General features: G+C 37.1%; 67 protein-coding genes (1 of these 67 running past the window's edge). 53 read left to right on the top strand and 14 right to left on the bottom strand.

Annotated elements, in window-relative coordinates; all coding sequences use genetic code 11:
- The 9 genes from RUH74_RS11825 to RUH74_RS11785 form a co-directional block, all read left to right on the top strand.
- Positions 1–477, top strand: the 3' end of a protein-coding gene (locus RUH74_RS11825; protein ID WP_313800512.1) for a cysteine protease StiP family protein. 642 nt of this gene lie to the left of the window's left edge; the window shows 477 of its 1,119 coding nt (coding positions 643–1,119); its start codon lies off the left edge, out of view; the stop codon is at positions 475–477.
- On the top strand, positions 474–1,277 hold the full coding sequence (locus RUH74_RS11820) for an HAD family hydrolase (protein ID WP_313800511.1): 804 nt from the start codon (positions 474–476) through the stop codon (positions 1,275–1,277). Before RUH74_RS11825 ends, RUH74_RS11820 begins: the two co-directional genes overlap by 4 nt.
- A 534-nt stretch (positions 1,278–1,811) precedes the next feature.
- Entirely contained in the window at positions 1,812–3,449 is a 1,638-nt protein-coding gene (locus RUH74_RS11815; protein ID WP_313800510.1) for a YceG family protein, read from the top strand.
- A 13-nt stretch (positions 3,450–3,462) separates the two neighbouring features.
- Positions 3,463–4,563 carry a toxic anion resistance protein gene (locus RUH74_RS11810; protein ID WP_396230017.1) on the top strand — a complete coding sequence of 367 codons (1,101 nt, stop codon included), beginning with the start codon at positions 3,463–3,465 and terminating at the stop codon, positions 4,561–4,563.
- 67 nt (positions 4,564–4,630) lie between these two features.
- The gene (locus RUH74_RS11805; protein ID WP_313800508.1) at positions 4,631–5,245 is read left to right on the top strand and encodes a TerD family protein; all 615 of its coding nucleotides are present in this window, start codon (positions 4,631–4,633) and stop codon (positions 5,243–5,245) included.
- Positions 5,246–5,430: 185 nt separating this feature from the next.
- Entirely contained in the window at positions 5,431–6,132 is a 702-nt protein-coding gene (locus RUH74_RS11800) for an anthrax toxin lethal factor-related metalloendopeptidase (protein ID WP_313800507.1), read from the top strand.
- 72 nt (positions 6,133–6,204) lie between these two features.
- Entirely contained in the window at positions 6,205–6,999 is a 795-nt protein-coding gene (locus RUH74_RS11795; RefSeq protein ID WP_313800506.1) for a thymidylate synthase, read from the top strand.
- Complete coding sequence (locus tag RUH74_RS11790; protein WP_313800505.1) at positions 6,996–7,481, top strand: dihydrofolate reductase; 486 nt, start codon at positions 6,996–6,998, stop codon at positions 7,479–7,481. Before RUH74_RS11795 ends, RUH74_RS11790 begins: the two co-directional genes overlap by 4 nt.
- Positions 7,482–7,652: 171 nt before the next feature.
- Positions 7,653–8,384 (top strand): lysophospholipid acyltransferase family protein, encoded by a 732-nt coding sequence (locus RUH74_RS11785; protein ID WP_313800504.1) that lies wholly within the window; start codon positions 7,653–7,655, stop codon positions 8,382–8,384.
- Positions 8,385–8,565: 181 nt separating this feature from the next.
- Here the strand turns inward: RUH74_RS11785 and RUH74_RS11780 are convergent, their stop codons facing one another.
- Positions 8,566–8,802 (bottom strand): hypothetical protein, encoded by a 237-nt coding sequence (locus RUH74_RS11780; RefSeq protein ID WP_313800503.1) that lies wholly within the window; start codon positions 8,800–8,802, stop codon positions 8,566–8,568.
- Between the two features lie 186 nt (positions 8,803–8,988).
- Between RUH74_RS11780 and ilvA the strand changes: the two genes are divergently transcribed.
- From ilvA to RUH74_RS11760, 4 genes are all read left to right on the top strand, one after another.
- A complete protein-coding gene (ilvA, locus tag RUH74_RS11775) occupies positions 8,989–10,257 on the top strand; it encodes a threonine ammonia-lyase IlvA (RefSeq protein WP_313800502.1) in 1,269 nt (422 codons plus the stop codon).
- Between the two features lie 240 nt (positions 10,258–10,497).
- The gene (locus tag RUH74_RS11770; RefSeq protein ID WP_313800501.1) at positions 10,498–10,707 is read left to right on the top strand and encodes a twin-arginine translocase TatA/TatE family subunit; all 210 of its coding nucleotides are present in this window, start codon (positions 10,498–10,500) and stop codon (positions 10,705–10,707) included.
- A 72-nt stretch (positions 10,708–10,779) separates the two neighbouring features.
- Positions 10,780–11,538, top strand: coding sequence for a twin-arginine translocase subunit TatC (gene tatC, locus RUH74_RS11765; RefSeq protein WP_313800500.1), 759 nt, complete (start codon positions 10,780–10,782; stop codon positions 11,536–11,538).
- A 90-nt stretch (positions 11,539–11,628) separates the two neighbouring features.
- Positions 11,629–11,880, top strand: a complete 252-nt coding sequence (locus RUH74_RS11760) for a DUF2535 family protein (RefSeq protein ID WP_313800499.1) — start codon at positions 11,629–11,631, stop codon at positions 11,878–11,880.
- A 77-nt stretch (positions 11,881–11,957) separates the two neighbouring features.
- Here RUH74_RS11760 and RUH74_RS11755 read toward each other — a convergent pair whose 3' ends face one another.
- Complete coding sequence (locus tag RUH74_RS11755) at positions 11,958–12,464, bottom strand: PCYCGC motif-containing (lipo)protein (RefSeq protein ID WP_313800498.1); 507 nt, start codon at positions 12,462–12,464, stop codon at positions 11,958–11,960.
- Between the two features lie 176 nt (positions 12,465–12,640).
- Between RUH74_RS11755 and RUH74_RS11750 the strand changes: the two genes are divergently transcribed.
- From RUH74_RS11750 to RUH74_RS11730, 5 genes are all read left to right on the top strand, one after another.
- Positions 12,641–14,284, top strand: a complete 1,644-nt coding sequence (locus RUH74_RS11750; RefSeq protein WP_313800497.1) for an ATP-binding protein — start codon at positions 12,641–12,643, stop codon at positions 14,282–14,284.
- Between the two features lie 64 nt (positions 14,285–14,348).
- Complete coding sequence (locus tag RUH74_RS11745) at positions 14,349–15,329, top strand: nucleoside hydrolase (RefSeq protein WP_313800496.1); 981 nt, start codon at positions 14,349–14,351, stop codon at positions 15,327–15,329.
- A gap of 94 nt (positions 15,330–15,423) precedes the next feature.
- Entirely contained in the window at positions 15,424–15,999 is a 576-nt protein-coding gene (locus RUH74_RS11740) for an SCO family protein (protein WP_313800495.1), read from the top strand.
- Between the two features lie 171 nt (positions 16,000–16,170).
- Entirely contained in the window at positions 16,171–17,007 is an 837-nt protein-coding gene (locus RUH74_RS11735; protein ID WP_313800494.1) for an SGNH/GDSL hydrolase family protein, read from the top strand.
- Positions 17,004–17,588, top strand: a complete 585-nt coding sequence (locus tag RUH74_RS11730) for a YpmS family protein (protein ID WP_313800493.1) — start codon at positions 17,004–17,006, stop codon at positions 17,586–17,588. Before RUH74_RS11735 ends, RUH74_RS11730 begins: the two co-directional genes overlap by 4 nt.
- 27 nt (positions 17,589–17,615) lie before the next feature.
- On the opposite strand, the gene RUH74_RS11725 is transcribed toward RUH74_RS11730, so the two are convergent.
- Positions 17,616–18,380 (bottom strand): DUF4397 domain-containing protein, encoded by a 765-nt coding sequence (locus tag RUH74_RS11725; protein ID WP_313800492.1) that lies wholly within the window; start codon positions 18,378–18,380, stop codon positions 17,616–17,618.
- Positions 18,381–18,714: 334 nt separating this feature from the next.
- Between RUH74_RS11725 and rsgA the strand changes: the two genes are divergently transcribed.
- The 13 genes from rsgA to RUH74_RS11660 all read left to right on the top strand — a co-directional run bounded on the left by rsgA (position 18,715) and on the right by RUH74_RS11660 (position 30,237).
- Entirely contained in the window at positions 18,715–19,794 is a 1,080-nt protein-coding gene (rsgA, locus tag RUH74_RS11720) for a ribosome small subunit-dependent GTPase A (protein ID WP_396230016.1), read from the top strand.
- 176 nt (positions 19,795–19,970) lie between these two features.
- Positions 19,971–20,141 (top strand): YjcZ family sporulation protein, encoded by a 171-nt coding sequence (locus tag RUH74_RS11715; protein ID WP_313800568.1) that lies wholly within the window; start codon positions 19,971–19,973, stop codon positions 20,139–20,141.
- 170 nt (positions 20,142–20,311) lie between these two features.
- Complete coding sequence (locus tag RUH74_RS11710) at positions 20,312–21,664, top strand: aspartate aminotransferase family protein (RefSeq protein ID WP_313800490.1); 1,353 nt, start codon at positions 20,312–20,314, stop codon at positions 21,662–21,664.
- Positions 21,664–22,356 (top strand): CoA transferase subunit A, encoded by a 693-nt coding sequence (locus RUH74_RS11705; RefSeq protein WP_313800489.1) that lies wholly within the window; start codon positions 21,664–21,666, stop codon positions 22,354–22,356. Before RUH74_RS11710 ends, RUH74_RS11705 begins: the two co-directional genes overlap by 1 nt.
- Positions 22,341–22,979, top strand: a complete 639-nt coding sequence (locus RUH74_RS11700; protein WP_313800488.1) for a 3-oxoacid CoA-transferase subunit B — start codon at positions 22,341–22,343, stop codon at positions 22,977–22,979. Before RUH74_RS11705 ends, RUH74_RS11700 begins: the two co-directional genes overlap by 16 nt.
- A gap of 37 nt (positions 22,980–23,016) precedes the next feature.
- Positions 23,017–24,282, top strand: a complete 1,266-nt coding sequence (locus RUH74_RS11695; RefSeq protein ID WP_313800487.1) for a peptidase — start codon at positions 23,017–23,019, stop codon at positions 24,280–24,282.
- A gap of 97 nt (positions 24,283–24,379) precedes the next feature.
- Positions 24,380–25,225 (top strand): putative beta-lysine N-acetyltransferase, encoded by an 846-nt coding sequence (gene ablB / locus RUH74_RS11690; RefSeq protein WP_313800486.1) that lies wholly within the window; start codon positions 24,380–24,382, stop codon positions 25,223–25,225.
- 21 nt (positions 25,226–25,246) lie between these two features.
- The gene (locus RUH74_RS11685) at positions 25,247–26,638 is read left to right on the top strand and encodes a sigma-54 interaction domain-containing protein (RefSeq protein ID WP_396230009.1); all 1,392 of its coding nucleotides are present in this window, start codon (positions 25,247–25,249) and stop codon (positions 26,636–26,638) included.
- Positions 26,639–26,915: 277 nt separating this feature from the next.
- On the top strand, positions 26,916–28,340 hold the full coding sequence (gene kamA / locus RUH74_RS11680) for a lysine 2,3-aminomutase (protein ID WP_313800485.1): 1,425 nt from the start codon (positions 26,916–26,918) through the stop codon (positions 28,338–28,340).
- 13 nt (positions 28,341–28,353) lie between these two features.
- Entirely contained in the window at positions 28,354–28,638 is a 285-nt protein-coding gene (locus tag RUH74_RS11675; RefSeq protein WP_313800484.1) for a YokU family protein, read from the top strand.
- A 152-nt stretch (positions 28,639–28,790) separates the two neighbouring features.
- Complete coding sequence (locus RUH74_RS11670) at positions 28,791–28,982, top strand: hypothetical protein (RefSeq protein WP_313800483.1); 192 nt, start codon at positions 28,791–28,793, stop codon at positions 28,980–28,982.
- Between the two features lie 149 nt (positions 28,983–29,131).
- Positions 29,132–29,353, top strand: a complete 222-nt coding sequence (locus RUH74_RS11665) for a YozE family protein (RefSeq protein WP_313800482.1) — start codon at positions 29,132–29,134, stop codon at positions 29,351–29,353.
- 185 nt (positions 29,354–29,538) lie between these two features.
- On the top strand, positions 29,539–30,237 hold the full coding sequence (locus RUH74_RS11660) for a hypothetical protein (protein WP_313800481.1): 699 nt from the start codon (positions 29,539–29,541) through the stop codon (positions 30,235–30,237).
- Here the strand turns inward: RUH74_RS11660 and RUH74_RS11655 are convergent.
- The gene (locus RUH74_RS11655) at positions 30,234–30,404 is read right to left on the bottom strand and encodes a hypothetical protein (protein ID WP_313800480.1); all 171 of its coding nucleotides are present in this window, start codon (positions 30,402–30,404) and stop codon (positions 30,234–30,236) included. The genes RUH74_RS11660 and RUH74_RS11655 overlap by 4 nt on opposite strands.
- 173 nt (positions 30,405–30,577) lie before the next feature.
- On the opposite strand from RUH74_RS11655, the gene RUH74_RS11650 reads away from it, so the two are divergent.
- Both RUH74_RS11650 and RUH74_RS11645 read left to right on the top strand, forming a co-directional pair.
- Positions 30,578–30,751: a YozD family protein gene (locus RUH74_RS11650; RefSeq protein WP_082631785.1), complete on the top strand. Its 174-nt coding sequence runs from the start codon at positions 30,578–30,580 to the stop codon at positions 30,749–30,751.
- A gap of 132 nt (positions 30,752–30,883) precedes the next feature.
- Positions 30,884–31,654 carry a sporulation protein gene (locus tag RUH74_RS11645; protein ID WP_313800479.1) on the top strand — a complete coding sequence of 257 codons (771 nt, stop codon included), beginning with the start codon at positions 30,884–30,886 and terminating at the stop codon, positions 31,652–31,654.
- Positions 31,655–31,680: 26 nt separating this feature from the next.
- Here RUH74_RS11645 and RUH74_RS11640 read toward each other — a convergent pair whose 3' ends face one another.
- Positions 31,681–32,526, bottom strand: a complete 846-nt coding sequence (locus RUH74_RS11640; RefSeq protein ID WP_313800478.1) for a glycerophosphodiester phosphodiesterase — start codon at positions 32,524–32,526, stop codon at positions 31,681–31,683.
- 359 nt (positions 32,527–32,885) lie between these two features.
- Between RUH74_RS11640 and RUH74_RS11635 the strand changes: the two genes are divergently transcribed.
- On the top strand, positions 32,886–33,194 hold the full coding sequence (locus RUH74_RS11635; protein WP_313800477.1) for a YodL domain-containing protein: 309 nt from the start codon (positions 32,886–32,888) through the stop codon (positions 33,192–33,194).
- A gap of 19 nt (positions 33,195–33,213) precedes the next feature.
- Here the strand turns inward: RUH74_RS11635 and RUH74_RS11630 are convergent, their stop codons facing one another.
- The gene (locus tag RUH74_RS11630; RefSeq protein WP_313800573.1) at positions 33,214–33,366 is read right to left on the bottom strand and encodes a hypothetical protein; all 153 of its coding nucleotides are present in this window, start codon (positions 33,364–33,366) and stop codon (positions 33,214–33,216) included.
- Between the two features lie 9 nt (positions 33,367–33,375).
- Positions 33,376–33,504, bottom strand: coding sequence for a hypothetical protein (locus RUH74_RS11625; protein WP_313800476.1), 129 nt, complete (start codon positions 33,502–33,504; stop codon positions 33,376–33,378).
- 188 nt (positions 33,505–33,692) lie between these two features.
- Between RUH74_RS11625 and deoD the strand changes: the two genes are divergently transcribed.
- From deoD to RUH74_RS11595, 6 genes are all read left to right on the top strand, one after another.
- The gene (gene deoD, locus RUH74_RS11620) at positions 33,693–34,400 is read left to right on the top strand and encodes a purine-nucleoside phosphorylase (RefSeq protein ID WP_313800475.1); all 708 of its coding nucleotides are present in this window, start codon (positions 33,693–33,695) and stop codon (positions 34,398–34,400) included.
- 172 nt (positions 34,401–34,572) lie between these two features.
- Complete coding sequence (locus tag RUH74_RS11615) at positions 34,573–35,421, top strand: M15 family metallopeptidase (RefSeq protein ID WP_313800474.1); 849 nt, start codon at positions 34,573–34,575, stop codon at positions 35,419–35,421.
- A gap of 166 nt (positions 35,422–35,587) precedes the next feature.
- A complete protein-coding gene (locus RUH74_RS11610) occupies positions 35,588–36,997 on the top strand; it encodes a lmo1851 family serine protease (protein ID WP_483863904.1) in 1,410 nt (469 codons plus the stop codon).
- 96 nt (positions 36,998–37,093) lie between these two features.
- Entirely contained in the window at positions 37,094–37,492 is a 399-nt protein-coding gene (locus RUH74_RS11605) for a hypothetical protein (RefSeq protein WP_313800472.1), read from the top strand.
- Positions 37,492–38,409 (top strand): CobW family GTP-binding protein, encoded by a 918-nt coding sequence (locus RUH74_RS11600; RefSeq protein WP_313800471.1) that lies wholly within the window; start codon positions 37,492–37,494, stop codon positions 38,407–38,409. The genes RUH74_RS11605 and RUH74_RS11600 overlap by 1 nt, the downstream gene beginning before the upstream one ends.
- A 267-nt stretch (positions 38,410–38,676) precedes the next feature.
- Positions 38,677–39,534 carry a hypothetical protein gene (locus RUH74_RS11595; RefSeq protein WP_313800470.1) on the top strand — a complete coding sequence of 286 codons (858 nt, stop codon included), beginning with the start codon at positions 38,677–38,679 and terminating at the stop codon, positions 39,532–39,534.
- An 11-nt stretch (positions 39,535–39,545) separates the two neighbouring features.
- On the opposite strand, the gene RUH74_RS11590 is transcribed toward RUH74_RS11595, so the two are convergent.
- Positions 39,546–39,788, bottom strand: coding sequence for a DNA alkylation repair protein (locus tag RUH74_RS11590; RefSeq protein WP_313800469.1), 243 nt, complete (start codon positions 39,786–39,788; stop codon positions 39,546–39,548).
- 105 nt (positions 39,789–39,893) lie between these two features.
- Here RUH74_RS11590 and RUH74_RS11585 point away from each other — a divergent pair, with 105 nt between their 5' ends.
- The 6 genes from RUH74_RS11585 (at position 39,894) to RUH74_RS11560 (ending at position 45,039) form a co-directional block, all read left to right on the top strand.
- Positions 39,894–40,166, top strand: coding sequence for a hypothetical protein (locus RUH74_RS11585; RefSeq protein WP_313800468.1), 273 nt, complete (start codon positions 39,894–39,896; stop codon positions 40,164–40,166).
- 83 nt (positions 40,167–40,249) lie between these two features.
- Positions 40,250–41,230 (top strand): YncE family protein, encoded by a 981-nt coding sequence (locus RUH74_RS11580; RefSeq protein WP_313800467.1) that lies wholly within the window; start codon positions 40,250–40,252, stop codon positions 41,228–41,230.
- The gene (locus tag RUH74_RS11575) at positions 41,230–41,913 is read left to right on the top strand and encodes a response regulator transcription factor (protein ID WP_313800466.1); all 684 of its coding nucleotides are present in this window, start codon (positions 41,230–41,232) and stop codon (positions 41,911–41,913) included. Before RUH74_RS11580 ends, RUH74_RS11575 begins: the two co-directional genes overlap by 1 nt.
- Positions 41,910–43,307 carry a sensor histidine kinase gene (locus tag RUH74_RS11570; RefSeq protein ID WP_313800465.1) on the top strand — a complete coding sequence of 466 codons (1,398 nt, stop codon included), beginning with the start codon at positions 41,910–41,912 and terminating at the stop codon, positions 43,305–43,307. Before RUH74_RS11575 ends, RUH74_RS11570 begins: the two co-directional genes overlap by 4 nt.
- 77 nt (positions 43,308–43,384) lie before the next feature.
- Positions 43,385–43,849: a FixH family protein gene (locus RUH74_RS11565; RefSeq protein ID WP_313800464.1), complete on the top strand. Its 465-nt coding sequence runs from the start codon at positions 43,385–43,387 to the stop codon at positions 43,847–43,849.
- Positions 43,850–44,268: 419 nt separating this feature from the next.
- Positions 44,269–45,039, top strand: coding sequence for a CAP domain-containing protein (locus RUH74_RS11560; protein ID WP_313800463.1), 771 nt, complete (start codon positions 44,269–44,271; stop codon positions 45,037–45,039).
- Between the two features lie 49 nt (positions 45,040–45,088).
- Here RUH74_RS11560 and RUH74_RS11555 read toward each other — a convergent pair whose 3' ends face one another.
- Positions 45,089–45,571 carry an Hsp20/alpha crystallin family protein gene (locus RUH74_RS11555; protein WP_313800462.1) on the bottom strand — a complete coding sequence of 161 codons (483 nt, stop codon included), beginning with the start codon at positions 45,569–45,571 and terminating at the stop codon, positions 45,089–45,091.
- A 177-nt stretch (positions 45,572–45,748) separates the two neighbouring features.
- Between RUH74_RS11555 and RUH74_RS11550 the strand changes: the two genes are divergently transcribed.
- On the top strand, positions 45,749–46,522 hold the full coding sequence (locus RUH74_RS11550) for an SDR family oxidoreductase (RefSeq protein ID WP_313800461.1): 774 nt from the start codon (positions 45,749–45,751) through the stop codon (positions 46,520–46,522).
- 49 nt (positions 46,523–46,571) lie between these two features.
- On the opposite strand, the gene RUH74_RS11545 is transcribed toward RUH74_RS11550, so the two are convergent.
- Positions 46,572–47,933 (bottom strand): MATE family efflux transporter, encoded by a 1,362-nt coding sequence (locus RUH74_RS11545; protein WP_313800460.1) that lies wholly within the window; start codon positions 47,931–47,933, stop codon positions 46,572–46,574.
- 250 nt (positions 47,934–48,183) lie between these two features.
- Here RUH74_RS11545 and RUH74_RS11540 point away from each other — a divergent pair, with 250 nt between their 5' ends.
- Positions 48,184–48,342, top strand: a complete 159-nt coding sequence (locus RUH74_RS11540; RefSeq protein WP_313800459.1) for a hypothetical protein — start codon at positions 48,184–48,186, stop codon at positions 48,340–48,342.
- Between the two features lie 80 nt (positions 48,343–48,422).
- On the opposite strand, the gene RUH74_RS11535 is transcribed toward RUH74_RS11540, so the two are convergent.
- The 4 genes from RUH74_RS11535 to RUH74_RS11520 all read right to left on the bottom strand — a co-directional run bounded on the left by RUH74_RS11535 (position 48,423) and on the right by RUH74_RS11520 (position 52,059).
- Entirely contained in the window at positions 48,423–48,986 is a 564-nt protein-coding gene (locus tag RUH74_RS11535) for a GNAT family N-acetyltransferase (RefSeq protein WP_313800458.1), read from the bottom strand.
- Between the two features lie 482 nt (positions 48,987–49,468).
- On the bottom strand, positions 49,469–50,593 hold the full coding sequence (locus RUH74_RS11530) for an amidohydrolase (RefSeq protein ID WP_313800457.1): 1,125 nt from the start codon (positions 50,591–50,593) through the stop codon (positions 49,469–49,471).
- A gap of 79 nt (positions 50,594–50,672) precedes the next feature.
- Positions 50,673–51,254 carry an undecaprenyl phosphate transporter UptA gene (uptA, locus tag RUH74_RS11525; protein WP_313800456.1) on the bottom strand — a complete coding sequence of 194 codons (582 nt, stop codon included), beginning with the start codon at positions 51,252–51,254 and terminating at the stop codon, positions 50,673–50,675.
- Positions 51,255–51,279: 25 nt separating this feature from the next.
- Complete coding sequence (locus tag RUH74_RS11520; protein ID WP_313800455.1) at positions 51,280–52,059, bottom strand: undecaprenyl-diphosphate phosphatase; 780 nt, start codon at positions 52,057–52,059, stop codon at positions 51,280–51,282.
- Positions 52,060–52,299: 240 nt separating this feature from the next.
- On the opposite strand from RUH74_RS11520, the gene RUH74_RS11515 reads away from it, so the two are divergent.
- The 5 genes from RUH74_RS11515 to RUH74_RS11495 all read left to right on the top strand — a co-directional run bounded on the left by RUH74_RS11515 (position 52,300) and on the right by RUH74_RS11495 (position 55,563).
- Positions 52,300–52,623: a DUF4870 domain-containing protein gene (locus RUH74_RS11515; RefSeq protein WP_313800454.1), complete on the top strand. Its 324-nt coding sequence runs from the start codon at positions 52,300–52,302 to the stop codon at positions 52,621–52,623.
- Between the two features lie 109 nt (positions 52,624–52,732).
- Positions 52,733–52,942, top strand: coding sequence for a PLD nuclease N-terminal domain-containing protein (locus RUH74_RS11510; protein ID WP_313800453.1), 210 nt, complete (start codon positions 52,733–52,735; stop codon positions 52,940–52,942).
- Positions 52,942–53,850 carry an ABC transporter ATP-binding protein gene (locus RUH74_RS11505; RefSeq protein WP_313800452.1) on the top strand — a complete coding sequence of 303 codons (909 nt, stop codon included), beginning with the start codon at positions 52,942–52,944 and terminating at the stop codon, positions 53,848–53,850. Before RUH74_RS11510 ends, RUH74_RS11505 begins: the two co-directional genes overlap by 1 nt.
- Positions 53,847–54,623: an ABC transporter permease gene (locus RUH74_RS11500; RefSeq protein WP_313800451.1), complete on the top strand. Its 777-nt coding sequence runs from the start codon at positions 53,847–53,849 to the stop codon at positions 54,621–54,623. Before RUH74_RS11505 ends, RUH74_RS11500 begins: the two co-directional genes overlap by 4 nt.
- Before the next feature lie 94 nt (positions 54,624–54,717).
- A complete protein-coding gene (locus RUH74_RS11495; RefSeq protein WP_313800450.1) occupies positions 54,718–55,563 on the top strand; it encodes a patatin-like phospholipase family protein in 846 nt (281 codons plus the stop codon).
- The last annotated feature ends 86 nt before the right edge of the window (positions 55,564–55,649 follow it).

Here is a 55,649-nt window from a genome sequence, read left to right as displayed (position 1 = left end):
TTAAATTCAACTGTTTCAGGCTTAGTCAGCAGAACAGTATTAAATGATCAATTGATCGGACCAGATGATTTTCATGGGGCAAAGTATTATGAGAATTTAATAGATGCAGATGTTTCAAATGAGTATATTGATATTGTTTCACAAGAATTTCCTGTGATCCAGCAAGAGGCATTTGAGGCATTTGAACGGTTAGTAGATAATCAAATGGATGGTACTTTTAAAGGGATGGATGAAGTATTACGAATGGCAAAGGAATTTGGAATTGAATCTACTCATTTTGTAAAGCCGGGTGTTGGAGAAACAACGAGAGTGCTGCTCCGTAGAATTCCATGGAAGATATTAATGAAAGACCCAGGCAGTCCATTTGTTCGGCATATCTTGCTGCTAGCTAAAGAGAGAGACGTAGAAATTGTTCATTATCCAAACATGAGCTATACATGCTGCGGATTAATAAAAAAGGTCAGTGAAAGACAATGATGATGTTTGCATCAGATTTAGACCGCACTCTTATCTATTCCAACCGAGCATTAGCCGACTTTAAGCAGCATACGGTAAGTGATCTAATGGCTGTTGAGCGAAAGAATGCACAAGAAGTAGCTTTCATGTCAAACAGAGCATATCATTTATTAAAGGAAATAGCCGATTCTCTTTTATTTATACCTGTTACAACGAGAACGTATGAACAATATGAAAGAGTGTTTATTTTTGCTCATTCGATCCCTTTAAAATATGCTGTCACATCAAATGGAGCAACGATCATTTATAATGGGCTTCCCCTTCAGGAATGGAGAGAATCCGTTCAAAAGCGACTGGAAAATGAATGTGTTTCCATTCAGAAGATGATTGAAAAAATAAACGAACTGCCAATAAGAGGCACGATAAAAAAGGTTGAAACGCTATTCTTTTATTATATTCTTGAGGATGCATTAGGTATAGAAACGGAGGAGCATATCCGTAAAATTGCCGAAACTGGCGGCTGGAGAATTTCCATTCAAGGAAGAAAGCTGTATGTAATGCCGAAACCTGTTAGTAAAGGGGAAGCGGTTCAATTCATTAAAGACCGGGAAGGGATCCATACCGTTTTCGGAGCAGGGGACTCTATATTAGACAATGATTTTCTGAAAATATGTGATTACGCATACGTGCCTTCCCATGGTGAATTAAAAAATGAGGGGATCTGTCATTCCAATTATTTATATACTGCTTGTAAAGGTGTTTTCGCTGGGGAAGAAATTTTACATAGAATTTCAAGCGCAGTAATAGAAAAAAGTATTTAATTTTGCGGTTTTCTCGTCCATCTTCTTAAGAAGAAATGCAGACACGTTCCAAAAATGTAGGAACAAATAAAGATGATACATGCTCCAAACAATGAAAAATGAAGGGATAATGTGAGTAGGGTCATTAACAATGACCAAAAAAACAAATCTATGAAAATAAAAATATCTGAACTCAAAACATCCTCTACTAATTGTGTATCCGATTCATGTATACGGTATTTCGCCCTTCTATATAAAAACCTCATAGCTGCTCACCTTCTAATCATAGTACTCATCTATATGCATGGACAAGATGAAAGGTGAAAGGAGGACAAAGTGAAAGAAAATAAGGATTTTCAGGTTAAATCTGGCAGAACCCGAATGATTTTTTTTCATATTTGGAGGAATCGTTTTAGAATTCATTGGAACGTATGGTATCATGGTAATAAGTTTACATTTATTAATAACTTCATTCCGGTTATGCAGTGAAGTTAGCATGTAGTAGTTTTATTATTCTAATTAAGTCTTTCGCTCATAGAGGGAAGGGATTATTAAATGAACGAGACATATTTTCAAATGAAACCTCATTTATTGCCGATTTCTAATGAGAATTGGCTGCCTACATTAAAAAAAGACACAAAGGAAAGGCCGCAATTTACGATTGAACAAAAAACAGTCCATTTTGGCCAAGTGGTTGCTCGTTTTTTGGGTATTCCATTAGATGAGGACGAGTACTACAACAAGCTGTATGATCTCATCCATACAGAGCAAGCGGGACTTATTTTGCTAAGTGAGGATACCCTTGATAAAACGATTGATAATCAACAATTTCAATCCATCCAAAAGGTATTGAATATTAATCGGGAACAGAATTTATCGATTAATCGATTTGTTGCCTTCCTAGATGGAGAACAGCTTTTACTGAAATCAACCAATCCTTCCTTACATAGAAAAACAAGAGAAGCGATGATGGCTGTTCTTGAGCTGTTTTCAACACAGGAGACAGATGGGTTAAAGAATCAGGAATTGAGACGAGTTCTAGTTGATATCATTAAATGGACCATTAACCATCTTGGCGCGGATTGGAATAGGGTAAGCCCTGAAGTGTCGATGCCAAAATTATTATGGTATGGAAATTCGAATAAAAGCCATCATTATTTTTTATACTACTTGTTCCAAATGGGTTGTGACATCATTGTATTCTCTCCATCTGGGGAAGACATCATAATAGGTAGTCATACAGAATTAAATAATACTTTTATTCACAATTATCCGGAGCAAAAACAGCCTGAGCCATTCCCAACAGAAAAAAGCCGGCGCTCATCTACAGTTGCTTACCGTGCCTCTAGAGAAATTGAGTCGATCTTAAACCATGAAGGTTCGGGATTTTATAAGCCATGGCAGCTACGTGAGTATACTCCGTTATCGGTTACATTAAAAACAACCTATGATGAACTATTTCTTTTGATTAAGGAAAAGGCAATGGTACGACCAAACTTTGAGGTAAAGAATGGCCAAGTGAAAATTCCTGCAATTTTTGCAAAAGTACAGGGAGTTAGTAAGAACCGGAAAGAATATTGGGATCGACTACAACTGATCAGTCAAATGGATCATAGTCTACTCATCCAAAGATTCCCATTTACAAATAATGTTAACAATGATTTTCGTTTTCATTATCGAAATGCACGAGGAAATGATGGCTTACTTGACCCGGAAAAAATGATGGCAGCCCATTATTGGAAATACCATCATTTGCCTACAGGGCTTCAGAACGGGATTGCAATGGCCATCCGTAATATTTGTGCAAGACCATACATTAAACCTGTTTACCATGAGGATATAGAGGAGCTCCAATCCTACCTTTTTACTCAGGGAATGCAAATACCAGCCAGTATTCTGCAGCTGCTGCAAAAGTTTGATTATTCTCAGGACGTACCAAAGCTAATTCTTTATAATAATGAACTTAATGGCACGATGACAAGAACTGACGCAGCTTTATTATTATTACTTAATCAATTTGGCATTGATATTGTTTTGTATAATCCTCCTGGGCACAATGACTTAGAAAACTTTATTGATGAGGGGATCTATGATGTCCATTGGCTAGAGGATGTTGTTTTTGAACAGGAATTTAAAGAACCATCTTTATTCAATAGAGTAAAGGGTATTTTTAAAAATCTAAGAGGAGATTGAAGCAATGAATCAAATGCAGCCAACAAATCTTGAACTTACATTAACGAAAACAACAGAAGATAAATTGACAGAAACGACTGCTTCAGAAATTAAGCTCGCACTTCGTCAGGACCCGGAAGTGCAAAATCTGGCACGTTCGATTGATGAACGGGATCAAATTCAAATTCTTGAATTTGGAAAAGAGCCGGCAACCCAAATATCTCGTTTCTCCGATCAAATTCTAGGCAATATGAGAGCAACAAAGGTTGAGGATTCAGGAGAACTTTTAAAACAGCTTGGCCGTATTATGGATAAGTTTGATAAAAAGGATTTTGAAAAAACTTCAGGCGGTTTATTTGGAAAGCTGTTCAAAAAAGGTGAAAAGCTTATTGATAAGCTATTTGGAAAATATCAAACAATGGGTCATGAAATTGATAAAGTGTATGTAGAAATTTCTAAGTATCAAAATGAGATGGTAGAATCGACAACCATGCTTGACCAAATGTATGAACAGAACTACCAATACTACTTAGCTCTAGAAAAATATGCTGTAGCTGGACAAATGAAGGTGGATGAGCTGAAAACCAACCAGTTGCCGCAGCTTGAATCTCGTGCAGCTGCGGGCGATCAAATGGCTTCTATGCAGCTGGATACATTAAGAAATGGCATTGAATTATTAGAACAGCGTGTATATGATCTTGAAATGGCAAAAATGGTTTCCTTACAAACAGCACCTCAAATACGTCTTTTGCAAAGAGGGAACACGAAGCTTATTGGGAAAATAAATTCGGCATTTGTAACGACAATCCCGATTTTTAAAAACGGAATCATTCAAGCGGTTGCAGCGAAAAGACAGAAGCTTGTTGCTGACTCGATGAATGAGCTTGATCGTAGAACAAATGAAATGCTTTTGCGCAATGCACAAAATATCTCTACCCAAAGTGCTGATATTGCAAGACTTGCAGGCAGTCCTAGCATTAAGATTGAGACCATTGAGGAATCGTGGAACATCATTATTAAAGGGATGCAGGAAACAAAAGCAATTGAAGAAGAAAATAAGCGTATGCGTGAAGAGGGAACTAGAAGATTAGAACAGCTTCAGGATAATTTCAAAAAAATTAAGCTTCAAGGTTAATAGGCAATTGGCTTTTTGCCAATTGTTTACATAGAAAGATTACTAAAAATATTATGAGGTGAAGAGGATGGCAATTAACTTACAAAAAGGGCAACGTGTTGATCTAACAAAAGGAAATCCAGGACTTTCAAAAATCTTGGTAGGTTTAGGCTGGGATCCGGTTCAAAGCCGTGGAGGCGGCGGACTGCTCGGCTCGTTATTTGGCGGAGGCGGCGGCGGTGCGAATATCGACTGTGATGCTTCTGTTATTATGCTTGGTGAAAATGGAAAGATTAGAAGCAACAGTGATGTCATTTATTTTGGAAATTTAAAGAGCAATGATGGCAGTGTCCAGCACACAGGTGATAATTTAACAGGGGACGGAGATGGGGATGATGAGCAAATCCTAGTTGATTTAAGCCGTGTACCATCTCAAGTTCATAAGCTTGTATTTGTAGTTAATATATATGACTGTGTGAAAAGAAAACAGCATTTCGGCATGATTCAAAATGCATTCATTCGTATCGTGAATTCAGCTAATAACCAAGAACTGATCCATTTTAATCTAACCGATAATTACAGTGGACAAACATGCCTAATTGTTGGTGAAATTTACCGTCATGGAAATGAGTGGAAGTTTGCAGCAGTTGGGACTGGTACATCAGCCCCTGGCTTAGGTGAAGTTGTCCGTTCATTCTCTTAATCAATGAATGATGCTTAAAGTAGGGACCAGACTATCTTGTCTGTGTCCTGTTTTTTTGGTTAACATTGGGAGCGTTCTATATTCTTCTAAATAACTACTAATCAATTCAATCATCTCACATGATATAATAATAATATTCTACTACAATTTACTTGACCTCGATGATGATAGAAGGAGTACTGTCTATGCGAAAAGTGAGCTTATCTATATGTATGCTGATTATTTCTCTAGCGTTAATGGGCAGTTCTCAAGCAGCTATGGGTGGTGTCAAACTGAAAGATTTCCCCAGTCATTCATTATTAAAAAAGTCACTAGTTCTTAATTCCCCAGCTGTTCTCGGAAACATGGTTCTTTTGCCTACCGCTCCTTTTGATGAGTTTGAGGCAGCACAAATTATTTCAAGAGTGGATAATTTGCCTTTCTCTTTATTATCAAAAGTAGGGGAAGAGAATATTAAACTAAAACTATTTAATGGAAGGCTAACAGATAATCCAACCGTAGCCCATCTTGAAGGTATGATTCCAAGAGGGTATAAGGGTGATACAACATGGGATGACGTTCCTGGCATTGGGGGGGCAAAAACAGTTCTTGTGAAGATCGGATATAGTGACAAGGGAAAGGGGCATAGCTCCGTGAATTTAGAGCTCCATGAGCTAGCTCACTCCATTGACCGCTATGTTTATAATGGAATGCGAAATAACCAAAAATTTTTAACGATTTGGAAGAAGGAAAAACAGCTGCTATTCCCAGAAGAGGATTATTTCTTAACCTTTCCTGAAGAATATTTTGCAGAGGCATTTGCGATGTATTTCCTCGGTGGGTATTCAAGTAATCTATTGAAGAAGACGGCACCTGAAACATATCGCTTTATGAAAAACTTAAAATAGATGAAATTTATTTTTTTACCCTTATCATTTTGATACAATAAAAGCAATGCGAAAGTAAAAGGTTGGGTTGGTATGAAACAATATTTAGAGCTTTGTAAACATGTTCTTGAAAATGGTGTGAAGAAGGAAGATCGAACCGGAACGGGCACAATTAGTACATTTGGCTATCAAATGCGATTCAATTTAGCGGAAGGATTTCCACTGTTAACAACAAAAAAATTGCATTTGCGCTCCATCATTTATGAATTGCTTTGGTTTTTAAATGGAGATACAAATGTTAAATTCCTTCAAGATAATGGAGTAAGAATCTGGAATGAATGGGCCGATGAAAAAGGAGAGCTTGGTCCTGTATATGGTCATCAATGGCGTTCATGGGCAGGTGCAGACGGAAACACGATTGATCAGATTAGCGAGCTCATTCAGCAAATCAAAACGAATCCTGATTCAAGAAGGATGATTGTAAATGCATGGAATGTAGGTGATCTTGATAAAATGGCATTGCCGCCATGTCACTGTATGTTCCAATTCTATGTAGCTGACGGAAAGCTATCATGTCAGCTTTATCAGCGGTCAGCAGACGTATTTCTTGGTGTACCATTCAATATCGCTTCATATGCACTGCTCACACGAATGATTGCACAGGTTTGTGATTTAGAGCCTGGTGAATTTATCCATACATTTGGCGATACACATATTTATTTAAATCATCTCGAACAAGTACAGCTCCAGTTAAGCCGTGAGCCGCGTGCGCTTCCAAAATTGAGAATCAATCCAGAAGTGAAGGATCTATTCGGGTTTCAATTTGAAGACTTTGTTCTTGAGGAATATGATCCACACCCACATATAAAAGGAGTGGTAAGTGTATGATTTCACTCATGTGGGCCATGGACAATAACCGTGTTATTGGCTATAATAATCAGCTTCCTTGGCATCTTCCAGAGGATTTAAAGTTTTTTAAGCGAACAACGATGGGACATCCGATTGCGATGGGGAGAAAAACATGGGATTCCATTGGCCGGCCGCTTCCTGGAAGGGAAAACATCGTAATCACTCGCAATCCTGCATTCACATGTGAGGGCTGTACTGTGCTGAATACAATTGTTGAGCTCCTTGAATATAGCCGGCAGAAGGACGAGGAAATCTTTGTTATTGGCGGTGCGGAAATTTTTAAACTCATTTTGCCTGATGCGGACAAGCTTTATTTAACTCGAATATACGATGAGTTTGAAGGAGATACCTTTTTTCCAGAGCTTAATATGGAGGAATGGTCATTGCTTTCTAAAGAGAAAGGGATAAAAGATGAGAAAAATCCATATGATTATGAATTTATGATCTATGAAAGAAAATAATTTTTTACTAGCTGCTCTCTTATGGGCAGCTTTTTTTGTTAAACGCGAGCACCCTATCCCCCGTACAGGAGGTACGAGTGTCGGCTATGTCTACCGCTTTTCTTTAGATTCTAGTTATAAGAGCCTAACTAGTATATAATGGTAAAATGCAGATAGATTGGGAGGTACAGCATGATTCGATTGATCGCATTTGTTGTTTATATGGCTGGCTATTTAGTTTATAGCTTGCCTACCTTAGCGAAAATGAAGAAGCTAAGTCCTGAAATGCCGGTTGTTGAAAGGGATCGCCTTATTCATCAATTACCTATGAAATGGTCTAGCACCATAATGAAAATTACTGGTTCAACAGTGAAAGTAAGGGGCAAGGAACTTTTGCCTGAAGGTCCAGTTGTGTTCGTTTGCAATCATGAAGGTGATTTTGATATTCCTGTTTTATTAGCGTTTATCGAAAAGCCATTTGGTTTTATTTCAAAGGTAGAAGTGAAAAAGGCACCGATTATCTCATCATGGATGGAAGTAATGAATTGTGTATTCATCGATCGCAAAGATCGGAGAAGCGCAGTAAAATCTATTCGAGATGGGGTAGAGAAATTAAAGAACGGACACTCCATCGTTATTTTTCCAGAAGGTACGAGAAGCAAAGGAGGACCTGTTGGAGATTTTAAAGCTGGAGGCCTTAGATTGGCGAAGGACGCTGGGGTTCCGATCGTTCCGATTGGAATAAAAGGCACAGCTGATATTTTTGAAAAAAATAATCGGCTCGTTCGTCCAGCAAATGTTGAAATTAATATTTGCCAGCCAATCGAACCAAATTTAATTCGAGAAAAAGACATGAAGGATGTTGCTGCGGACGTAAGGAATATTATTATTGATAGCTTCAATAACGAGGAAAAGGCTTCATGAGACTCAAAAAATCCTGAGAAATTGTATGTAAATGCTTTTACATGATGATTAAAGGTAACATTCGTTCTGACAAGATCGAGTCTTCTTAAACCGATAATAAAAAATAGGGGATGAAACGATTGAGGTTTCATCCTCTTTTGCTGTTTTGCTCATAATTAGGTTAAACGTATGTCTAATAGTCTTAGTACGTTGGGTTGATCAAATAGTCTGTTAATGCATTCACCATGATTTGGAACTCATTCGGATCACAAAATTCCTCAGGAGAAAAATTATTTTTTATCCATTGGATTAATTCATGTGGAGTATTAAAAAACTCCCCACTTGAATCGCTTTTGCGAACCATATACCTTCCATTATCCTCATCCAATGTAACTTCTACTGGCAGTGCACCATCAAGACTGCATAATGAAAACTCCACTATTCCACCTCCCGAGAAATTTTTAAGCATCTGTTTTTCTTACTTTCGATTAGTATATGTAAAAATCCTTCTTTTCTATTCAGATAAATATCCGAAAAATAAAAATTTTTAAATTATATGATTGAATTCAAAAACTCTCATGGTATAATGAACAAATTAATATCGGATGAGAAATGAGGGTGACAGATGGGACAAAAGGTAATGAAGAAAAAATGGGTGCAGTTGGAGGAGATTTTGATTGCATACCAGCAATTAAAGGATATTGTTGCCCATACACCGCTGCAAAAAAATGAACGTCTTTCTGAGAAATATAGTTGTAATGTGTATTTAAAAAGGGAAGATTTACAGCATGTACGATCATTCAAACTTAGAGGAGCATATTATTCAGTTAAATCATTAAATGAAGAGGAAGTCAAAAATGGGGTTGTCTGTGCAAGTGCGGGCAATCACGCACAAGGGGTGGCCTATGCTTGCCGCCATTTGGGCGTACATGGAAAAATCTTCATGCCAGCAACCACGCCTAAACAAAAGGTATTTCAAGTAGAAATGTTTGGCAGGGAATATGTTGATATTGTTCTTATAGGTGATACATTTGATGATTCGTTTGAACAGGCGATGAAATGTGCAGAGGAAGAACAGAGTGCATTTATCCATCCTTTTGACAATGAGAAAGTAATTGCCGGACAAGGAACGGTTGCTGTCGAGCTTCTGAATGATTGTGAGGAGCCTGTTGACTATGTTTTTGCAAGCATAGGAGGAGGCGGGCTAGTTGCAGGAATCAGTACGTATGTTAAAAGTATTTCCCCGAATACTAAAATTATTGGTGTCGAACCAGCTGGAGCACCATCCATGCTTACTTCTATTCAAAACAAGTCAGTTACTACTTTAGATGGGATTGATAAGTTTGTAGATGGGGCAGCAGTGAAATGTGTAGGGGCAAAAACGTTTGATATTTGTTCTGAATTGATAGATGATATATTACTCGTTCCTGAAGGCAAGGTTTGTACAACGATTCTAGAGTTATATAATGAACATGCGATTGTTGCTGAACCAGCTGGTGCTCTGCCAATTTCAGCACTGGATTTGTATAAAGAGGAAATCAAAGGGAAGAATATAGTATGTGTCATTAGCGGTGGGAATAATGATATTGAACGGATGCAGGAAATGAAGGAACGATCTTTATTGCATGAAGGTTTATTGCGTTATTTTATTGTTAATTTTCCTCAGCGGGCAGGTGCACTACGAGAATTTCTTGATGAGGTACTTGGAAAATCAGATGATATTATTCGCTTTGAATATACAAAAAAAAATAATAAAGAAAATGGCCCCGCATTAGTAGGAATTGAATTGAAGAATAGGGGAGATTACAATAGCTTAATTGAGCGGATGAATAAAAAAGGGTTTGCTTATAAGGAGATTAATAAGGACAGTAACCTTTTCCATTTGCTAATTTAGGTGTATTAGGAGTAATATAATACATGTAGGAATGGTGGTACTTTTATGGATAGCATGAAAGTGGCTTTAGAAAAGAAATTATAAATTGTTTCATTTGGAAATGAAAAAAGTCACATATTCAAAAATTAGGTTTCTAATGTGAATTTAGTATGAACTTTTTTATTCTTTTCCCACAAGATGCGTTAAAACCACTATAATGATACTAGATTCACTAGTAAGCACTTTAAGGAGGATGTTTTTATGTTATCAAACATCGGTGTTCCTGGATTAATATTAATTCTTGTATTAGCATTAATTATTTTTGGTCCAAAAAAATTACCTGAAATTGGTCGTGCATTTGGGCAGACGTTAAGAGAATTTAAAAAATCTACGCGTGAATTAACAAGTGATGTTATGGAAGAGTTTGAAGATGAGGATAAGAAAAAACGGTTAAATAAGGTGCAGGATTAATATCTTGCCCTTTTTTTATCGTGTTTTTCAACTTTAAATAATTTATTCACTTCAAATTGGCAGGAGAATAATATGGCAGACAAAGAATTGAATTTAGTTGACCATTTAGATGAATTAAGGAAAAGGCTGATTATTTCAGCAGGTGCCTTTTTAGTCTTTTTTATTGTAGGGTTTATTTTTGTTAAAGATATATATCAATGGTTTGTAAGAGATCTTGATGTGAAGTTAATTGTTCTTGGACCAAGCGATATCGTTTGGGTTTACTTTACACTTGCAGGTGTCATTGCATTAGCTGGAAGTATACCTGTTTTAGCCTTGCAGATTTGGTTATTCGTCAAACCCGCATTAAAGCCAATTGAACAAAAAATTTCGTTATCATATATTCCAGGATTATTTATCTTATTTTTATTAGGATTGTGCTTTGGCTATTTTATCATCTTTCCTTTAGTTTTATCCTTTCTTGTAGAACTGAGCGGAGAAATGATGGCAACAAATTTTACTGCAGAGAAATATTTTCGGTTTGTAATGAATATGACTCTGCCATTTGGGATTCTATTTGAATTGCCTGTTGTTGTAATGTTCCTTACATCACTAGGAATCATTAATCCTGTAACGCTTAAAAAGGTGCGGAAGTATGCGTATTTCATTCTTGTTATTGTTGCCGCATTAATTACACCACCAGATTTAGTCACGGAAATTCTTGTTGCGATTCCTTTATTTCTTTTGTATGAAATCAGTATAAGTCTATCAGGCGTGATCTATAAGCGTAAACTGAAAAAAGAAAAAGAGTGGGAAGAAAACAACCAATATGAGATGTTGGACGAGAACTAAAAAAATTTTTGAACCCTCCACAAATAGACAGTTTTTGATCGGAAATTAGGGTATAATATAGTCAAACGGGTAAAAAAGAGGATTGATATTTTGCTATTCAAAAGCCTAGAGTTCAAAAATGCTGTTGGACAGAAGGTAAAGATTACTGAGATTCCTGTATTGAACAAAAATAGCCCTTATTATTTCATGATTCAAGTCCGTTTACAAGCCTATATAAAAACAATTTATGGGGTTCAAAAAGAGAATAATATCTATTCTTATCGAGAGTATCTAAAAAGAGTTTTAAAATGGCCTGATTATCAGAAGCTGTTTAAGACTCCAGAATTAAAAAATAACGCGTAGCCACTTGAGTACCGGAGAATTTGCCGGTACTTCTTTTGGTAACAGATAAAAAAGTCTGAGCATATTGCTCAGACTTTTTAACTTGGAAATGGGGTTGGTGTAGGTTCTGCATAGCCTTCTTTATATGTATCATCTATATATTGGCGAATTTCTTTTTTGGATTTCCCTTCATTTAACATATTTATGCTCTTTGCAGCTGTATCCAGACATGTTCCGCATCTAGTTCCATGATCATCCCATACGACCTCGCCGTTTTCTTTGTTTTCATTGATAAAACAATCATAATTATCTTTATGATCTCCAGAATCAGCACATCCACAATAACATGGAATATACTCTAATAGATCCTGGTATTCTCCGACAGCACCATACACCATTTGAATTTGTTCATGTTGATCTTCAAGGAATTTCGGTGGATCGGAAATAGAGGCAGTCAATTCTCTTAAATCACCATTTTCTGCATGATAAGAGTGCTTGTCTTGATCCTTTTCTACTTTCTTTTCTTCCTTTGCAGTAGAACAGGCTGATAGTAAAATGAAGATGGTTGTAAAGATTAGGAAATATACGAATATATTCTTTTTCATAAAATCACCTATTTTCTTTTTATTATTCAATTCAATATCATCATAGCATAGTCACAATCACCGATTGTTAAAAAAAGAGCCGAAATCATCTTGTTAAACGCAATTGTGCTTAAATCGTAAAATTTTGTGTTTTTAGAGGATTTATGTAAACCTCTGTCGAATGGAAGGTTTATAAAGTGGAAAAAGGACTCGGTGAACGAATAATGAAGGAACAACTAAACAACTTGCCTTTATTCAGAAAAATTTTGTTATTTTCCTTTTTTGTAAGCTTAATTCTAGTTATTTCTACAGCTGGCATTAGTCTATTTCTTCAAACGAAGCAAATGGAGAAACAGCTCCGGTTTCGCGTTGTTGAAATGTCCACATTATGGGGGACAATTATGGATATTGAGGACATAAAAAAAGTTAAAGCGGAAAGAAACCTTAAGCATTCTTCTTTTCAAAACTTAAAGCATAGTATATCTCTTGTAAATGAAAATGCTCCATATTCAAATGCTTTGTTACTAGCACCGAAAGTTTCTGCTTCTGGAGAGGTATTTGTTCTTGTTAGCTCAGCGGACTATGAAAAAAAAGGGCTGAAGTCACTCTCTTTCTTGAAGGTTGAAGGAACATTTCTAAAATCGTTCAATGAAGCCATGAGAGAAGAAAAGATTGTTTCTAGTCCATTATATCGGGATGAACTAGGCCTTTGGATTACCTCATTTGTTCCAATTTCAGATCATAATGGGGAACTTGTTGCTATATTAGCAATGGATATTAATGCTGCCATCCTAAGTGAATACCAAAAAAATATTTCCCTTTACCTTATCGGAATCTTTGTTGTAATAATTATTATTTATTATATCGTATTAAAAAGAGGATTAAGGAAATTTTTGAATCCTGTAAATGAAATCATTGATGGGTTTAATGAAGTTAGTAAAGGGAATTTTGAAGTGAAATTAAAAACCTCTGACCAGTCAGAATTTGGTGTATTGGTCGAACGATTTAATGCGATGACACACCAGCTCTCACAACTGTTTGAACGTTTATCGGCAACGACTGAACAATTTGGAACGGGGAATAAAAATATTGCTCCATTGCACCGTTTTGAAGAGGCTATTGATGAAATGGAACAAATTTTGCATAGAACAAAAATCCAACGAGAACTTCAGCGAGCAGAAAAAATGAATGCGATCGGACAGCTAGCAGCTTCTGTTGCCCATGAAATCAGAAATCCAATGACTGTTGTGAAAGGCTTTCTGCAAATATTTCTGGCTAAAGAACAGATGAGTGAAGAAGAACGCATGTATATTAGACTGATGATTGAAGAGATGCATAGAGCAGAAACAATTATTAATGATTACTTATCCTTAGCTAAGCCTGATATTGAACATATGGAACTGGTGGATGCGGGTGAGTTTGCTTCGAGGGTAATGGAATTAATGAATTCATATGCAATGATGTCCAAGAATATTTCGATTGATATCAATTTAAACAATGGAGTATACATAAAGAGTAATCCAAGTGAATTAAGGCAAGTGCTCATAAATATTTTAAAAAATGGAATAGAAGCAATGAAAGATGGAGGTAATCTGACGCTTTCAGTTTATAAGCAAAATGGATATGGTGTATTTGAAATTAGTGACACTGGTATAGGTATGTCAAAAATAGAATTGGATAGATTAGGTACCCCCTTTTATTCATTAAAGGAAAAGGGCACGGGTATTGGAATGATGGTATGCTATCAAATTATTGATAGAATGAAAGGAAAGATTGAAGTAGAAAGTGAAGTTGGCATAGGTACAATATTTAAAATATATATCCCATTAGCTGAAGAATGATTATTGAAAATATGGCTATTTATTCTGCTTTCCTGAATATGTTTATGTATAGGAGGTGGGCGGGATGAAAGCGAAAAATGTCCTTCTATTCAGTGATTTTGGGATTGACGATATTGTTGCGGCCATTTTTGCTCTGTTTTCCAAAAAAATAAATGTGGTTGGTATTGTTGCAGACTATGGAAATGTCTCTCGAAAAGATGCTTTGAGGAATGCGGCATTTCTACAGAATGTCACGGGAGTAACAGATATTCCAATATATGGAGGAGCTGTGCTTCCTCTGACTGGAGAGAGGCCTGTTTATTATCCTGAGGTACATGGTTTTGAAGGTCTTGGTCCTATTGATCCCCAAATGGAAGTGAATCCTAATTTATTTGAAAACTTTAATGAAATTGTTCCATTGATCGAACAATATGAAAATGATTTGATTATTGTTAATATAGGCAGATTATCTTCATTAGCAACGGCATTTATTTTATATCCCAATCTGATGAAAAAAATTAATGATTTTTATATTATGGGTGGAGCCTATAACTTTCCGGGAAATGTAACTCCCGTTGCTGAAGCAAATTTTTTTGGGGATCCTTATGCTGCAAAAATTCTTATGAATGAGGCACCGAAAAAGCTCCATATCATCCCTTTGAATGTTACCATGTCTGCCATTATCACACCATCGATTATAGACACGCTGCATCATCATTATGAAAAGACACATAACAAAACAGGCTTGATTGTGAAACCGATGGTTGATTATTATTATTCTTTTTATCAAAAAACGAATCCAGGTATAAGCGGTAGCCCGTTGCACGATGTATTTACACTATGGTCGTTACTTGATGAGTCAGAGGTTGTTTATCAGGAAACACCGGTTCAAGTCGTTGTTGATCAAGGAATTGCTTTTGGGCAAAGTATTGGGGATTTCAGAAAAGCCCCTGAGTTAGAATCGAAAGACTATAAAATTCATAAGGTTGCAGTAAATTATAATTATCGTTCCTTTGTTCAATCATTTTTTGCCATTATGAAAAATCATAATGGCGATTTTGCATAAAAGTTCGTTCACAAGTTTGTCACCAATTTTTCTTCCTTCTTTCGTATACGTCTGCTAAAATTAGTTCGTATATAGATAGGAGCGGATATTAATAATGAAAATACGAATACTGACAATTATAAGCGTTTTTACAGTATTTCTTCTCTCGGCATGTGGCAATGGAGAACTAAAGGATGCAAAAAACTGGCCGGTTCCCGATTTTACTTTCACAGACCAGAATAATAAATCTTTTGGGTTAGCTGATTTGAAAGGTAAGGTTTGGGTGTCCGATTTTATTTATACAGCCTGCCCAGACATTTGTCAGCCAATGACTTTTAATATGAGTAAATTACAGAAAATGGCGAAAGAAGAAGAAATTGAAAATATTGAATTTGTTTCTTTTAGCATAGACCCTATGGTTGATAAACCAGAAGTGTTAGCTGAATATAGCAAGCAGTTTGAGGCAGATTTAACAAATTGGCATTTTCTTACTGGTTATCAGCAAAAGGATATCGAAGAATTTGCGAAAGGCTTCAAAACAATTGCACAAAAGCCTGAAAATAGTGATATTGTTATTCATCAATCATACTTCTATCTAATTAATCAGGAGGGAAAAATCCAAAAGCTATACAGCGGGGATAAAGAAGTTCCTTATGAAGAAATTATTGATGATATAAAGACTTTACAATAGACCTTCTCTAATAGGTCTATTTTTTTTGAAAGAATTTTAGTCAATATTTACTGGTGGATAAATCAGGTTTGCTACGTTATGTAATGCTAGTATCGTGTTATAATATCAATACTGAGTATCAAATGGCCCTACAGCTAGATGCTTTACTTTTCTAAAAAGCCGGGTGATAAAATGAAAAAGAACATACTATTCCTTCTACTTAGTTTCCTTTTTTTGGCTTCATGCAATCCTCAATCGTATATAAAGGAAAAACTGAATCAGCATAAAGAAGTATCGTTAATGGTTAAAGAAAAGGTGCCTGAAGAGTTTATTCCTCAGGACATTCAAATTGTTTCTGTTGGTGATTCATTAACACAAGGTGTTGGAGACAGTACGAATCGTGGCGGCTACGTGCCATATCTTAAGAAATTGCTAGAAAATGACAAATCGATAAATGAGGCAATTTTTAATAATTTTGGCATAAAAGGAAATCGATCAGATCAGCTCTTAAAAAGGTTATCCTCAAGCGAGGTAAAGAAGGCTGTGAAAGAAGCTGACTACGTCATTGTAACGATAGGCGGCAATGATGTCATGAAGGTTGTACGAGAAAATTTCTCGAGCTTGAATCTTAAAGCTTTTAGTCAGCAAAGAAAAGTCTTTGAAAAGAATTTGCAGGAAGTATTGGCCACGGTTCGAAATGATAATCCTAATAGCCAAATTATCTTAGTAGGCTTGTACAATCCGTTTTTTAAATGGTTTGCAGATATACGGGAAATTAATGAGATTATTGGAGAGTGGAATCAAGCAAGTCAAGATGTATTAAAAAAATATCCTAATACTTATTTTGTGGAGATTGCTGATCTTTTCTATGATGAAGGAGAGAAACTCCTGCATACTGATTATTTTCATCCCAATGATCAAGGATATGCATTAATTGCTAACCGAATTTTTGAAAAAATAAATGAGGAAATATTAGAAAAGAAATCAGTTGATCCACTGACAGCTGAAAACGAGGAGAATGGAAATTGAAGGATCAGAAATGGAAAAAGCTATTTTTTCTTTTATTAAGTATCATTGTTATCTTCATACTAGTTATTTTCATATTATTGAAAATACCTGCAACGGAGGATAAGTATATTGTAGAAAGTTTGAGTACAGACGATTACGTTCCTTTTAAAATTCAGACGGATAAACAAGATCTTAATAAGGTAATCAATCATTATCTCAAAAAAGAAGGTTTAACAGGAGCGATTGATTATAAAGTCATTTTAAATGATGAAGTGGAACTATATGGGCTGATTCCTGTATTTAGTCAAGATATCCAGTTAAAGCTTACGTTCGAACCGCAGGTTTTAGATAATGGGGACATCGTTCTTCAGCAGAAGTCTATATCTGTAGGACAGCTTCAATTGCCTGTATCGTATGTGTTAAAATTTATTGGTGACAAATACAAGATTCCACAAGGGGTAACCATTCACCCGAACGAAGAGAAAATATATGTTTCATTGCAAAAAATGAAATTAAAGAGTGATTTCAAAGTAAAGGTCGATGAATTTGATTTGAAGAATGATGATATTCGATTTACTTTATTACTTCCTGTAAAAGAGTAAAAAGGCGTGACAGCAGTCATGCCTTTTTCATCCTTCAAGCATTATTGCTTCAAGTTCTGGTCCCTCGGCAACTGATCCGATTATTAAGATAGAATATACTTTGTTCGGCTCTAAACGAACGTGTGGGATGGATAGTACAACATTTTTGGAACCAGCAATTCGTGCCTCTAGATCAACGGTCATTGGTGAAAGTCCAAGATAGCTTGTGAATTTTCGGTAGTCGATATTTGAAAAAATCACGTCTCTGTTTTTTACTGCAATATCGAATGCAGGAGCATCATTCGCTAAGTGAATAAATCTTACTTTTGTTTCCCCATATGGTACGTGATGCCCGTCTTCCAGAGCAAGCCATTTTAAATTTTTCACACCCCCGCTAAATAAAAAGGAATAGTTTTTTCCTTGTCCCACGATGATCTTTCTGCTTAATACGGTTGAAACCATATTCCCCGCAGGATAAATATCAACTTGGTATTTCCCAGCTGGAAGAGGTAAGTAGGTACTTGCCTCTTTATAAGGGAAGTCCTTTAATACCCTTGATCCATTGACATAAATATCAACATTTGATGCATCGTCAGAGGCATGAATGAACCGTATCTTTGCAGGCAGAGCTGTCCCGCTTTGGGCTGGGTTCATTTGTGAGCGCATGGAATGAGCAGCTAATGTCATATATTTTAGGTGCTTTTGGTAATAAGCGATATGCTTAGCTGGGTCTACATATTTATAATAATTGGCTAATAAATCGTATTGGCCCGCTTTTTGAAAGAGGTTATTCTGATTTCTATTTAGAGACATACTCCTCGCTCCTATCTAGATCGTATACGTTAGTAACATATGCAAATGGATATGGGTTGGTGTCACGAGTTTGGTAAACGCAAATAATCTGCAAAATGACAAAAATATAGCTTTACTTATGGCTGAAAATTCCATATAATAAAAATAAATCAACGGAAGGTGGGTGATGTGTAATGGAAAAATTATTAATTGTTCGTACGTTAATTGTAGTTGACACATGCACAGCCCAAACCTATTCTGTTTGATAGTTGTAGAATTTCGTTTGTCTTTCTATGCTTATTAAACCATGGGCTGTGTGGCCGATGGTTTTTTGTTGTACTTAAATTTAAATAGCATGGAGGAACAAACATTGAAATTACAATCATTCGGTTTTAACGATTATTTTGAAAAAGCGTTTACACAATATAAGGAAGCGGGCTATGCGGTTGGTCGGGTAGCTCTTGAACATAAAAGAATGTATCGGGTTTGGACAGAAGAGGAAGAGCTATTATGTGAAGTATCTGGTAAGTTTTCATTCTTAGCAGCATCAAGGGAAGATTATCCTGCGGTTGGGGACTGGGTTGTTTTGAAAACGAGGGCTGGAGAAAATCGCGCTACAATTCATGCAGTTCTGCCTAGACAGAGTAAGTTTTCAAGAAAAGCTGCTGGAATTAATACAGAAGAGCAAATTGTAGCAGCGAATGTAGATACAATCTTTTTAGTTAACTCACTAAATGATGACTTAAACTTAAGGCGAATAGAAAGGTATTTACTGCTTTCTTGGGAAAGCGGTGCTAATCCTGTAATAGTCTTAACGAAAGCTGATTTATGTAATGATTTAGAAGAAAAGCTCGCTGGCGTTGAAGCAATTGCGATGGGGGTTCCAGTCATTTCTGTCAGTGTGGTCGAAGAAAGTGGTCTTGCTGATTTGCAGCCATATTTGTTGCCGGGAAAAACAGTCGCACTCCTCGGTTCGTCTGGTGTTGGAAAGTCCACTTTAACAAATTATCTAGTAGGAGATGAAAAACAAAAGGTACAAACAGTCCGTGAAGGAGACGACAAGGGCAGACATACAACCACCCACCGGGAATTAATATTACTTCCACATGGGACAGTATTGATTGACACGCCTGGAATGCGGGAACTTCAATTATGGGACAGTGAGAATGGTCTTGCAGAGAGCTTTGCTGATATCGAGAACATGGCAGAAGAATGTAAATTTCGTGATTGTACTCATGAAAATGAACCGGGCTGTTCTGTCATTCAATCAATCGAAAATGGGAAGTTGGATCAAAATCGCCTAATTAGTTATAAAAAACTTCAAAAAGAACTTGCTTATCTGGAAAGAAAGCAAGATAAGCGGGCTCAGTCTGAAGAGAAAAAACGCTGGAAAAACATTAGCAGCAGCTTAAAGCAGAAATATAAAAAAGTATAATTTTGAACACAATGCCTCTTCTTGATGAAGGGGCTATTTTTGTATAGATAACAGATGGCCTGCTCACAAGAATTTGAACATTTCCATTTTAATTGGGCAAATACCCGTACAGGTCAAGCACCTACAACATAACTTAATATGGAAAATGCCCTATAAAAAATGAGGAGTGAATGAAGATGCAATATGGATATGGTTGCGGTTTTGATCCGTGCTATTCAGGTTACGGTTATCCAGTAGCCGGTGCTTATGGAGGATATTGCGGTGGATTCTCTGGTGGTTTTGCCTTAATTGTTGTATTGTTTATTCTTCTAATCATCATCGGTGCAAGCTGCTACGGTGCTTGGTAAATAAGAGTTATGGATGCTGTCTCCTTTCGGAGGCAGTTTTTTATTTTTATATTAAAAAGTAGAATAATAGAATTTCAAATTCTCCATGAAAGAATTAGACAATCCTTTCATATACTTTATTAGCTGAAATATTGGCTCAGGACTTGCTTCAAACTGGATGGAGGGAGCTTATGACGCAAACGAATTTAATTAAGCCAATGCTTGAAACAATTTATCCTGTCATTGATTATGGAAAAGGAGTCTACTTGTACGACAAAGCGGGAAAAGAATACTTGGATGCTTCATCAGGAGCAATTACCGCAAATATTGGTCATGGGGTGGAGGAAATTATTGAGGCCATGCATGAACAAGCGAAGCGGGTTTCTTTTGTCTATCGCTCACAGTTTACGAGTGAGGCTGCAGAGAATCTAGCAAGAAGGATTGCAGATTTATCAATTGGTGATTTAAATTGGAGCTTTTTTGTGAATAGCGGTTCGGAAGCTACAGAGACGGCAATGAAAATCGCGATCCAATATTGGCAGGAAAAGGGTATATACACAAAAAATAAAGTTCTTTCACGCTGGATGAGTTATCACGGAATCACACTTGGAGCTCTTTCCATGTCAGGACACACGGGCAGGAGAGCTAGGTTCATCCCGCTACTTGAAGATTTTCCTGTCATTCATCCTCCATATTGCTACAGATGCCCTTATAATCGCGAAGCTCCAGAATGCGGGTATGTTTGTGCACAAGAGCTTGATACCGTCATTAAACGGATCGGTGCAGAACAAATCGCGGCATTTATCGCTGAACCGATTATTGGTGCTTCAGGCGGAGCGATTACCCCACCGAAAGATTACTATAAAGTGATCAAAGAAATTTGCGAGAAAAACAATATCCTTTTTATCGCTGATGAAGTGATGACAGGCTTTGGGAGGACTGGACCGATGCTTGCCTGTGAGCATTGGGACATTGAGCCAGATATCGTCGCACTTGGAAAAGGCATGGGTGCCGGGTATGCACCGATTGCTGCTGCATTGGTTAGCGAACGTATTATGGAACCTATTTTACAAGGATCAAAGGTTGTTATGAGCGGGCATACATTGAGTGCGAATCCGCAATCCTGTGCTGTATCCCTAGCAGTTTTAGAATATTTGGATAAAAACGAAATTATGAAGGAGATTGATGACAAAAGCACATATATATTTCAAAGACTAAAGGAGCTTCAGAAGGTGTTTCCCATCATCGGCGATATTCGTGGAAAAGGCCTGATGATTGGTCTGGAATTTGTGGAAAATCAAGCGAATAAAACACCATTTCCACGTTCATTTCTATTTACACAAAAGCTCATTGGGCAAGCGGAAAAATGCGGGTTAATCATTTACCCGGCAGGAGCAGGGATAGACGGGGTGAACGGAGATGCTATCTTAATTGCTCCTCCTCTAACGATAACGACTGCAGAAATAGATGAATTAGTGAAGCGTCTACATGAAACACTTCAATTATTCACAGCAAATTATTTAATAAAAGAGGATGATGCCTAATGGAAAACTCCTTTAATAAAATCATCACGCTAGAACAAGCGATGGAGCATTTTCAAGATGGAATGACGATTATTTTTGGCGGTTTTGGGGGGATTGGATCACCTCCGACGCTCATTGATGGCATTCTTGAAAAAGGTGTGAAAGAACTAACGCTAATTGGAAATGACACAGGATTCCCACACATCGGCATTGGCAAGATTGTAAGTGAAGGAAGAGCGTCAAAAATTATCGCTTCTCATATTGGATCAAATCCTGTCGCAGGGCAACAAATGACCGATGGCAAGCTTGAAGTTGAATTTTCCCCACAAGGTATTTTAGCCGAAAGAATTCGTGCAGGCGGAGTAGGATTGGGAGCGATTCTTTCAGATATCGGGATGGACAATGCCATGGTTTCGAACGGAAAACAAAGGATATTAGTGGAGGGAAAGGAATACTTAGTTGAAACCGCTTTAACGGGTGACGTCTCCATTATTTTTGCTAAAAAGGCGGACCCTTATGGCAATTTAATTTATGACAAAAGTGCGAGAAATACAAATCCATTAGTTGCAATGGCAGGAAATATTACCATTGCTGAGGTGGAGGAATTAGTATCGCTTGGGAGCTTAAAACCTGAAGAGATTACAACACCAGGTGTGTTTGTTGATTATATCGTTCCTTCAAAAGGGGTGAATTGGACATGGGCTTGGGAATAGATGTCCGAAACAGGATTGCTAAAAGAGCAGCAGAGGAAATAAGGAACGGGATGGTTGTGAATTTAGGGATAGGCATTCCTTCTCTTGTACCGAATCATTTACCAGATCATATCAATGTCATGTTTCATGCAGAAAATGGAATCACGGGGATGGGGCCAAGTCCAAAAAAGGGAGAGGAAGATGAAAATCTGTGTAATGCAGGCGGTTTTCCAGTAACAGTTGTCGCAGGAGCTTCTTATTGTGATAGTGCGATTTCCTTTGGGATGATCCGCAGAGGAAGAGTAGATATGACGATTCTAGGATCCCTGGAGGTAAGCGAAAAAGGAGATCTTGCCAACTGGATCGTTCCTGGGAAAAAAGTGCCAGGAATGGGTGGAGCAATGGAACTTGCTCAAAAGGCAAAAAAAGTCATTGTGTTAATGAATCATGTAGATAAGCACGGCAAACCAAAAATTGTGAAGGAATGCTCTCTTCCTTTAACATCGGCGAGATGTGTGGATTTAATAATTACGGAAATGGGTGTATTCGAGGTTACAACTGATGGCTTACACTTAAAAGAAATATTTCCACCTTATTCATATGAAGAGATTAAAACGAAAACGGGCTGTGAATTTCTCTGGTAACGTATGTTTCTAACACGGATGAAAAGGGAGTGCTGTCATGCGGGAAGAAAAAAAAATAAATGACTGGCTGCGTGAAAACCGCCAAAAAGGAATACGTTTCCTACAGCGGCTTGTACAGGAAGGGAGTACAAGAGGAAATGAAAGCAAAGCACAGGCAATTATCATAGAAAAATGCCGAAAGCTTGGCCTTTCCTTAGATATTTGGGAGATTGGAGAGGAAGTGCTGTTAAAGCATCCTGTTTTTTGCTCGGATCGGACGGATTTTTCAGGAAATCCAAATGTTGTCGGGATATTAAAAGGAACTGGCGGTGGACGATCCATTATATTAAATGGCCATATTGATGTTGTTCCTGAAGGAGATCGGAAGGATTGGCAGCATGATCCATACAGCGGCTTGTTGGCGGATGGAAAATTATATGGCCGCGGTTCCACAGATATGAAGGGTGGAACTGTTTCTTTAATTCTGGCAATGGAAGCGATTATTCACTCTGATATACAATTAAAAGGGGATGTTATTTTTCAAAGTGTAATTGAGGAAGAAAGTGGAGGTGCTGGAACGTTAGCAGCTGTATTAAGAGGCTATACAGCGGATGGGGCGATTATTCCAGAGCCGACGAATATGAAGATCTTTCCGAAGCAGCAAGGTTCAATGTGGTTTCGCATCAAGGTGAAAGGGCGATCGGCACATGGCGGGACGCGCTACGAAGGAATCAATGCCATTGAAAAAGCAATGCTTGTTATCACAAAGCTTCAAGAACTGGAAAGGAAGCGGAATGAAAAAATCACAGAACCTCTATATCAAAACACGCCAATTCCTGTTCCAATAAACATAGGAAAAATGTATGGCGGGGAATGGCCTTCATCTGTTCCAGATCTAGCGGTTATTGAAGGAAGGATAGGGGTCGCACCGCATGAGCAAATGGAGGATGTTGAAAAGGAATTGGAGAACTGTCTACTAGAATTAGCACAAGCCGATGCATGGTTTAGGAAGAATCAGCCGACAGTCGAATGGTTTGGCGGCAGATGGCAGCCTGGAAACCTAAACGCTGGTCATCCGTTGCTAGAAACGATTACAAATAGTTTTGAAAAAGTTAAAGAATCTCATCCAATCATTGAAGCATCGCCATGGGGAACAGATGGCGGAATACTATCACGGGTTGGTGACACCCCTGTAGTCGTTTTCGGACCAGGTGTGACAGAGGTCGCACATGATGCAAATGAATTTATTTTAATTGATGTTGTGTTTGAAGCAGCAGAAATCATTGCCTTAGCCATTCTAGATTGGTGTGAAATAGATTCCTAATTTATAGTAGTATTAAAGAAAACCAGCAAGATAACAAAAGAATCACTATACCCGGCCGATTCAGCCGGGTACTTTTAGAAAAAAGGAGTGAGGATAAATGGTTGCTGATACCCATTTAATAAGAACAGATCTCTGCACGGCAGAAATATATATTGATGTTTTTAATAAACGTCTTCGTGTAGATGATATAAGGGGAAACATTGTTGAAGCAATCGAAAAGGCTGAAGAATTAGTACATGTGCATCAAGCTGAAAAACTAATTGTTAAGGGAAGACATGAGCAATATGAAAAGTTAGTTGAGCATGGGTTTCAATGTGAGGCAGTGATCGATCGCTATTTTCTTGGCTCCAATCTATATTTCTTTTGTAAGTATTATACGAATGAAAGAAGGACAAGCAATCAATGGTTCCAAGAGGACCAAATCGTCAAACAGGTTCTTGCAATTGAAGGACAGAAACAAATAATCTCTCCAGCTGATTGCCAAATGAAAAAATGCAGTTATAAAGATGTCGATGCTCTCGCATCCCTCTACAGAAAAGTGTTTCAAATCTATCCGACTCCACTCAATGATCCGCAGTATATTAAAAAAACTCTTGATGAAGGAACGATCTATTACGGTTTCTTTTCAAATGGAGAAATAATTAGTGCCGCGTCTGCTGAAGTAAACTCCTTATACAAAAATGCTGAACTTACTGACTGTGCTACATTACCGGAGCACAGAAAGCATGGATTAATGAAATTTTTATTAGAAAAGCTTGAAGAAGAACTCAAGTCGTCTGGCATCTACTGTGTATATTCTATTGCTAGATCGCTTTCTTTCGGGATGAATGCGGCATTACATCAGTTAGGCTATACCTATAGGGGACGATTAATGAACAATTGCTATATTTTTGACAAGCTTGAGGATATGAATGTATGGGTGAAAAACCTTTCGAAAAGATAGGGGGAGATTGGAATCACTGAAATGAAAGTGAATTCAAGTGAGGTACTTTCAGCAATATTAAATGGTATTGATGAAGGAATTCATGTTGTAGACTTGCATGGGAAAACCATCTACTATAATGAAATTGCTGCAAAACACGATGGAATGACAGTAAATGAAGTATTGGGAAGGCCTTTATTATCCGTTTTCCCATCTTTGTCTGAACAAACAAGTACCTTATTAAAGGTCATGAGGACAAGTAAACCGATATATAATCAAACTCAGGTCTATGTCAATGTTCATGGGGAACAAATTGAGACAATAAATACAACACTGCCTATTCGAGTCGATGGAGAAATTGCAGGGGCAGTTGAAATTGCAAAAGACTACTCTAGAATAAAAAATCTTTCTGAGAGTTTACTCGATTTACAGAATAAAATAAAAGGGAGAACAAAAAAGAGAAGGAAAAATCCGAGCGGCACACAGTATACACTTGATAGTTTGTTAACAGTAAATCCTGAACTAATAGAATTAAAAAAGGAAGCTAAAAAGCTTGCAAAGTCTGACTCACCGATCATGGTTTTTGGAGAAAGCGGTTGTGGGAAGGAACTTTTAGTTCAAGGAATCCATCATGCATCTTCATGTCCAAATGGTCCATTTATCGCACAAAACTGTGCGGCCATTCCAGAATCTTTATTAGAAAGTATCTTATTCGGGACATCTAAAGGCAGCTATACAGGGGCTGTTGAACGTCCTGGCCTATTCGAACTTGCTGATGGAGGGACGCTTTTTCTTGATGAAATTCATATGATGCCGATTGAATTGCAGGCAAAGCTGCTTAGGGTGCTAGAAGATGGGCATGTAAGAAGGATTGGAAGCACAGAAAGCAGCTTTGTTAATGTCCGTATCATTGCAGCTATGAACATTCATCCTAAAAAAGCACTTGAAATGCAGCAAATTCGGGCTGATCTTTTTTATCGTCTGAATGTCCTTACGTTTAAACTCCTTCCTTTAAGAGAAAGAAAGGAGGATCTGCATTATTTAACTAATCATTTTGTACAAGGTTTTAATGAGATATTTAAGAAAAAAATAAAAGGCGCCAGTGAGGAGCTAATGTCACTTTTCCATACTTACAACTGGCCAGGAAATGTCAGAGAACTTAAACATACCATTGAATATATGATGAATGTATGTGAGCAAGAGTTCCTTACTGAAAAGGATCTGCCAGTTATGCTCAAGCAGCATTTTCAGTCAACATCAAAGAAAATCAATCATAAGAATATGTCCTTAAGAACAAACTTACTGAAATTAGAAATGGATCTTATTTCAAGTGCCTTGAAACAAACAAACGGAAATATCAAACAAGCAGCAAAAATCCTCGAAATCCCCAGGCAGACATTACAATATAAAATTCAGAAGCTGCAAATAGACTAAACTACGTTTTGCTGCTAAAAATTTGGCATGCAAATGACAAAATTTTGGCAGACGTTAAAAGCAAAAATAGAATAGCAGGAACTAAAAATAAGCAAAGAGTGCCGGAAAATTGGCGCACTTTGCTTATTTTTCTTAGAGTTTTTTTAAAATAATTAAAGCAAGAAAATATTTATAATAGTCAAACAGCGAGGCTGAGGTATATTCTATAATGAAAATTCAGAATGTTGGCACGGAAATTGCATAGTAGATAAAAAGAGAAATTTTAGGAGGAATTGAGATGAGATCATTCTTATACAAGCCTAGCCGCCATTGGCAGGATATTGAACTTTGGAAAGATGTTACTGAAGAACAGTGGAATGATTGGCTCTGGCAGCTGACAAACACCATACGCACAGTCAATGATTTAAAGAAAGTGATTAATCTAACACCGGAAGAAGAGGAAGGTGTTCGAATATCCACGAAAACGATTCCTTTAAATATTACTCCTTATTATGCTTCACTTATGAATCCTGATGATCCGCGATGTCCAATCAGAATGCAGTCAGTGCCCATTTCAAAAGAAATATATAAGACCAAATACGATTTAGAGGATCCGCTTCATGAAGACGAAGATTCGCCTGTGCCTGGACTTACGCATCGATATCCGGACCGAGTATTGTTCCTAGTCACAAACCAATGTTCCATGTATTGCCGTTATTGTACGAGAAGGAGATTTTCAGGTCAAATTGGGATGGGGGTTCCAAAGAAGCAGCTGGATGCAGCCATTGACTATATAAAAAATACTCCCCAAGTCAGGGACGTACTCATTTCTGGCGGAGATGGCCTTTTAATCAATGATAATATATTGGAATATATTCTAAAAAATCTAAGAGAAATTGATCATGTAGAAATTATTCGCATTGGAACGAGAGCACCAGTAGTATTCCCGCAAAGAATTACGGAAAATCTCTGCAGCATACTAAAAAAGTATCATCCAATTTGGTTAAATACACATTTTAATACATCTATTGAAATTACCGAGGAGTCGAAAAAGGCTTGTGAAATGCTAGCAAACGCAGGTGTCCCAGTTGGGAACCAGTCAGTAATCCTCGCAGGCATTAATGACAGCGTTCCTATTATGAAAAGGCTTATGCATGATCTAGTAAAAATTAGAGTCCGTCCGTACTATATTTATCAATGTGATCTATCTGAAGGGATTGGTCATTTCCGAGCACCGGTCTCAAAAGGATTGGAGATAATTGAAGGTCTCCGTGGACATACCTCAGGATATGCGGTTCCGACCTTTGTGGTAGACGCTCCTGGGGGAGGTGGGAAAATCTCGCTGCAACCCAACTATTTAATTTCCCAAAGTTCAGATAAAGTAGTTTTGCGAAATTTTGAAGGGGTTATCACTACCTATCCGGAACCGGAAAACTATGTTCCGGGGAGAGCGGAAGGATATTTCAAGGAAGTGTACCCTGACATGGATGAGAAAAAGTCAAATATTGGGATTTCCGCCTTAATGAATGATGAGAAATTTAATCTTGTTCCTGAAGATTTGGCACGGCTTAATAGAAGGGAACAATATGAACATGATCCAACACATGACTCACTGAAAAATAAACGTGAAAAACGCGATGAACTAAAAGAAAAGAAATTTATGGCACAGCAGCAAAAGGAAAAAAAACACAATCAAGAAGAAAAAGCAGTTACAACTGAGTAGGGAGGCAATGAACATGAATGATCAATGTGCATGGTGTGAAAGTCAAAATATTACTAAAGGCTTGGATAATGTTTATTGGGAGCTTCCCGATGGCACAAGAGCAATCAAAATTAGTGATGTCCCATCGACCATTTGCCATGATTGTCAAATGATTTATCAATCAGATCTATTAGTTAAGGAAATTGAAGATCAATTGTTTTTAATTAATACGAAGGAAATTGGTTCGGAAACAAGCTTTACAAACTTAATGTCCCAGCCTAGACTGCTAAAAAAAAATTATTTTGATTTTACATCTTAAGCAAGTCAAGGACATATTTCACAATTTATTCAACATTTCCTGAAAAATCCAATCCTTCACTCTATATAATTATTAATTGTAGAGCCTAATCCATTCGGGGGAAAACACTGGAAGTTTTTTTCGCTCGAAATATGAATTTGGAGGATAAGGAAATGGAAATAATTTTAATGATTATGCTTGCAGCTGCGATGTTTGTACTGTTTTTTTGCGGCTATTTCACAGGTATTATAAAGGAAAAACTGGGGAAAAATTGGCTAATCGCTGTTCCTATCACAGTTTCAATATTAATGTTTAATATTATTTGGGCAATAACGGAATTAGCAAAAGCTGACCGTTGGCAATAGAAATTAAATAGTAGATTTATAAGAAAAGCAATCCAAAGCTGGGTTGCTTTTTCATATAGACGAAGCGGTACCTTTTCGTATATAGTAATCGATAGAATATGATTAAACTAGGGCAGATACCCGTACTTTAATTGAGGCTGGTGATATATATGGCAAAAACCTTCTACCATTATTTAATGAAATATCGGCATCCCAATCCTAAAGACTCTATCAGTAAATTTGCCAATCATGCATATAATGATCATAGTTTTCCAAAGACTTCGTCTGATTACCATGAGTTAAGCTTGTATTTGGAATTGAATGGCTCTTATATTGAGAACATGACCATATTTGATGAGGCGTGGGACTTATATTTGAATAGTGAAGTTTAAGGACAAACGATCTCAAGACACTCCATTTCACGAATGGAGTGTTTTTTGCTATTATGCCTTATCGGGATGACTTTATATTTTGATCAATTCTCCCAATCTTTCCCTTTACCGGAGCGATTTATCAGCATCATGCATATACTAAAGCAAGAGTTACTCACGACTGAATACTTGAGAGGATGGAGGAAATGAGTGATCGAAAAAAATCAAAATTCAATATCGGTGATACAGTCGTGATCACTATGTATGGCACAGTAGGGAAAATCACGGATGTAAAGTGGCTTGATGGAATGTATGTTTACGAAGTGAATAAAAGTGAAGGTCTCTATATGGAATCCAGTCTTCAATTATTATCTGATTATGAAGGGGAAGTACTGGAAAAGGAACATATTGATATAGAATATAAATATTTTTTCGGTGATTTAGTTCAGGTAAAAGGATATGGTTCTGATTTATTCAAAATAATGGGGTTTCGAACGGAAATTTGGCGTTACAAAGAGGATGCATGGGAAGATATTATTTATGAGCTTTCTAGAATTAGTGATGGGGAATGGCTAGAAGCAGGGGAAGATGAATTAACACTTGTTGCTGATGCGGAAAGTGCAGATGTATTTATAAAAAAGTTAGGTCTTCTATATCTAATGAATAAAAAGGAAAAACTTCCTGAAATAAAAGATCCGCGCGGAAACACTTTTCGTAAAGCCGAAAGGGAATTGCTGGCAAATATAAAAGAAAAGAGAATTTTAATTGATGGATTGCTAGATATTTATAATGATTACCGTATTTTATATGAAATGTTTCAGGATGATGACTATTTGCATATTATGCGTGTAATCGTTAGAAAACTGAAGCTAATAGTTAGTAATGATGGGAAAAGTACGGTTTAGCGTAGGCTGCTTAACTGCATAATTAAATAAACTAGTAAAGGTAAGCCAATTCCTAACGATACTTTAAATAAGCCATTTAAAAACCTATTAAACACCATAAGAATCTTACTCTCCTCTTTATTCAAATCTTCCTTTACTTCTGTTAGAGCTCTAGAAATTGTAGTCATTTTCTTCCTCCATTATCCGAAAATTTTCTTAGTTCATATGTATGCTTGACCTTCTATAAAATGCCAGAAAAGCATAATAATTGGTGTAATAAAGTAAAGTTATCCATTTTCATAAGTTGATTTGCATGAAAATGGAAAGGATATCATACATTCTCTACAAAGGGGGCGATGCTGTGAGGGAAATTGAGGTATTTATTGATACGGAAGAAATAGCAGAATTTTTCTTTCATGAGCTGACTAAACGAGGGTATGTGCCTGCTGAAGGAGAAATAGAAGAACTTGCTGATATTACATTTGACTACTTATTACAAAAATGTATTATTGATGAAGAAATTGAAGAGGAATAAATGAAGGAAATGGCGGGGGGATCTCGTCATTTTTTGTTTGGCAAAAGGAAAAAATAAATGATGAAACCTTTAATCTAAAACTCTCGTATAATTCATATGAGGAAAAAAGTGATCACTAGGAGGAATACGAAAATGTCATTTTTCAATAAGATGCTAGCGAGTGTTGGGATCGGTTCAGCAAAGGTAGATACAAAGCTTGAAAGTGATACGGTTATACCTGGCGGAGAAATTCGTGGAGTCGTTGAGATTCAGGGGGGAAATGTAGAACAAAGAATTGATGATATTTATTTAACTTTAAATACGACGTATACAAAGGAATCAGATGATAAAAAGTATACAGTTCCTGCTCAAATTGATCGATTTCGTTTAACAGAATCGTTTATCCTGATGGCAAACGAGAGAAAGGTCATTCCCTTTTCATTCATTCTTCCACCAGACATTCCTTTATCAATTGGGAGAACAAAGGTATGGATTGCAACAGGATTAGATATAAAAAATGCAGTGGATCCAACAGATAAAGATTACCTTCGAGTCGTACCTAATCAAATAATGGATTCAGTGCTTCAAGCAATAAATGGGCTAGGCTTTAGATTAAGAGAAGCTGAGTGTGAACAAGCCCCTCATCGTTTACGTAGCAGACTTCCGTTCATACAAGAATTCGAATTCGTTCCATCGTCCGGTCCATTCCGTGGACGGTTAGATGAATTGGAAATTACTTTTTTCCCTGTTTCAGCCTATGAGATTGAAATTTTGATGCAAATAGACCGAAAAGTGCGAGGTTTAAGCAGTTTATTTTCAGAGGCATTAAATATGGACGAATCAAATATTCGTTTTACAGTGAACCAGGGAGATATGCCACATATGCAGCAAAAAATTCAATCAATCATCCAAAGTTATTCATAAGAATAAAAAATAAGCCTGAATCGGGCTTATTTTTTTAACGTTCCTGTAGACGTAGTCGTAAATTTCAGCGGTTTTTTACATTCTTCGTCTGAGATGATGCCATTTACACCGAAACGCTGCATCATTTGAAATTGGTACTGTTTTTTTATTGTCCACGAATAAATATCAAAACCATACCGCTTTGCCTCATGAATAATAGAATTAGAGAGAAGGTGATGATTGACGGACAGGAATGCTGCAAACTTTCGATAGTCTGCAAAGTGAAAGATATTTAGCGGTTTTTCAAATAGGAGTCCTGAGGAAATAGTTGGAGATAATTCATGAAATCTTTTCATTTCTTTAACATTAAAGGATTGAACTTTTAAAGTTGAGGGTTTTAAGCCGTTATCGATATATTCCATCAAAGTATCTGATAATCGTTGTGTCAATTGGGGCTGATTTTCCGAAGATTTCATTTCGATAAGCAGTCCTATTTTTCCGCCAAATTGCTTCAAAACCTCCTCAAGTAATGGAATTCTTTCCTGACTAAATTCAGGGGAAAACCAGGATCCTGCATCAAGCATTTTAATTTCCTGAACGGTTAAATCTCCGATATAACCAACTCCATTCGTAGTCCTTTGAACATCGGCATCATGGATCACAACTAGTTGTCCATCTTTGCTTAACCGAACATCAAACTCAATAAAATCAAAGTCAAGATCAACAGCCTTTTGAAAAGCAGCCATTGTATTTTCTGGAGCATAGAACGATGCCCCCCGATGAGCAATGGATTGGAAGGGTTGAAGAGGCTGAAGAATATAAGAGAGTGTGGAAATGATTAAACCAATAAGAAGCGATAAGAAGAAAGGTCTTTTGGTTGCTGAAGAAACCACAAATTACATCCCCCCATAAGAAGTTAGTTTATTACTCTGCCTAGCTTTGGCTATCGAAAAGCCGACAGGAGATCAAGTTTTTGTTGCCCTCGGGGTCATCAGACTAATTAGGCTAGGAGTTAACGTACCCTCTTCCCATCCCGCTCGTCTTAAACTTGTTGGGCTGAACCGTCGCCTCCGCTTACAATAGTATATGAGAGAAAACTAATTGTGAAAGCGTTTCCATGAAAAAATATCCATAATCGACAAAACTCGTATTTTTTCTTTGAAGGAAACGACAGGCTTAAAAGAGAAAACGATGTATATGAAAAGATAGTTGTTTTGCTTTTTTGAATGAAGGGATGTAGGGGGGAAACAAGTTGCTAAAAGAGCTTACCAGGGCGAAGCCGAAGCTATTTGATGTGACCATTTTTCAAACGCCTGAATTTCGGCAAAATAAGGGATACAGACAAGTGTACAGGCTTTCTATCAAAGGGGTAGATCATGAGGAATGCTTATATTCTGTGTTTGCGGCATTTAATGTTCCAGATCGTATTCCTAAGGATTTTAGAGGCCGTTTTATTACTACTGGTGATATTTTATTTATTGATGAAGGGCGTAAAGGACAGTTCTATTATCAATTACAGCCTGGGGGATGGAGAATAATCAATCGTATACTAATCAGATAAGGAGAGCATAATGCTCTCCTTAGTCTGTATTGGAACCGGGGTTTCCCTTTCTTCCTCCGCTTGCAGAAAACTCTTTCCCGTGTGCCTCTTGCTCAGCGATGATTGCTTCTTTTGGTATATGGTTATTTTTCTTTGGTGAATTGATTCGGTTGCGATGTTTTTTTCCCATCATGATGCTCCTTTATTTCTTGCTTTTTGTTTTCACTGTTTTTGACGTATGAGGTTCTGTATTTGCTCTTGATGTTGGGTTTGTCTCATTTGCGTGTTGAACAGCTTGTTTTAATTTCTTACTCATTTGTTCCTGTGGCATGAAAGCTACCTCCTTTGGAAAAGCTATTGATAGCTTACCCGTAACCAATAAAATAATGCTTGAATTTTAACGTTTAAAGATCAGTGTTATATATGGTATAGTGGAAAAAGGCAGATAAAGTAAACTTCAATGAGTGGGGTCTTATAGCCCGTTAATCTGCGATAAAGTCTTATAATGGGGGTTACATAATGAGTGTTCATATTGGAGCGAAGGAAAACGAGATTGCCGAAACGGTCCTCTTACCAGGAGATCCGCTTCGTGCAAAATTTATTGCCGAAACATTTTTAGAAAATGCAATTTGCTATAATGAAGTTCGCAATATGTTTGGGTATACAGGTACATATAAAGGAAAGAAAATCTCTGTACAAGGGACAGGAATGGGCGTCCCTTCGATTTCAATTTATATTAATGAACTAATGAATAGCTATAATGTGAAAAATTTAATTCGAGTAGGTACTTGTGGTGCTATTCAAAAAGATGTGAAAGTTCGAGATGTTATTCTTGCTATGACAGCTTCTACTGATTCACAAATGAATCGTCTTACTTTTGGCGGTGTCGATTTCGCTCCGACAGCAAATTTTGAGCTATTAAAGAATGCATACGATGCAGGTACGAAAAAAGGCTTAAACTTGAAAGTCGGAAATGTATTTACTGCTGATATGTTTTATAATGACAATGCTGAATTAGAAAAATGGGCAAAATACCAAATTTTAGCGATCGAAATGGAAACAGCCGCCCTTTATACACTGGCTGCAAAGTTCAATAGAAAAGCACTATCTGTTCTTACAGTCAGTGACCATATCTTAACAGGTGAAGAAACAACAGCTGAAGAAAGGCAAACGACTTTCAACGAAATGATCGAAGTTGCGCTTGAAGCAGCAATTAAAGAAGGATAATTGGTTAAGCGAACTGGTTCAACATTGAGCCAGTTTTATTATTTTAAAAAATCAGGTAGTCATACCTATATAGCATGTTCCATTTTTGGGATATTATTTAACTCTGAAAATGTTATTTTTTCATGTTAAAATAAATAATGCTTACTAGTTTTATAGGGAATAGGTGGAAAAAATGAAAAAAATAGTCGTGTTAACAATAATTTTGAGCTTGCTGCTTACTGGCTGCAGTCAATTGGATTCTTTTTTTGAAAAAGTACCGTTTTTGAAAAAAAACAATGAATCTGAAAATACTGAGGGTGCAATTGATAAAGAAGCAGAAAAGGATATAGTAGAGAAAAAACAAACAGAGGAACAAAGTCAGCCAGAGGATGATGTACCAACACTTGAAGCGGCTTTTTTTAATGAAGTGAAAGTTGTTAATGGAAAAAATGTCATTCAAAATCCGACAAATTATATGGTTTTAGTAAATAAGGAATTTAGTCTTCCTGACGGTTATGCACCAGAAGACTTAGTGCGTCCAAATGTATTGTTCTCCTTTGGAGATCAGGATATTGAAAAAGCCTATATGCGAAAAGATGCTGCTAAAGCACTTGAAACGATGTTTGATGCAGCGAAAAAACAAGGGATTCATTTATTTGCCGTCTCCGGGTACCGGTCCTATGACAGGCAAACTCAAGTATATAATGCTGAGGTAAATAAATACGGGGAAGAAAAGGCTGCTAAAGCAGTTGCCATTCCAGGTACAAGTGAGCATCAAACAGGTTTGACAATGGATTTATCAAGTCAAAGCGCTAAGTTTGAACTATCCGAGGAATTCGGAGAGACAGCTGAAGGAAAATGGATTGCAGCCAATGCCCATCTTTACGGCTTCATCCTGCGCTATCCAAAAGGCAAAGAAGGAATAACTGGCTATAAATATGAACCCTGGCATTTCAGATATGTAGGAAAAGAGGCAGCGGCAATAATTTTTAAGAAGGGCTGGACTTTAGAGGAATATTTTGGAACAGTAAAGAAAATATAAGTGATCAGCTTTAATTGATTGCTTAACTTTGTTATTTCTATAAAAAAAATGGTATTCTATTCAATAAGGATTTTAGGAATTTTTATGGAATACGAAAGTGGTGAAGGTTTTGCAAACGGAGGATTTCAATCAGGATCAATCAGATAAGCCAGCCGGCTTTATCCGAATGAAGAAGTTTCAATTTATCATTATGCTTTTTTTCGTTGTAATTATTTCTGTGGGGATTACAACGGTTGCATTTTTGATTGGCGGCCATAAGACACTGACTGGCGGTGGAGGAGAGCGAAATGAGTTTCAAAAGCTATATGCTGCTTTTGATTCACTAAAAACCTCCTATTTTCAGGAAGTGGATGAGGATAAGTTAATTAATGGGGCAATTAACGGGATGGTTGATGCTCTAGAAGATCCATATTCAGATTATATGAGTGTAGATGAAGCAAAAAACTTTCATCAAAGCATTTCCTCTTCATTTGAAGGAATTGGTGCCGAGATTCAAGAAAAGGATGGCTCGATTGTTATTGTTTCACCTATAAAAGGTTCTCCGGCTGAAAAAGCAGGATTAAAGCCAAATGATAAGGTGATATCTGTAGACGGAAAAAGCCTACAAGGCATGAGTTCGTCTGAAGCTGTTTTATTAATTAGAGGGGAAAAAGGAACAAAGGTGGAGCTTTCGATTTTACGTCCGGGAGTAGATGAGGCAATAATCGTTCCAATTGTCCGCGATACGATTCCTATTGAAACCGTGTATGGAGAGATGCTTGACGATGGAATTGCCAAAGTTCAAATTACCTCTTTTTCAGATAATACAACGAAAGAGCTACTATCGAAATTAAATGAATTGCAAGATCAAGGGATGAAGGGCCTTATACTTGACTTAAGGCAAAATCCAGGGGGGTTACTTGAACGAGCTGTTGAAATTTCAAGTTTGTTTGTCCCAGAAGGAGAAGTTATTTTTCAAGTAGAAGATCGTAATGGGAATCGTCAGGAATATAAATCAACAGGTTCAAAAAATCCGAAGATTCCGCTTGTAGTCGTTATTGATAAAGGGAGTGCAAGTGCATCAGAAATTCTTGCAGGGGCAGTGAAGGAAGCGGCGAATATCCCTCTTGTAGGGGAAAAGTCTTTCGGAAAAGGAACGGTACAAAGAGCACAAGACTTTTCTGACGGTTCTAACATGAAGTTTACAACAGAAAAATGGTTAACTCCGAAAGGGAATTGGATTCATAAAAAAGGGATTACACCTGATTATGAAGTAGCTTTGCCTGAATATGCGACATTGCCTTTCATTAATCCAGATTTGGAATTAAAGCTTTCAATGTCTTCGAAAGAAGTGAAGGCTGCACAGCAGATGCTTATTGCTCTCGGCTATACCCCAGGAAGGGAAGATGGTTTCTTCGATGAGCAAACAAAATCGGCTGTTGAAAAGTTCCAGACAGCAGAAAAGCTTAAGGCAGATGGAGTGCTAACAGGTCAATCAACCCTCGTGCTCATGGAGAAGTTACGAGAAAAGCTTGATAAAGACGATACACAAATCAAAAAAGCAGCAGAAATTCTGAAGCAGGAAATGGATTCATAGTCTTTATAAAGAAAGCACTCTCCTAATTTTTGGTGAGTGCTTTCTTTATGCATGTATATAAAAGTCTAACAATCATCATCCGAAAGAGGTGTTACTTTGAAACAAATTTCACATCTTAATGAACAAATAAGACAGGAAATTATGGATATTGAACTGGATTGTGAACGTTTAGGTCAAAAGCTGCAAACAGCTTATAAGGAAGATTTTTATGATTTAAAAGAAGATATTGTCATTGAACTGATTCGCAAGGTGAAAGGGAGACCAGCAAAGAGGGAAGATATCTTTAATGATAACTATGAGTCGTATCTTGAGGTTGGTGTTGAAAAGGAAGATGTGTACTTTCCTAATGCCTACATTCCTGTTTGGAAATGCAAGAGAGAGATGTTTCATACGATTGGATTGTTAATGAACGAAAATTTAGTATTTCTTGAAAAAAAATTAAAAAAAATTATTACTGAAATGCATGAAGATCATATGAAAGAAAGGGATTCCTAATGAAAAAAACAGAAATATATATTTTATCGGGTTTTTTGGGGAGCGGGAAAACAACTTTATTGAAACAGCTCTTAACTGACGAAAAAGCAAAAAATCGAAAAGTTGCAGTTTTGATGAATGAGCTTGGAAAAGTGTCGATTGATTCAGATGCTGTTGAAGAAGATATTCCACTCAAAGAATTGCTTGATGGCTGTATTTGTTGCACGATTCAAGATAAACTTGAATCGCAAATGCAAGGGCTGCTGATAATAGATAAACCAGATGCAATATATATCGAAGCAACAGGTGCGGCTCACCCAGTCGAGATTTTGGATGCAGTTTTGTCCCCGCTTTTTGCCGATCGGATTGAAGTTAAAGGGATTATATCTATCGTTGATGGAAAACGCTGGCTAGAGCGATATTCACTTAGTCCTCAAGTGCAGCAGCTTCTCATTGAACAAGTACGGCATGCCGATTTGATTTTACTAAATAAAACGGATGAATTAACGGATGGCGAGCAATCGCAGTTAACGATAGAAATCCAATCCCTAAATTCTCATGCATTTTCTATTTTAACGACATATGCGAAAGTACCGATCGAGCATGTAAGAAAATTATCTACAAGTATTAAAATAGCTCATGCCCGCACACATGTAAGTACGGACTTAAAATTAGGTACTTTTGTATATCAGTTTAAACAAGCAATTGACCAAATGGCATTTGAATCTTTTTTAAGAAAACTGCCAGACACCATATACCGAATTAAAGGATATGTGAAATTCCATTCTTCCCATTTTCCTAGTCTTTTTCAATATTCATACGGCACACCTCTATATATGAAAGAAAATATGAATATGCCGCTTAACATGGTTTTTATCGGGGAAAATATTGACTGGAAGCAAGTAAGTGAAGAACTCCATGCACTAGAGAAAAAATAAGCGCAACCGCCATTAAGAAAAACGTGATCATTTAAGATGAGCACGTTTTTTTATGAGGTTGTCTAGCTCCAGCGCCTTTTGCCACAGAACAGTACATTTATGACCCCGAGGGGGGAAGATTCGTAATACGATTGCGATGGCCCTCCAGTTTGTTCGGCGATGATCAAGACACTTTCGCATTTCTTATGAATACAAACACCTATCATATGGAAAACTTTTTGAATAGAGGGGAATTTCGAAAATAATAAATGAAATTGAGTGGGAATAATGAAGCTACGTTTTGCGGTAATATTATTTGTTGCTATACTTTTAAATAGTTCAGCTATACTTGCAGGTAACCAAAATGTGAGTATCCAAATTGAAATGCTTCCATGGGAAAAGGTAAATAAAACTTTGCCGAAATACAGTAAGTTTACTGTTATGGATGTAGAGACCGGAGAGAAATTTCAAGTACAAAGACGTGCAGGAAGTAATCATGCAGATGTTCAGCCATTAACCTCGAAAGATACAAAAATTATGAAGAAAGTATATAATGGAAAATGGAGCTGGAAGCGAAGAGCAATTATTGTTATTAACGGGAATCAGTGGATAGCTGCCTCCATGCACGGAATGCCGCATGGGGCAGGTGCGCTAGAGAATGATTTTCCAGGGCATTTTTGTATACATTTTTATGGGAGTACAACCCATCGGACAAATTTCATGGATCTATCACATAAATTAATGATCTTGAAATCTGCTGGAAAGCTCCAAGAATATATGAACCATGCTGAACCGTATGAAGTTGTTCGTGCATACATTGCTGGATTGAAACAGCAGGATATTGAAATAGTTTCTTCAGCTTCTCTGCAGAAGCTTTCATGGAAAAAACATCTGAAACAAATAGAAAATATAAATTTATCGCGCATGCTCGTTATGCCTAAAGAAGATCTTACAGAAGAAATGAGTCTAGAAATTCCAGTGGAGATTGATATGGTTGTAAAAAATTCCGGCAAAAGGTCATTCAAAGGCAAGGTATATTTAGTGAGATTTTCTCCTTTTGGTGCTTGGAAAATTGACAGCCATAAATTTTTCGAGGAAAACAAGTTAAAAACTTTAAACAAAAGTAAGAAAAGCTTGAGAGGATGATCTCTCAAGCTTTAATTTTTTTCTCCGAATTTGATAAAGGTCCTTTCATCTTCTACTAATCCGCATGCCCCGCATTGAACTCGATATTCCGGACCTCTGTAGGCCATATGGAAGGGGCTTAAACTTTCACTGTTGTATTCCTCTAGGATAACACCAGACTGGGGATCCATTTTAACTGATTGCGAAACTTGTTTAATAATGTTAAATCGGCTTTTATTTGTTTTACAATTGGGACAGCAGTATGGTGAACTCATGGGAAATATTCTCCTTTCACATTTTTCACACCTATTTTTTGCACAATTGTTTTTATTTATGTAAAAATGGGAGAGATGCTAATGAATGATTAGGAGGAGACCAAATTGACTAAGGAAATAAATTTCAATCAATTATTAATAGAATATCGCACATTATGGAATAATCGTTTGCTTTCTGCGGATGAAGGAGCCGAACAAATTCTTAAAACTGCGATAACAAGAGAATTAAAGGATGAAAATTCTCATCCAAGAGTGAGAAGATCCGTACATGAGAAATTTTATTTTGCTGTAAAAAGAGTGATGGAATCCCATTTAGCTGAGAGTGATAAACAATCACTCATTCACGTCCATCTTGAAATGATGGAGCAATTAAAATAACAATATCCACAAACCCATTTCACATTTTTATCACAAACTATGTGTAAGATGAAGAATACTATGGGTGAAGGAGATACCTGGAAATGATGCAGAGTATACACAGAGTTGTGATTTTCCTAGTTGTCGTTTTTCTTCTAACCTCTTGTGAAAATAAGGGGTATCCGCCTATCCAAGAGGATCGTTCAATCGCAGCAACCGTGAATATTAAAGACCAAACACTTTCATTTATTGATCTGGACAAAATGGAGAAAATGCTGGACTGGGAAATGGACAAGCCATATACAGGAGCAATTATTCTCCCTGATGGGGACACCCTGCTTTTGTATGGCAAGCAGGTAGAAACAGTTGATCTTTATTCACTGAAAAGAGGACAGAAGATCAATAGCTGGAAAACAGGAAAAGGGATTGTTAATGGCAAGCTGCTGCAAATGGGTTCAGAGATTGCCTTAGTTGATCAGAATTTAAATAAGATCAGATTCTTTAATCTGAATGGGGAAGAACAATGGAAAGTGAGCACAGAGTTAAATCCTCTTACGATTTTAGAGGCAGAGAAGGAGAAAAAGCTATTTGTTCTTAGTTTTAATAAAGAAAAGTTAACAGTTATTGATTTAGTGAAAAAGAAAAAAATGGATGGATACTCGATTCATCCATCTGCTGCTGGGGCGTGGCTAAATGAAGAAAAGAGAGAGATATGGATTGGAGGACATGGATCGGGTGCGGAAATTGAAAAGGATATCCATGTTTACGATTCCGTTTCAGGGAACTTTAAACGAAAGATTTCTGCTCCATCTATGCCGATTAACTTTATTGGCAATAACAATCATGTATTTGTCTTAAGTCATGGCACAAGCAAGCTCTATCAATTAGATGACGAGGGAAATGTGATTGATTCTATTGTAGTTGGGGCGAATCCGTTTGAAATGCTCCTTATAGATGACCAGTTAATTATTGCAGGGTATGACAGTAATGATCTTCATTTTGTCAATGCAGAAGATTTAAAAATAATCAAAACGATTTCCGTCGGAAATGGACCATTTCAAATTGTAGTAAGGGAGAGAAAATAATGGTGCAAACAAATATCTTAATAATCGATGATGAGGAAGATATGCGGCATCTTGCGGAAATGTATCTCGAAAACTCTGGTTTTCATTGCTATCTTGCTGCTAACGGGCAAGAAGGATACGAAGTATTAAAAAATAAAACGATCGATTTGATTATCCTTGACATCATGATGCCTGATGAAAGTGGCTTTCAAGTTTGTGCAAGAATAAGGGAGAAGTACAGTATTCCGATTATTTTTTTATCTGCAAAAGGCGAGGAATGGGATAAGGTGAAGGGATTACAGCTTGGCGGAGATGACTATATAGTAAAGCCGTTTAGTCCAGGGGAAATGATTGCAAGAATACAGGCTGTTTTAAGAAGAGCAGGATTAACCGCTAATGACACGCAGTCACGCATACAATTAGGTGAAATAGTCATTGACCGAATGGCGAGAACAGTGATGGTAGCGGATTCGTTGGTTGCTCTCACATTAAAAGAGTTCGAGCTATTGCTCTTTTTTGCTGATCATTATGCGCAGGCTTTAAGCAGAGAGCAGCTTTTGGAGCATATTTGGGGAATGGATTATATAGGTAGTTTACGTACGGTGGATACACATATAAAGACACTCCGGATGAAGCTTGGGGTAGCAGATTATATTCAAACCGTGTGGGGAATTGGCTACAAATTTGAGGTACAGATAAAATGACATTCAACATGGACAGCATTGCAAAAAAGCTGTGGCTGACAATCACGGCAGCAATTGTCGTAACGATTATTTACTCCTACTTTTTATCCTATCTTTTTTATGAAAAGCTTTATGTTGAAAATGTAGAAGAACATTTACTTGAGGAAGGGCGCCGTCTTGCTGCTGATTATGAAGGTGGTCCATTGACAGAGGATCTAAAGGATAAGATAGATTGGTATAGTTCAAAATCCGAAACAGAAATATTTATTGTTAGTAATCCAAGAGAATTAAGCGCATGTCTTCCTTTTGATATTGATTATGAAACATTGATAAGTGGAATGGAAAGAGAAAAACTTCTTGAAGGAAAACCAGTTCAAAAAATAGGCTACGAGGAGCGGTTTGATAGAAAAATAATGGCTGTCGTCATTCCTCTTTTGGATGAAAATCGATTGGAAGGCATTATCTATCTATATATCCCTTTAGCAAAGATATCTGAGGTAACGACAGACTTTGCTTATTTATGGATGATTGCAGCGCTTATATTCCTAGTCATTGCTATTTTTACAGGTACCATGCTCGTTAGTAAACTGACTAAACCGTTAATTGATATGAAGGATGCTGCGGGAAAAGTGTCACTAGGGGACTACTCTGTAAAAATTATGAATGATTCGATGGATGAAATTGGGCAGCTTGCTCAAGCATTTAATCATATGGCATCGTCCATTCAAAAAGAGGATGAGCGCAAGAAAGAGTTTCTAGCGAATGTGTCTCATGAATTAAGAACACCGATAAGCTATATAAAAGGATATAGTGATGCTTTGCATACTGGTATAGTAAAAGAAGAAGACCGAAGCAAATATTTAAGCTTAATTCATCGGGAAGCAGGAAGAATGGAGAGGCTTGTTGGCGATCTTCTTGATTTGTCAAAGCTTGATTCAAATGAATTTAAGATGGAAAAAACCCCTCTTCCACTTGGGCAGTTAATTGAAGATGCCGTTCAGAAATATACTTTAAAGATGAATGAAAAAGAGATTGAATTTATATATGAAGTGGATCCTGACATTATCATAAATGGCGACGCTGGCAGAATAGAACAGGTACTTCAAAATATTCTCGATAATTCGATTCGTTATACAGATAACGGGAAGATTACACTGAAAATGTTTAAAACAAATGCCGGCTGCTCAATTGAAATTATTGATACTGGCGTTGGTATACCTGCTGAGGATATGGATAAAATTAAACAGCGTTTCTTTCGGGTGAATCGTGCGAGGACAAGAAAGGATGGCGGTACTGGCTTGGGGCTCGCTATCGCTGAAAAAATCATTACTCTTCATAATGGTACATTAAATATTACTAGTCAGCTTGGAAAAGGGACCACCGTCCAGATCAATCTACCTGTTCTAGATATTTAATTGTTTTTTCACAAATACCACACATCTTCACGTTATTATGACATGAAAGCATGATAAAGATAAAGGGGATTGCATAAATGAGAAAATTAATGTTACTGCTCATTTTACTAGTAACAGCTGTTTTTTCAGCAGCATGTTCAACTGAGAACAAAGAAGAAGAGCTCGCCATTCTTGATGTGAAATTATCGATTAACCCTGAAAAAGCTGAAGTGAATGAACCAGTTGTCTTTGAAGCAAAAGTTACATACGGAGGGAAAGAAGTAACGGATGCGGAAGATGTCAAATTCGAAATATGGCGGGCAAATGATGAAAACCATGAAAAAGTGGCAGTAGAGCATGCGGAAAATGGTATCTATCGTTTGGAGAAAAGCTTTACTGAAGAAGGAACTTATTATATCTATTCACATGTTACGGCAGAGAATATGCATAGCATGCCTAAAAAAGAGTTCATTATCGGTCAGCCAAGTGAACCAGAGAAAGATTCTTCCGAAATGAAAATGGATTCGGAGGGGGAAGAGGGCGAACATAACGGTGATCATTAACAAAAGCAGCCTAAAGGCTGTTTTTGTATTTATTATAGATAGATTTTTCCATTCAATTGATCACAGGATATTCACAAATGTAATATATGCGTAATATAAGTAAAAGTAGACCGGCGTCAAAAAACCTGTCAACACTATTTTTTTAGTATTAATCTGGAAGTTTCATTATCGACGCACCATATATGTAAATCGTAACCAAAGAAAAATTATCCACAGCATTTATACTGGAAACTAGTTAAATAAAGGGTTTTCTCTTATTCTAGTGTTTTTTTAAACTTTCAATTTTCTAATAATTACTGCGAAATAGGTAAATGTAAATTCCTTCCTAAAATATTACTAGAAACCGTGTGTTATGATGATTGTGCAAGTTACACAGCACTACAAAAAATAAACCAAACACATCAGGGAGGATTTATATAATGAATAAAAAAGTAATTTTTTCAGTAGCAGCTGCAGCAGCATTGTTAGTTTCTAACCCAGTAGTGAACAAGGCGGACGCAGCATCAAATTGCCCAACACCACAACAGGTTAAAGTAGTTTCATTTAATCAATCTACTATTCTTAATAAAGATCAAATTAATAATGAGATTCAAAAATTAATGAAAGAATACAATATTACTTGGAATACGAATCAAGTAAATAAACCTGTTGTTAAACAGCCGACTGCAAAACCTGTAGAAAAACAACCAGAACAAAAGCAGCCTGCACAAACACAAACACAAAAACCAGCACAAACGCAAACACAAAAACCGGCACAAACGCAAACACAAAAACCAGCACAAACGCAGCCATCAACACCTGCATCTTCATCAGTAAGTGCATATGAGCAAAAGGTATTGGAATTAACAAACCAAGAACGTGCAAAATATGGCGTACCTGCTCTTAAACTTGATGTAGAATTAAGCAAAGTTGCACGTGCAAAATCAGCTGATATGAAAGCTAAAGGATATTTTGATCACAATAGCCCAACTTATGGATCACCGTTCGATATGATGAAGCAATTCGGTATCACGTATAAATCAGCTGGTGAAAACATTGCCATGGGTCAACGTACACCTGAAGAAGTAGTGAACGCATGGATGAACAGTGAAGGGCACCGTAAAAACATCTTAAATGCAAGCTTTACTAATCTTGGTGTAGGCTATGTTGCAGATGGAAACTATTGGACACAAATGTTTATTGGAAAGTAATTAAATAACAACAAAAAGAGCAGTTCCAATTGGGACTGTTCTTTTTAGATTACAAAATATCAGTAATATCAACTTCAGAAAACTGCATATCTACATTTTTGGGGATTTTCACTTCAAGAATGTCTTCTTTGATATGTGCTGTAGTTCCTTTTTTTTTGACAAGGGCTGGGAGCGTGATAATGTGCTTATCTTCATATTCTGGGATATGCTCAATAATCATTTGGTTTGATGTATGAAAAAGCCTCAATTTCTTTCGCCATGCCTCTTCTTTCAACGGGATTCTTACATAGACGAAATCATGTGTTTCAAATACTGATGATGGCAATTTTGAGGAATTTGCAGTCTGTGGCTGCTGCTTATTAAAGCCTTTCATGAAATCTTGCGGATTCATCATCCCCTGCATTTGTTCGGGGATCATTTGTCCCATCATGTTTTGGATATATTTATTGATATCTTCAGGGTTCAGCTGCTGCATCGCCTTTTTTGCGTCTTTATGAAAAGGGAAGAGATTCCAAGGAAACAAGAGTATCATCCTTTCAAATACAGGAAAAGTAATTAAAGTTAAATCGATTCTTTTTATAATATGCTAAGAAGAACCTAATCGTTAAGGAAAAGTTATACGATTATAGATGAAAACATTTCATTTGCATATCCTCATGGGAATGAATAATATATTAGTTAAAAAGCTATATTACTGTGGGGTATGCTTGTGAAAGAAAAAACAGCATTAATAACTGGAGGGGCTACTGGAATCGGAAGACAAACAGCTTTTATTCTTGCAGAAAATGGGATTCATTTAGTGATTAATTACCGTAAGAGCAAGAAAAGGGCAGAGTCGCTCGCATATGAGTTGTCAGAAAGGTATGGGACAAGAAATATTGCTGTAAGCGGCGATATTTGCGAATTAGCAGATTGCCGTAGAATTGCAGCAGAAGCACTTTCAGCTTTTGCAACAATCGATATTCTTATTCATAATGCTGGCCCTTACATACATGAAAGAAAAATAATGGCCGATTATACTTTTGAAAACTGGCATTATATAATTAATGGGAACTTAAATGCTGTTTTCTATTTATCCAAATTATTACTTCCTAAAATGAGGGAAGAACGGTGGGGGCGTATCATCACGATTGGCTTTGATCGAGTAGAATCAGCCCCAGGCTGGATTTACCGTTCGGCCTTTGCTGCGGCAAAAAGTGGAGCGGCTTCATTAACAAAAACAATCGCCCTTGAAGAAGCAGAAAACGGAATTACAGCCAATATGGTTTGTCCTGGCGATATACGCGGAGAATGGAAAGAAACAGGTATTCATAATGCTCTTGAAGGAATCGATAAGAATTCTCCAGTTGGCAGACCAGGGACAGGAGAAGATATTGCTAGGGTTATTCGATTTTTAATCGATGAAAAATCTGATTTCATAACTGGTAGCGTGATTTCTGTTACAGGAGGAAAAGATGTTTTAGGAAAGGTGTATAGGGACTAGAAATAAAGACTGGGGTAGAAGATTCATTCTTTCTAGCCCAGTCTTTTTTTTACATTGCAGATTTTGCCTTAAATCTTTTCCTCTGGATAAAAATAAGTCGGCTTGATAAACAGATAGCTCCTGCTGCAAGCCCAATAATTAATCCAATCCAGTAGCCAAATGCACCCCAGCTTGTATAGTTTGCGAGATAATAGCCTACTGGCAATCCGATAATCCAATAGGAAATCAGAGACATTAAAAATGTGATGTTGACATCCTTGTAGCCCCGTAAGGCTCCTTGAACAGAAGCCTGAATCGCATCTGATAGCTGGAAGAAGATTGCAAATATTAAAAACTGTGCTGTTAGCTTAATAACGATTGGATCCTTCGTATATATTCCTGCGACTTCTGGGCGGAAGAAGAGAAGAATGATTCCACAGACAAAAGCCATAAAAAGGGCGATGGCTACACCTATCCAGCTAAATTCCTTCGCATCTTTTAAACGATTGGCACCTACCTCAAATCCAACAACAATGGTTAAAGCCATGGAGATACTGAGTGGAACCATATAAAGAAAAGAAGAAAAGTTTAATGCAGCTTGATGAGCAGCAATCGTCGCAGTATCGAATTTACTCATAAACAGTGTAACTGCAGCAAAAATACTGGTTTCGAAAAAAATTGAAAACCCAATAGGGATACCAATGACCAAAATTTCCTTCCACTTAGCTAAAGAAATACGATAGAACGTTTGGAATATTTTAAATCCGGAAAACGGGATATGCTTATGAACGATAACTATTGAAATCGCCGTGATAACCCAATAGGTAATCGCCGTCGCATAGCCTGCACCCACTCCTCCAAGTTCCGGAAAACCTAACTTTCCATAGATGAGCAAATAGTTAAAAATCACATTGATCGGCAAGGTAAGCAAGGTGATTATCATCGTCACTCGTGTTTTCCCAAGAGCATCAATAAATGACCGAATGACATTATAACCAAATAAAGGAATCATTCCGAAGCTTAAAGCAATTAAATAATCACGTGCTGTTTCGTAAACCCGGGCATCAAGATTCATTCCATTTAAAACCGGATTGAGCGCTAAACCGCCTGCAATAATCACGATGATAGCCATTGCCACCGCAAGATAAATTCCTTGAATAACTGAATTTGCAACCTCGTCCCGTCTTTTGCCGCCAATTAACTGGGCCACAATCGGAGTGATGGATAGAAGAATCCCGCTTAAACCAGTAAATACTGGCATCCATAGTGAGGAACCTATAGCAACTCCAGCTAAATCCTTTGAACTGTAATGCCCGGACATGGTCGTGTCAAAGAAACTCATAGAATATATAGCTAGCTGAGTAACAAGAATGGGAATTAAGATCATCAGCAGCTGTTTTATTTTTTCTTTTTTAGAAAATGTTTGTTTCATAGCATGATCCTCTTTCTAATTCAGTTCGAAATGAAATTATAGCATATTTTACTTAATCCCGTTTTATTTCTTTTGAAAATAAACATGAAGGACGACAAGTTCTTTTTGTCAGTGAAAAGACATAACAATTTTGCAATTATGTGAACTTTTAAAAATCATGAATGAAATGATATTCTTATGTGAAATATATGTAGTAATCAATATTGTCTATTAAAACATAGAAATCGTATGGATAAAGGAGAGATGGGCATTGAACTTTCATTTAAACAGGATTAATCCAAATCAAACCCAGGTGTTATTTCACGATGGCCGCTTTGAAACACTCACGAATGAAGAGCTGGAGGATTTAATGGCGCAGATGGGTATAAGTGAAAGGGCAGATGAAATAGAATCGAATGTAACTGATTAGAAAGCTGTACATATGGATATACAGCTTTCCAAATAAAAAAGCCAATTTTATTTTTAAAAATTGGCTTGTTTATGCTAATATTAAGCCTCTAACAAATGTGAGGAGTCTTGAACATCCGCAGGTCCGTTTCGTAAAACATCTAGTGTGTATAAATCCTTTGGAATTTCATATAAATTATATATGTGTCCATTTGCATTAAGCTGATCATAAATCACTTTTCTTGTTTCATTGGCAAAAATAACATATGGAAGCTTTTCAGCAGCCTTTTGCGAGCGAATATTTTCTTTTCTAATTCGCATAAAAATAGTTTCAATTCCTATTTCATAAAATAGCTCATTAAAAAAAGCATCTTTCGCTACTTTATTATAGCCTTTCCCATGATATGGCTTTCCAAGCCAAGTGCCTAAAAATCCCGCATTGTCTTGAATATCGAACAAATTAATGGTCCCAATCGGAGCTCCCCATTCATCAAGAATCGTGCGTGAAATAAGTTCTCCACGTTCTTCGGCTTCGATCGTTTGTTTTGTTATAAAAACAAATTCATCATAAGAATAGGCTTTTTGGCGCACAAAAGGGAAGACATCCGGATGCGTCATTAGATCATACAGTTCATGGCATTCTTGGAAATCACGTTTCTTGAGCATAGGTTATCCCTCCAGTATGAGGACGTTCCTACTCCATGCCAAATAGAGCATACGGTCCACCCTCGAAATTTTTTGTATGTTGCTAAAAAATTTCGGGGTGGGAATCGAACCCACTAGAACCAGTGTAACTGGTGGCGCACCATTTGCCTTCCCTATTCTATCGTTACCGATATTATGTTTTTCTAAAAGATAAGAACATATTACTTTGTTAGAGTTGTCTAGCTCCAGCGCCTATCAAACTTCAGTTCCCCTCCCTACGATAAGTCGGCATCAATTCGCTATCGCTCATTGTGTCTCCCATATCTCATTCTTGGCTCTTACAGTTTGAACAGTGAGGATCAAGGCGCTTCCGCTTCTCTAATTTTGCTAAAAAACGATTTCACTATCGTATAATACTAAAAAACAATAAAAAAGGAAATAGTTTTTTTACTTATTTTTATTGCGATTTTGTGCCAAAAAACAACAGCAAATTTCTACAAAATTCAGGCTTCTTCATATTCAAAAATCCCGCTGATCATCGTCCATTTTGGTTTTGCAAGATAATGAAAGGGATGATGACTCCAAAGAACTAAATCCGCATCCTTTCCCTCCTCAATACTTCCAAGCTGGTGATCAATTCGTAAATTTTTTGCGGGTAGGATTGTAATACCTTCCAAAGCCTTTTGTTCAGATAGTCCTTCTCTTACTGCGATCGACGCACAAATATTTAAATACTGAATCGGTGTATAAGGATGGTCGGTTGTAATTGATACTTCAACTCCTTTATTTGTAAGCTCCTGATACGTTTTCCATGTTTTATTTTTCAGTTCTACCTTTGAGCGCCTTGTTAATGTCGGACCAACTGAAACCTTTAAATCTAGCCCAGCTAATTCCTCCGAAATGAGGTGACCCTCCGTACAATGCTCGATCCGCAAATCTAAATCGAATTCCTCTGCGAATCGCAGAGCCGATATGATATCGTCTGCACGATGAGCATGGATACGAACAGGAATGTCTTTATTTAGTGCCTGCATTATGGGTGCAGTTCTTAAGGAATCAGGATGATATAATTGACTAGCTTCATAAAAAGCCTCTCTGAGCATTCCCATAATTCCCATCCGAGTAATCGAATCCTTGTTTCCCTGGCTATGTATACGTTTGGGGTTTTCACCGAGAGCAATTTTTAATCCAGCAGTTTCTTGAACAACCATCTTTTTAATGTTTTTTCCAGCAGTTTTTATAACAGAGGTTGTTCCACCGATCACGTTAGCACTTCCAGGCATAATATGAACAGTTGTGATCCCGTGCCTTACTGCATCAGAAAAGGCAGGATCTAGCGGATAAACGCCATCCATCGCACGAACATGGGGGCTCATAGCTTCTGCGGTTTCATTTGCATCGTTTCCAGCCCAGCCTGTTCCTTCATCATACAAGCCTAAATGTGTATGGACATCAATGAAACCAGGAAATAGGTACCTGCGGCTACAGTCAATAATCTTTACATCTGAATCTGTTTTGATAAAATTCCCGATCTTTAAAATTTTACCTGTATCTACTAATACATCTCCATGAAATGCCAAAGACGTGATCGGATGAACGAAAGCATTTTTTAATAAAATTTTAGTCATGGATTTCCCTTTCTTACTCAAAAATCAATTTTTTTACTATTTTAACAGGAGATATGTTAACAGAAAATATAAAGTTAGTTTACTTCTTTTTTTTATAAAGAAAATAAATGAGGACCGATGTAAAAGCAAGGATAATAATAGGAAATAGAACAGGTTTTGCATACTCTTTGATTTCTCGCCAATGATCCCCAAGCTGAATACCTAATAATAGGAATAAAACCGTCCATGGGAGCATAGCTGCCATCGTATATAGGCTGAAAGTTGACAGTGGCATTTTCGAGATTCCAGCCGGAATGGAGATCGCATGGCGAATGACTGGAACGAAGCGAGCGGTAAAAATAACACCGGTACCATATTTTTGAAACCATTGCTCAGATGAGTCTAAATGAGATTTCTTAATGAATAAAAATTTCCCGTACTTATCAAGAAAAGGTCTTCCGCCATATAATCCGATCCAATAAAGGAATAGCTGGGCAATGGTTCCCCCGATAACACCAGCTGCGAGTGCCCCCCAAAAGTGAACTTTTCCCTTACTAATTAAATAGCCTCCATAGCTAAGGACAATTTCACTTGGTATGACTTCAACCATAAGTCCCAAGGCAATCCCTGCGTATCCAAGCTGTGATAAAACCTCGAATATTGAAAAGAAAAACTCTTTCAACTTACTATCCCCTTTATCGTATACTTTAAAATATTCCTGTCATCTGCAAAATCAGGATGGAAAAACCTAAAATCCATACGTACACTGCAAAAACCTTTAATGATTTTCTTTTAAGAAAATTGATCATATACACAACGGCCATGTAACCAAATAATGCGGAGGATAATGTCGCGATGAATAAGCTTTCAAGCGAAATGGCCTCTACACGACCAGCCGCCATTTCACCAAATTGCAGGACAATCCCGCCAGCAATTGCCGGAATAGAGAGGAGAAAGGAGAAATATGCAGCGGTTTCTCTATCCAACTTTCTAATTAATCCCGCTGCAATGGTAAGTCCTGACCTTGAAATAGCAGGGAAAATCGCTGCTGCTTGAAAACTTCCTATGAAAAATGCATCTCCATAACTAATCGAATCCATTTTCTTTCGGCCGTTTTTAATACTGTCTGCATACCATAAAATGAAACCAGTTATTAAAAATTCCCACCCAATTGTAATGCCTGTTTTTGAAATAGAATCAAATAGGTCACTGAAAAGAAAGCCAACAATGACAGCAGGAATCGTTCCGATGACAAGGAGCATGGAAAGTTTCCCAAAAGGGTTTTTCAATATCTGAAGGAGTTCGTTTTTATATACGACAAGAACAGCTAGCAGGGTTCCAACATGGAGCATTGTATCTAGAAAGATACCTGCATGATCCAGGCCGAATAAGTGGCGGCCTAAATATAAATGACCTGTGCTGGATATGGGCAGAAATTCTGTCAGTCCTTGAATGATTCCAAGAATAAAAGCTTCCAATTTTGACATCAAATTCCATCATCCTCTTCATATATGAATTAAGTTGTCTTTACCAATATTATTCAAGTTGTCCCAAACAAGAACTCAAATTAGGTAAAGCAAAGAGAAAAGGAATGTTTAGTCCCTCAAAAATATATGAAACTTTATTTAAGTTAGCGCGTACATAATAACATAAGAGAACTCATCCTAGCTTTATTAAAATTTAAAAACTACTCAAGGAAGTTTTCAAATGAAAAAGGGGGAACGAACATGCCATCAAATGATGAAAGATTGCTGGCAACAGCTATTTACGTGACAAGCTTCTTTACAACTATTATCGGACCACTGGTGATCTGGCTTCTTAAGAAGGATGAGTCCGAGTATATTAACTACCATGGGAAAGAGTATTTTAACTTCATCATTTCTTATGGAGTATACTCCATCATAAGTGTGTTTCTTATGTTTGTACTAATCGGTTTTATTACTATCTGGCTAGTGGGTGTGGCGGCATTTGTTTTTACAATCATTGCTGCTGTGAAAGCATATGAAGGGGTGGAATATCGATTTCCTCTCGTCTTCAGACTGATAAGATAATTGGAAAAATCCTAGAGATGTCATCTCTGGGATTTTTTTTTTGAACGAAATTGAAACTTGTTCGTCTTATAGGTAATTACGCAGATAGATGCAAAGGAGGTTTTCTGTTATGGAATTATCACAGGTTAATTGGGGGGTAATTATACCAATTGTTGCACCAATCATTTTAATTCAACTAATACTTTTAGTGATTGCCATTATTGATTTAGTACGGAATGAAAAAGTAAACGGGCCAAAATGGGTGTGGCTTCTTGTTATCCTTTTCATAAATATTGTCGGACCTATTCTTTATTTTGTAATCGGAAGGAGAAATAGTTAATGTCTGTTGTAAAAGTGAAGAACCTAATGAAAAATTATCAAAAGCATGAGGTGATTAAAGGATTAGACTTCGAACTATTGGATAAGAAATGTATTGCATTGCTAGGGGCAAACGGTGCTGGTAAAACAACGACATTACAAATGCTGTCAGGATTGATACAGCCAACAAATGGGGAAATTTTTTTCTCGGGTTCCCAAAAAGGAGATGATTTTCGTCGTTTAATCGGTTTTCTTCCCCAACACCCGGTGTTTTATGACTGGATGACCGGCAGGGAGTTTCTAGAATATGCAGGGAAGCTTTCTGGTTTATCCAGTAAAGATTCAAAAATAAGAGCTCAGGAGCTATTGGAGTTAGTAGGCATTGAAGAAGCGAAAAATCGTCGAATTGGGAAGTATTCAGGAGGGATGAAGCAAAGATTGGGGATTGCCCAGGCAATTATTCACCGTCCCAAATTAGTTATTCTAGATGAACCAGTTTCTGCCCTTGATCCATTTGGACGGAGGGAGGTACTGGAATTAATGGGAAGATTGAAAAAGGAAACGGCCATTCTTTTTTCAACTCATATCCTAAATGATGCGGAAGAGGTATGTGATGAAATTCTCTTTCTACACAATGGAAGATTAGTAGAGTCAGGCACAATGGAACAGCTTCGAGATAAGCATCAGCAGGCAAAAATAGATCTTGAGTTTAAAGAGAATGCTGCATGTTATGCTGAGCTGTTTACTGATGTGGTAAAAGTTCAATCATACACTATTAAAAGAAATAAAATCAGTTTGTACGTCGAAGATATTGAGCTTGCGAAACTTGGTCTTTTACAGGTAATTGTAGAGAAGAATCTTCCGCTTGTGAAATATGAGATTAGCCGTACAAGTTTAGAGGAAGTATTTATGAGGGTGGTAGAGAAATGAACCAGTGGGTGACTTTGTTAAATAAAGAGCTTCTTGAGATGACACGAAATTTTAAATGGATATGGGTCCCGATTGTTTTTATTTTAATAGCGGTAATGGAACCGATTACTGCCTATTATATGCCGCAAATAATTGATTCTCTTGGTGATCTGCCAGAGGGGGCTATTATTGAATTGCCCATGCCATCTGCCGAAGAGGTATTAGTTGCCTCGTTAAGTCAATATAACACTCTCGGCTTGCTAGTGATTATCTTAAGTTCCATGGGGATCATCGCGGGTGAGAGAAAAAGTGGGGTGGCAGGACTAATATTAGTTAAGCCTGTTTCTTATGCGGCTTTCGTTACAACAAAATGGACTGGGGCTATGCTATTGCTTTGGATATCTTATTTCATCGGGTATTTCGTATCCTGGTATTATGTTGGCATCCTTTTTGACACGGTTCCCTTTATAGATTTCATTCAATCGTTTTTTATATACGGATTATGGCTTTCTTTCGTTCTTACGATTACGGTTTTCTTTAACTCATTTCTTAAATCACCAGGTGCAGCAGGCTTTCTTTCTTTCGCTGCTGTTATCCTATTAATGGTTATAAGCGGGACATTTTCGAAATGGTTTGAATGGAGTCCATCTCAATTACTAACCTATGCAAGTACGTTTATAATGAATGGTACAAACGCTTCTGATGTTTGGCCGGCAATGATTCTATCTGTTTTCGGGATCATTATGTTATTAGGAGGAAGCATTGCCATCTTCCGTCGAAGAGAGCTTGCTTAAGTTCATATGTTTTGCAAAAGCAAAATTCTTATCCTCTCACTAAAAGTTTTGGTAAGATAATAAACGAAAAGGATGAATGAGAGGAAGACGATCGGTGATGAATAATATTGGACTTGTTTTGGAAGGAGGAGGGATGCGTGGCGTCTATACAGCTGGGGTTCTTGAATATTTCTTGGAGCAGAATATACATTTCCCTTATGTAATTGGTGTTTCAGCTGGTGCTGGCGTTGCTGCCTCCTATTTATCGAAACAAAAAGGCCGAAATAAAATTGTAAACATAGAGTATGTATCAGATCCTCGCTATATTTCATGGCGAAACTTCATTAAATCCAGGCAATTTTTTGGGATGGATTTTATTTTTGATGAGATCCCTAACAAATATGTTCCCTATCATTTTGATGAATTTTACAGCAATCATGCAGAATTTGTTATCGGTACGACAGATTGTCAAACTGGGGAACCGGTTTATTTTGGAAAAAAGGATTATGGGGAGGATTTGCTTAAAATTGTTAGAGCTTCAAGCTCCTTGCCTTTTATTGCTCCTGAAATCCATTTCAGTAATCGTATTTTGCTTGATGGAGGAATCAGTGATCCAATTCCTATTAAAAAAGCACAGAATGATGGCTTCAATCGATCGGTAGTTATCTTAACGAGGAACAAAGGATATAGAAAGAAGCCTTCGAGATTCCATTTTCTTGTTAAAAGAAAGTATCCTCAATATAGCGGTTTACAGCATGCAATGGCATGCAGATATCAAAAGTATAACGATACGATTCACTATCTTGAAGAAGAAGAGAGAAATGGAAGAGTAATAATTATTCAGCCGCAGGAACCTTTAGAGGTGGGCAGAATGGAAAGAGATCCAAGAAAGCTGGAAAAACTCTATATTCAAGGATATGAAGATGCTAAAAAATATAAAGATAAAATCCTTAATTGGTAAGTTAATATTGTAATAGAAAAAGCTATCGCAATAGACTGACCTAGTCATTTGAGACAGTAATAAAACACCTTCTTAGGCTGCCATAT

Source organism: Cytobacillus sp. (assembly GCF_032154635.1).
Lineage (GTDB): Bacteria > Bacillota > Bacilli > Bacillales > Cytobacillaceae > Cytobacillus.
This window is presented reverse-complemented; position numbering and strand designations above follow the sequence as displayed.

What these genes read in the sequence shown, in the direction of transcription:
- RUH74_RS11515 (WP_313800454.1), top strand. Translation starts at nt 52,300, where the DNA reads ATGCCATCAAATGATGAAAGATTGCTGGCAACAGCTATTTACGTGACA.
- RUH74_RS11565 (WP_313800464.1), top strand. Translation starts at nt 43,385, where the DNA reads ATGAGAAAATTAATGTTACTGCTCATTTTACTAGTAACAGCTGTTTTT.
- RUH74_RS11665 (WP_313800482.1), top strand. Translation starts at nt 29,132, where the DNA reads ATGGCAAAAACCTTCTACCATTATTTAATGAAATATCGGCATCCCAAT.
- kamA (WP_313800485.1), top strand. Translation starts at nt 26,916, where the DNA reads ATGAGATCATTCTTATACAAGCCTAGCCGCCATTGGCAGGATATTGAA.
- RUH74_RS11705 (WP_313800489.1), top strand. Translation starts at nt 21,664, where the DNA reads ATGGAAAACTCCTTTAATAAAATCATCACGCTAGAACAAGCGATGGAG.
- RUH74_RS11615 (WP_313800474.1), top strand. Translation starts at nt 34,573, where the DNA reads ATGAAAAAAATAGTCGTGTTAACAATAATTTTGAGCTTGCTGCTTACT.
- RUH74_RS11625 (WP_313800476.1), bottom strand. Translation starts at nt 33,504, where the DNA reads ATGCCACAGGAACAAATGAGTAAGAAATTAAAACAAGCTGTTCAACAC.
- RUH74_RS11740 (WP_313800495.1), top strand. Translation starts at nt 15,424, where the DNA reads ATGAAAATACGAATACTGACAATTATAAGCGTTTTTACAGTATTTCTT.
- RUH74_RS11530 (WP_313800457.1), bottom strand. Translation starts at nt 50,593, where the DNA reads ATGACTAAAATTTTATTAAAAAATGCTTTCGTTCATCCGATCACGTCT.
- RUH74_RS11745 (WP_313800496.1), top strand. Translation starts at nt 14,349, where the DNA reads ATGAAAGCGAAAAATGTCCTTCTATTCAGTGATTTTGGGATTGACGAT.
- ablB (WP_313800486.1), top strand. Translation starts at nt 24,380, where the DNA reads ATGGTTGCTGATACCCATTTAATAAGAACAGATCTCTGCACGGCAGAA.
- RUH74_RS11590 (WP_313800469.1), bottom strand. Translation starts at nt 39,788, where the DNA reads ATGAGTTCACCATACTGCTGTCCCAATTGTAAAACAAATAAAAGCCGA.
- RUH74_RS11790 (WP_313800505.1), top strand. Translation starts at nt 6,996, where the DNA reads ATGATTTCACTCATGTGGGCCATGGACAATAACCGTGTTATTGGCTAT.
- RUH74_RS11805 (WP_313800508.1), top strand. Translation starts at nt 4,631, where the DNA reads ATGGCAATTAACTTACAAAAAGGGCAACGTGTTGATCTAACAAAAGGA.
- RUH74_RS11645 (WP_313800479.1), top strand. Translation starts at nt 30,884, where the DNA reads ATGTCATTTTTCAATAAGATGCTAGCGAGTGTTGGGATCGGTTCAGCA.
- RUH74_RS11630 (WP_313800573.1), bottom strand. Translation starts at nt 33,366, where the DNA reads ATGATGGGAAAAAAACATCGCAACCGAATCAATTCACCAAAGAAAAAT.
- RUH74_RS11685 (WP_396230009.1), top strand. Translation starts at nt 25,247, where the DNA reads ATGAAAGTGAATTCAAGTGAGGTACTTTCAGCAATATTAAATGGTATT.
- RUH74_RS11725 (WP_313800492.1), bottom strand. Translation starts at nt 18,380, where the DNA reads ATGTCTCTAAATAGAAATCAGAATAACCTCTTTCAAAAAGCGGGCCAA.
- RUH74_RS11670 (WP_313800483.1), top strand. Translation starts at nt 28,791, where the DNA reads ATGGAAATAATTTTAATGATTATGCTTGCAGCTGCGATGTTTGTACTG.
- rsgA (WP_396230016.1), top strand. Translation starts at nt 18,715, where the DNA reads ATGGAGGAACAAACATTGAAATTACAATCATTCGGTTTTAACGATTAT.
- RUH74_RS11500 (WP_313800451.1), top strand. Translation starts at nt 53,847, where the DNA reads ATGAACCAGTGGGTGACTTTGTTAAATAAAGAGCTTCTTGAGATGACA.
- RUH74_RS11535 (WP_313800458.1), bottom strand. Translation starts at nt 48,986, where the DNA reads ATGCTCAAGAAACGTGATTTCCAAGAATGCCATGAACTGTATGATCTA.
- RUH74_RS11785 (WP_313800504.1), top strand. Translation starts at nt 7,653, where the DNA reads ATGATTCGATTGATCGCATTTGTTGTTTATATGGCTGGCTATTTAGTT.
- RUH74_RS11810 (WP_396230017.1), top strand. Translation starts at nt 3,463, where the DNA reads ATGCAGCCAACAAATCTTGAACTTACATTAACGAAAACAACAGAAGAT.
- RUH74_RS11695 (WP_313800487.1), top strand. Translation starts at nt 23,017, where the DNA reads ATGCGGGAAGAAAAAAAAATAAATGACTGGCTGCGTGAAAACCGCCAA.
- RUH74_RS11800 (WP_313800507.1), top strand. Translation starts at nt 5,431, where the DNA reads ATGCGAAAAGTGAGCTTATCTATATGTATGCTGATTATTTCTCTAGCG.
- RUH74_RS11675 (WP_313800484.1), top strand. Translation starts at nt 28,354, where the DNA reads ATGAATGATCAATGTGCATGGTGTGAAAGTCAAAATATTACTAAAGGC.
- ilvA (WP_313800502.1), top strand. Translation starts at nt 8,989, where the DNA reads ATGGGACAAAAGGTAATGAAGAAAAAATGGGTGCAGTTGGAGGAGATT.
- RUH74_RS11610 (WP_483863904.1), top strand. Translation starts at nt 35,588, where the DNA reads ATGAAGAAGTTTCAATTTATCATTATGCTTTTTTTCGTTGTAATTATT.
- RUH74_RS11795 (WP_313800506.1), top strand. Translation starts at nt 6,205, where the DNA reads ATGAAACAATATTTAGAGCTTTGTAAACATGTTCTTGAAAATGGTGTG.
- RUH74_RS11520 (WP_313800455.1), bottom strand. Translation starts at nt 52,059, where the DNA reads ATGTCAAAATTGGAAGCTTTTATTCTTGGAATCATTCAAGGACTGACA.
- RUH74_RS11575 (WP_313800466.1), top strand. Translation starts at nt 41,230, where the DNA reads ATGGTGCAAACAAATATCTTAATAATCGATGATGAGGAAGATATGCGG.
- RUH74_RS11755 (WP_313800498.1), bottom strand. Translation starts at nt 12,464, where the DNA reads ATGAAAAAGAATATATTCGTATATTTCCTAATCTTTACAACCATCTTC.
- RUH74_RS11505 (WP_313800452.1), top strand. Translation starts at nt 52,942, where the DNA reads ATGTCTGTTGTAAAAGTGAAGAACCTAATGAAAAATTATCAAAAGCAT.
- RUH74_RS11735 (WP_313800494.1), top strand. Translation starts at nt 16,171, where the DNA reads ATGAAAAAGAACATACTATTCCTTCTACTTAGTTTCCTTTTTTTGGCT.
- RUH74_RS11710 (WP_313800490.1), top strand. Translation starts at nt 20,312, where the DNA reads ATGACGCAAACGAATTTAATTAAGCCAATGCTTGAAACAATTTATCCT.
- RUH74_RS11595 (WP_313800470.1), top strand. Translation starts at nt 38,677, where the DNA reads ATGAAGCTACGTTTTGCGGTAATATTATTTGTTGCTATACTTTTAAAT.
- RUH74_RS11560 (WP_313800463.1), top strand. Translation starts at nt 44,269, where the DNA reads ATGAATAAAAAAGTAATTTTTTCAGTAGCAGCTGCAGCAGCATTGTTA.
- tatC (WP_313800500.1), top strand. Translation starts at nt 10,780, where the DNA reads ATGGCAGACAAAGAATTGAATTTAGTTGACCATTTAGATGAATTAAGG.
- RUH74_RS11580 (WP_313800467.1), top strand. Translation starts at nt 40,250, where the DNA reads ATGATGCAGAGTATACACAGAGTTGTGATTTTCCTAGTTGTCGTTTTT.
- RUH74_RS11660 (WP_313800481.1), top strand. Translation starts at nt 29,539, where the DNA reads ATGAGTGATCGAAAAAAATCAAAATTCAATATCGGTGATACAGTCGTG.
- deoD (WP_313800475.1), top strand. Translation starts at nt 33,693, where the DNA reads ATGAGTGTTCATATTGGAGCGAAGGAAAACGAGATTGCCGAAACGGTC.
- RUH74_RS11770 (WP_313800501.1), top strand. Translation starts at nt 10,498, where the DNA reads ATGTTATCAAACATCGGTGTTCCTGGATTAATATTAATTCTTGTATTA.
- RUH74_RS11655 (WP_313800480.1), bottom strand. Translation starts at nt 30,404, where the DNA reads ATGACTACAATTTCTAGAGCTCTAACAGAAGTAAAGGAAGATTTGAAT.
- RUH74_RS11815 (WP_313800510.1), top strand. Translation starts at nt 1,812, where the DNA reads ATGAACGAGACATATTTTCAAATGAAACCTCATTTATTGCCGATTTCT.
- RUH74_RS11600 (WP_313800471.1), top strand. Translation starts at nt 37,492, where the DNA reads ATGAAAAAAACAGAAATATATATTTTATCGGGTTTTTTGGGGAGCGGG.
- RUH74_RS11820 (WP_313800511.1), top strand. Translation starts at nt 474, where the DNA reads ATGATGATGTTTGCATCAGATTTAGACCGCACTCTTATCTATTCCAAC.
- RUH74_RS11715 (WP_313800568.1), top strand. Translation starts at nt 19,971, where the DNA reads ATGCAATATGGATATGGTTGCGGTTTTGATCCGTGCTATTCAGGTTAC.
- RUH74_RS11545 (WP_313800460.1), bottom strand. Translation starts at nt 47,933, where the DNA reads ATGAAACAAACATTTTCTAAAAAAGAAAAAATAAAACAGCTGCTGATG.
- RUH74_RS11555 (WP_313800462.1), bottom strand. Translation starts at nt 45,571, where the DNA reads ATGATACTCTTGTTTCCTTGGAATCTCTTCCCTTTTCATAAAGACGCA.
- RUH74_RS11700 (WP_313800488.1), top strand. Translation starts at nt 22,341, where the DNA reads ATGGGCTTGGGAATAGATGTCCGAAACAGGATTGCTAAAAGAGCAGCA.
- RUH74_RS11510 (WP_313800453.1), top strand. Translation starts at nt 52,733, where the DNA reads ATGGAATTATCACAGGTTAATTGGGGGGTAATTATACCAATTGTTGCA.
- RUH74_RS11570 (WP_313800465.1), top strand. Translation starts at nt 41,910, where the DNA reads ATGACATTCAACATGGACAGCATTGCAAAAAAGCTGTGGCTGACAATC.